Annotated in this window: 49 protein-coding genes and 2 tRNA genes (2 of these 51 running past the window's edge); 24 read left to right on the forward strand and 27 right to left on the reverse strand. The window is 33.3% G+C overall.

Translation table 11 applies throughout. From position 1 onward, the window contains the following. A protein-coding gene (locus tag J2W48_RS00930) for a glycosyltransferase family 2 protein (RefSeq protein WP_310276688.1) crosses the window boundary here: on the forward strand, positions 1–479 show its final stretch. It extends 625 nt beyond the left edge of the window; the window shows 479 of its 1104 coding nt (coding positions 626–1104); its start codon lies beyond the left edge, outside the window; the stop codon is at positions 477–479. A 105-nt stretch (positions 480–584) separates the two neighbouring features. Here J2W48_RS00930 and J2W48_RS00935 read toward each other — a convergent pair whose 3' ends face one another. Continuing rightward, positions 585–1070 carry a hypothetical protein gene (locus tag J2W48_RS00935; RefSeq protein ID WP_310276690.1) on the reverse strand — a complete coding sequence of 162 codons (486 nt, stop codon included), beginning with the start codon at positions 1068–1070 and terminating at the stop codon, positions 585–587. Between the two features lie 167 nt (positions 1071–1237). On the opposite strand from J2W48_RS00935, the gene J2W48_RS00940 reads away from it, so the two are divergent. Together J2W48_RS00940 and J2W48_RS00945 are read left to right on the forward strand one after the other, a co-directional pair. Further along, positions 1238–1738 carry a DUF456 domain-containing protein gene (locus tag J2W48_RS00940; protein ID WP_310276693.1) on the forward strand — a complete coding sequence of 167 codons (501 nt, stop codon included), beginning with the start codon at positions 1238–1240 and terminating at the stop codon, positions 1736–1738. Between the two features lie 267 nt (positions 1739–2005). Beyond that, a complete protein-coding gene (locus tag J2W48_RS00945; RefSeq protein WP_310276695.1) occupies positions 2006–2599 on the forward strand; it encodes a DUF937 domain-containing protein in 594 nt (197 codons plus the stop codon). A gap of 8 nt (positions 2600–2607) precedes the next feature. On the opposite strand, the gene J2W48_RS00950 is transcribed toward J2W48_RS00945, so the two are convergent. From J2W48_RS00950 to xrtF, 6 genes are all read right to left on the reverse strand, one after another. Next, entirely contained in the window at positions 2608–3288 is a 681-nt protein-coding gene (locus J2W48_RS00950) for a DedA family protein (protein ID WP_310276698.1), read from the reverse strand. Positions 3289–3420: 132 nt separating this feature from the next. Further along, a complete protein-coding gene (locus tag J2W48_RS00955; protein WP_310276701.1) occupies positions 3421–3759 on the reverse strand; it encodes a heavy-metal-associated domain-containing protein in 339 nt (112 codons plus the stop codon). 44 nt (positions 3760–3803) lie between these two features. After that, positions 3804–5810: a TonB-dependent receptor plug domain-containing protein gene (locus J2W48_RS00960; protein WP_310276704.1), complete on the reverse strand. Its 2007-nt coding sequence runs from the start codon at positions 5808–5810 to the stop codon at positions 3804–3806. Positions 5811–5899: 89 nt separating this feature from the next. Next, positions 5900–6295 (reverse strand): HYC_CC_PP family protein, encoded by a 396-nt coding sequence (locus tag J2W48_RS00965; protein ID WP_310276707.1) that lies wholly within the window; start codon positions 6293–6295, stop codon positions 5900–5902. Between the two features lie 45 nt (positions 6296–6340). Continuing rightward, positions 6341–6787, reverse strand: coding sequence for an exosortase F system-associated membrane protein (locus J2W48_RS00970; protein ID WP_310276709.1), 447 nt, complete (start codon positions 6785–6787; stop codon positions 6341–6343). Further along, entirely contained in the window at positions 6777–7313 is a 537-nt protein-coding gene (xrtF, locus tag J2W48_RS00975) for an exosortase family protein XrtF (protein ID WP_310276711.1), read from the reverse strand. Before xrtF ends, J2W48_RS00970 begins: the two co-directional genes overlap by 11 nt. 71 nt (positions 7314–7384) lie before the next feature. On the opposite strand from xrtF, the gene J2W48_RS00980 reads away from it, so the two are divergent. The 5 genes from J2W48_RS00980 (at position 7385) to rpe (ending at position 12767) form a co-directional block, all read left to right on the forward strand. After that, a complete protein-coding gene (locus J2W48_RS00980; protein WP_310276715.1) occupies positions 7385–7840 on the forward strand; it encodes a GAF domain-containing protein in 456 nt (151 codons plus the stop codon). A gap of 166 nt (positions 7841–8006) precedes the next feature. Further along, complete coding sequence (rpsO, locus tag J2W48_RS00985) at positions 8007–8273, forward strand: 30S ribosomal protein S15 (RefSeq protein ID WP_041516556.1); 267 nt, start codon at positions 8007–8009, stop codon at positions 8271–8273. Between the two features lie 178 nt (positions 8274–8451). Then, the gene (locus J2W48_RS00990; protein WP_310276719.1) at positions 8452–10587 is read left to right on the forward strand and encodes a polyribonucleotide nucleotidyltransferase; all 2136 of its coding nucleotides are present in this window, start codon (positions 8452–8454) and stop codon (positions 10585–10587) included. 460 nt (positions 10588–11047) lie between these two features. Next, positions 11048–11911 (forward strand): sigma-70 family RNA polymerase sigma factor, encoded by an 864-nt coding sequence (locus J2W48_RS00995; RefSeq protein ID WP_140508168.1) that lies wholly within the window; start codon positions 11048–11050, stop codon positions 11909–11911. Between the two features lie 193 nt (positions 11912–12104). Next, entirely contained in the window at positions 12105–12767 is a 663-nt protein-coding gene (gene rpe, locus J2W48_RS01000) for a ribulose-phosphate 3-epimerase (RefSeq protein ID WP_310276723.1), read from the forward strand. Here rpe and J2W48_RS01005 read toward each other — a convergent pair. After that, the gene (locus tag J2W48_RS01005; RefSeq protein ID WP_310276725.1) at positions 12744–13523 is read right to left on the reverse strand and encodes a DNA/RNA non-specific endonuclease; all 780 of its coding nucleotides are present in this window, start codon (positions 13521–13523) and stop codon (positions 12744–12746) included. The two genes, rpe and J2W48_RS01005, sit on opposite strands and share 24 nt — an antisense overlap. 69 nt (positions 13524–13592) lie before the next feature. Further along, the gene (locus J2W48_RS01010) at positions 13593–15776 is read right to left on the reverse strand and encodes a carboxy terminal-processing peptidase (RefSeq protein ID WP_310276728.1); all 2184 of its coding nucleotides are present in this window, start codon (positions 15774–15776) and stop codon (positions 13593–13595) included. Positions 15777–15988: 212 nt separating this feature from the next. Between J2W48_RS01010 and surE the strand changes: the two genes are divergently transcribed. The 5 genes from surE (at position 15989) to J2W48_RS01035 (ending at position 20795) form a co-directional block, all read left to right on the forward strand. Beyond that, the gene (gene surE / locus J2W48_RS01015) at positions 15989–16768 is read left to right on the forward strand and encodes a 5'/3'-nucleotidase SurE (RefSeq protein ID WP_310276730.1); all 780 of its coding nucleotides are present in this window, start codon (positions 15989–15991) and stop codon (positions 16766–16768) included. Then, positions 16761–17024, forward strand: a complete 264-nt coding sequence (locus J2W48_RS01020; protein WP_310276732.1) for a hypothetical protein — start codon at positions 16761–16763, stop codon at positions 17022–17024. Before surE ends, J2W48_RS01020 begins: the two co-directional genes overlap by 8 nt. A gap of 62 nt (positions 17025–17086) precedes the next feature. Further along, on the forward strand, positions 17087–18205 hold the full coding sequence (lpxB, locus tag J2W48_RS01025; RefSeq protein WP_310276734.1) for a lipid-A-disaccharide synthase: 1119 nt from the start codon (positions 17087–17089) through the stop codon (positions 18203–18205). Between the two features lie 10 nt (positions 18206–18215). After that, the gene (locus J2W48_RS01030) at positions 18216–18698 is read left to right on the forward strand and encodes a C40 family peptidase (protein ID WP_310276735.1); all 483 of its coding nucleotides are present in this window, start codon (positions 18216–18218) and stop codon (positions 18696–18698) included. Positions 18699–18755: 57 nt separating this feature from the next. Continuing rightward, the gene (locus tag J2W48_RS01035) at positions 18756–20795 is read left to right on the forward strand and encodes a ComEC/Rec2 family competence protein (RefSeq protein WP_310276738.1); all 2040 of its coding nucleotides are present in this window, start codon (positions 18756–18758) and stop codon (positions 20793–20795) included. Positions 20796–20805: 10 nt separating this feature from the next. On the opposite strand, the gene J2W48_RS01040 is transcribed toward J2W48_RS01035, so the two are convergent. The 6 genes from J2W48_RS01040 to J2W48_RS01065 form a co-directional block, all read right to left on the reverse strand. Beyond that, a complete protein-coding gene (locus tag J2W48_RS01040) occupies positions 20806–21252 on the reverse strand; it encodes a thioredoxin family protein (RefSeq protein WP_310276740.1) in 447 nt (148 codons plus the stop codon). 265 nt (positions 21253–21517) lie between these two features. Continuing rightward, a complete protein-coding gene (locus J2W48_RS01045) occupies positions 21518–21970 on the reverse strand; it encodes a thioredoxin family protein (RefSeq protein ID WP_310276743.1) in 453 nt (150 codons plus the stop codon). Between the two features lie 231 nt (positions 21971–22201). Next, entirely contained in the window at positions 22202–22696 is a 495-nt protein-coding gene (locus tag J2W48_RS01050; protein WP_310276748.1) for a thioredoxin family protein, read from the reverse strand. A gap of 42 nt (positions 22697–22738) precedes the next feature. Then, positions 22739–24544, reverse strand: a complete 1806-nt coding sequence (locus tag J2W48_RS01055; RefSeq protein WP_310276752.1) for a peptide MFS transporter — start codon at positions 24542–24544, stop codon at positions 22739–22741. 5 nt (positions 24545–24549) lie between these two features. Next, a complete protein-coding gene (locus J2W48_RS01060; RefSeq protein ID WP_310276755.1) occupies positions 24550–26094 on the reverse strand; it encodes a peptide MFS transporter in 1545 nt (514 codons plus the stop codon). A gap of 12 nt (positions 26095–26106) precedes the next feature. Beyond that, the gene (locus J2W48_RS01065; RefSeq protein ID WP_310276758.1) at positions 26107–28305 is read right to left on the reverse strand and encodes a S9 family peptidase; all 2199 of its coding nucleotides are present in this window, start codon (positions 28303–28305) and stop codon (positions 26107–26109) included. Between the two features lie 182 nt (positions 28306–28487). Here J2W48_RS01065 and J2W48_RS01070 point away from each other — a divergent pair, with 182 nt between their 5' ends. After that, complete coding sequence (locus J2W48_RS01070; protein ID WP_310276761.1) at positions 28488–29786, forward strand: hydroxymethylglutaryl-CoA reductase, degradative; 1299 nt, start codon at positions 28488–28490, stop codon at positions 29784–29786. A 101-nt stretch (positions 29787–29887) separates the two neighbouring features. Continuing rightward, positions 29888–30808: a GYDIA family GHMP kinase gene (locus tag J2W48_RS01075; RefSeq protein WP_310276763.1), complete on the forward strand. Its 921-nt coding sequence runs from the start codon at positions 29888–29890 to the stop codon at positions 30806–30808. A 36-nt stretch (positions 30809–30844) separates the two neighbouring features. Here the strand turns inward: J2W48_RS01075 and J2W48_RS01080 are convergent, their stop codons facing one another. The 7 genes from J2W48_RS01080 to J2W48_RS01110 all read right to left on the reverse strand — a co-directional run bounded on the left by J2W48_RS01080 (position 30845) and on the right by J2W48_RS01110 (position 37798). Next, positions 30845–31279 (reverse strand): hypothetical protein, encoded by a 435-nt coding sequence (locus J2W48_RS01080; RefSeq protein ID WP_310276766.1) that lies wholly within the window; start codon positions 31277–31279, stop codon positions 30845–30847. A 281-nt stretch (positions 31280–31560) separates the two neighbouring features. Next, positions 31561–33660 carry a peptidylprolyl isomerase gene (locus J2W48_RS01085; protein ID WP_310276769.1) on the reverse strand — a complete coding sequence of 700 codons (2100 nt, stop codon included), beginning with the start codon at positions 33658–33660 and terminating at the stop codon, positions 31561–31563. A gap of 109 nt (positions 33661–33769) precedes the next feature. Next, entirely contained in the window at positions 33770–35029 is a 1260-nt protein-coding gene (locus J2W48_RS01090) for a hemolysin family protein (RefSeq protein ID WP_310276772.1), read from the reverse strand. A gap of 3 nt (positions 35030–35032) precedes the next feature. Further along, on the reverse strand, positions 35033–35224 hold the full coding sequence (locus J2W48_RS01095; RefSeq protein ID WP_310276773.1) for a hypothetical protein: 192 nt from the start codon (positions 35222–35224) through the stop codon (positions 35033–35035). Between the two features lie 10 nt (positions 35225–35234). Then, complete coding sequence (gene lptC, locus J2W48_RS01100) at positions 35235–35789, reverse strand: LPS export ABC transporter periplasmic protein LptC (protein ID WP_310276776.1); 555 nt, start codon at positions 35787–35789, stop codon at positions 35235–35237. A 52-nt stretch (positions 35790–35841) separates the two neighbouring features. Then, on the reverse strand, positions 35842–37071 hold the full coding sequence (gene bamG, locus J2W48_RS01105) for a BamG family beta-barrel-assembly machinery protein (RefSeq protein ID WP_310276779.1): 1230 nt from the start codon (positions 37069–37071) through the stop codon (positions 35842–35844). Further along, positions 37064–37798, reverse strand: coding sequence for a type III pantothenate kinase (locus J2W48_RS01110; RefSeq protein WP_310276783.1), 735 nt, complete (start codon positions 37796–37798; stop codon positions 37064–37066). Before J2W48_RS01110 ends, bamG begins: the two co-directional genes overlap by 8 nt. A 142-nt stretch (positions 37799–37940) precedes the next feature. Between J2W48_RS01110 and J2W48_RS01115 the strand changes: the two genes are divergently transcribed. After that, positions 37941–38013, forward strand: a tRNA-Phe gene (locus J2W48_RS01115). 273 nt (positions 38014–38286) lie between these two features. Here J2W48_RS01115 and J2W48_RS01120 read toward each other — a convergent pair. Continuing rightward, a tRNA-Asp gene (locus J2W48_RS01120) sits at positions 38287–38360 on the reverse strand. Between the two features lie 451 nt (positions 38361–38811). Between J2W48_RS01120 and J2W48_RS01125 the strand changes: the two genes are divergently transcribed. Genes J2W48_RS01125 through J2W48_RS01135 form a run of 3 tightly spaced genes read left to right on the forward strand, consistent with a single transcriptional unit; the run spans position 38812 to position 41212 of the window. Next, positions 38812–40308: an MFS transporter gene (locus tag J2W48_RS01125; RefSeq protein WP_310276786.1), complete on the forward strand. Its 1497-nt coding sequence runs from the start codon at positions 38812–38814 to the stop codon at positions 40306–40308. 11 nt (positions 40309–40319) lie between these two features. After that, the gene (locus tag J2W48_RS01130) at positions 40320–40541 is read left to right on the forward strand and encodes a DUF6814 family protein (protein ID WP_310276789.1); all 222 of its coding nucleotides are present in this window, start codon (positions 40320–40322) and stop codon (positions 40539–40541) included. Next, positions 40538–41212 (forward strand): potassium channel family protein, encoded by a 675-nt coding sequence (locus tag J2W48_RS01135; RefSeq protein ID WP_310276792.1) that lies wholly within the window; start codon positions 40538–40540, stop codon positions 41210–41212. Before J2W48_RS01130 ends, J2W48_RS01135 begins: the two co-directional genes overlap by 4 nt. Positions 41213–41408: 196 nt before the next feature. Here the strand turns inward: J2W48_RS01135 and J2W48_RS01140 are convergent, their stop codons facing one another. The 4 genes from J2W48_RS01140 to J2W48_RS01155 all read right to left on the reverse strand — a co-directional run bounded on the left by J2W48_RS01140 (position 41409) and on the right by J2W48_RS01155 (position 49745). Then, positions 41409–44279: an alpha-amylase family glycosyl hydrolase gene (locus tag J2W48_RS01140; protein ID WP_310276795.1), complete on the reverse strand. Its 2871-nt coding sequence runs from the start codon at positions 44277–44279 to the stop codon at positions 41409–41411. A 61-nt stretch (positions 44280–44340) separates the two neighbouring features. After that, positions 44341–45105 carry a SusE domain-containing protein gene (locus J2W48_RS01145; RefSeq protein WP_310276798.1) on the reverse strand — a complete coding sequence of 255 codons (765 nt, stop codon included), beginning with the start codon at positions 45103–45105 and terminating at the stop codon, positions 44341–44343. Between the two features lie 21 nt (positions 45106–45126). Then, positions 45127–46734: a RagB/SusD family nutrient uptake outer membrane protein gene (locus tag J2W48_RS01150; RefSeq protein ID WP_310276801.1), complete on the reverse strand. Its 1608-nt coding sequence runs from the start codon at positions 46732–46734 to the stop codon at positions 45127–45129. A gap of 35 nt (positions 46735–46769) precedes the next feature. Beyond that, the gene (locus J2W48_RS01155) at positions 46770–49745 is read right to left on the reverse strand and encodes a SusC/RagA family TonB-linked outer membrane protein (RefSeq protein WP_310276804.1); all 2976 of its coding nucleotides are present in this window, start codon (positions 49743–49745) and stop codon (positions 46770–46772) included. Between the two features lie 237 nt (positions 49746–49982). On the opposite strand from J2W48_RS01155, the gene J2W48_RS01160 reads away from it, so the two are divergent. The 5 genes from J2W48_RS01160 to J2W48_RS01180 all read left to right on the forward strand — a co-directional run. Continuing rightward, complete coding sequence (locus J2W48_RS01160; protein ID WP_310276807.1) at positions 49983–51014, forward strand: LacI family DNA-binding transcriptional regulator; 1032 nt, start codon at positions 49983–49985, stop codon at positions 51012–51014. A gap of 178 nt (positions 51015–51192) precedes the next feature. After that, complete coding sequence (locus tag J2W48_RS01165; protein WP_310276810.1) at positions 51193–52548, forward strand: MFS transporter; 1356 nt, start codon at positions 51193–51195, stop codon at positions 52546–52548. A 16-nt stretch (positions 52549–52564) separates the two neighbouring features. Continuing rightward, positions 52565–53218 carry a beta-phosphoglucomutase gene (gene pgmB / locus J2W48_RS01170; protein ID WP_310277893.1) on the forward strand — a complete coding sequence of 218 codons (654 nt, stop codon included), beginning with the start codon at positions 52565–52567 and terminating at the stop codon, positions 53216–53218. 131 nt (positions 53219–53349) lie between these two features. Beyond that, positions 53350–55650 carry a glycoside hydrolase family 65 protein gene (locus J2W48_RS01175; RefSeq protein WP_310276813.1) on the forward strand — a complete coding sequence of 767 codons (2301 nt, stop codon included), beginning with the start codon at positions 53350–53352 and terminating at the stop codon, positions 55648–55650. Between the two features lie 289 nt (positions 55651–55939). After that, positions 55940–57671 carry the 5' portion of a glycoside hydrolase family 97 protein gene (locus tag J2W48_RS01180; protein WP_310276815.1) on the forward strand. 383 nt of this gene lie beyond the right edge of the window, so only the first 1732 of its 2115 coding nucleotides appear in the window; it begins with the start codon at positions 55940–55942; its stop codon lies beyond the right edge, outside the window.

A 57671-nucleotide genomic window follows, 5' to 3' on the forward strand; every position in this document is an offset into this window, starting at 1 on the left:
ATGGTAATAGTAAAATTGCCAGTGGTGATGATGTTTTCTTATTACAGAAAGCAGTGGGTTTATTTCCATGTGAAGTCCATTATTTAAAAGCCGAAGAAGCTATTGTAATAACCAGGTCAACAAAAAACTGGAAATCGCTTTTTTACCAAAGAGTGCGCTGGGCAGCAAAAACAAGTTCGTATCAAAGCCTTTTCGGAAAATTTTTAGGACTAATTGTTTTCGCTGGGAACCTGAGTTTTATGATTGGATTTTTATTTTCTCTTTTTAGCATTTGGCCCTGGCAATTTCTAATTTTATATGTTGTTTTAAAATTCAGTATTGACTTTATTTTACTTTATATAACGAATTGTTTTTTAACCAAAACAAAATTACGTTATTTGATTCTAAGCAGTTTATTTTATCCTTTTTTTAGTTCAGTGGTTGCTTTGTACAGTTTATTTGGTTCTTATGAATGGAAAGAACGTCGTTTTAAAGTGTAATTTCTTTTGAACTTAAAATCTTCCCTGATAGAAGTTTTTTCTTTAAAAATAAAAAGATACAGCGAACAGCAGGACACGAGGGATAGCGAGCTAACGAAGTAAATATTATTTATTGTTTTTTTCCTTAAGGATTACAGGTAAAATAAATTGTGTTTTTACCGGAATTCCCCTCTTGATGCCCGGACTAACTTTTGGGAAATCGATTAAACGTGCGTGTAGGATACTGTCTATTTTTATGGTGTCATACGCAACAGAATCTTTCGGGAACTGGGGTTCAAATTTCATGGTTGCATTTGGAAAAACAGTGACTTTTACTTCTATAGTGTCAAGTTCAGGATATAGTATGAAGAGCGTGTCTATGTCTAATTTGGACTGAATGAGTTGCGACATTACTTCAAAAAAACATTGCTGGCGCTGCTTTTTACCGCCAATTTTTTCACAGTCAACAACTGATGGGTATTCATCAACTTCTTTCCAATTGATCGATTTTAATTCTTTTTGCAGTAATTCTTTTTCAGAAGGAACCTGCTTCTCAAAATATTGACAAGAATTGAAAAACAAAATAATTAAAAAAGGGAAAAACTGCTTCAAGATTTTAATTTGAATTGAACTATGGTATAAAAATACGATTATTTTTTTTGAGATGCTTTGTAAATTTGAACTATTAAGATGTTTATTGGTTTAAAAAAAACAGATATTAAAGTTCTATAATTTTTTAGTTAAAAAAAAGAATACTTTTAAGTAATCAAAATAAATATATGGATTCACTATTGATATTACTCGGTTCTATTTGCATGATTATAGGGATTTTAGGCAGCTTTTTACCTGTATTGCCCGGATTGCCCAGTTGTTGGGTGGGTCTTTTGTTATTATATCTGACAAAAGGTGTTGAAAATAATTATTGGGTATTGGGAATAACACTTATACTTACTATCGTTATAACTGTTCTGGCTTATGTTATTCCCGCTAAAGGCACTAAAAGATATGGAGGAAGTTCTTATGGGGTTTGGGGAACCAATATTGGGTTAGTTGTTGGAATTTTAGCCCCAATACCATTTGGTTTTATTATTGGCCCTTTTATAGGAGCTTTACTGGGTGAATTGATTTATGATTCAAAAAATCACCAGCGTGCCATAAAAGCTGCAACCGGTTCCTTACTTGGTTTTTTGGCATCAAGTTTTATTAACTTTATGTTCTGCATTATGTTTTTCGGTCTTTTTCTTACGATAGTGTGGCGTCATAAGTCGGTTCTGTTTTAGATTAAAGAATTAATTTCAAATAAAAAATTTCAAATCATTATTATAAGCAAATCCTTAGAAATTTTCAAATTTTCTGATTATCCAAAAATCAGCATTTACTGATGTTATTAGGATATATAATATGATTTTTAAAATTAATGACCAAAAGATTTAACTATTTTTTTGGATATGTTAATATATTTTATATTTTTATCACAAATAAACGATGAAATACCACACTTTATCGTTTATTTTTAATTATTATAAATATAATCTTACGGTAAAATTATGACCCCAAATCTACAAATTGAACTAAGACGCTTTATTTCTTCTAATGTTATATCCAAATTAAACAAGTTCTACTATGAAAACGATGCTTTATTAATTAAGGCCATTGATGTAGCCATAGGAACTGTTTTAATGGGATGTTACAATAATACTGATGAAAAATCATTTAAAAAAATGATTAAATCTTTGGAAAACACCTCATTTTACAAAGAAATTGATTTTGTTTCCGGCAGAATATTATCTGTTGATGATTGTTATAAAACCGAAGGAAACACATTTCTTGAGCAGTTATTCTCTAATAAAAAGGCAAGAATTACTGAAATGATTTCAAATGAAGTGGGTATAAAAAGCGAAACTGCCCGCGAAGTATTAAACTTTTCAGTCTTGCTGACACTTTCCTACTTAAAATACAATTCAGAATTAACAGCAAGTTTAAAATTACTCTTAGACGAACAAAAGAGAGAAATTTTAAACAGTATTCCTCCCGGAATTAAAATAATTTTAGGATTCTCTTGTTATGAGTCGGTAGAGGAAAAAACCAATTCACGTATAGGAAAGTCAATCTTTAGTTTTTTTGGCAACAGACAAATCTAAGATTCAAATTATATTTTTTCAACTGGTCTTTTCTTCAAAAGCTTTACTAGTACTGGAAAAGTAGATATTATAACGATGATGATTATAATGTACTCGATATGGTGTTTGAGATCTATCCCCTGCTTTAAAAACACCCCGTACAAATAATGTCCGGCAAAAATCAGGATAAAAGACCATAAAAATGAGCTTAGGATATTATAGAACATAAATTTCTTTTTGTCCATAGAAACAATCCCAGCGATAATTGGGGCAAAAGTCCTGAAAATAGGCAGAAAACGAGCATAGATAATAGCTTTCCCTCCATATTTTTCAAAAAAGTCTTTTGATTGCAATAAATATTTTTTCTTAAACCAAAAAGTATCTTCTTTCTTAAACAAATAATATCCGCTTTTGGATCCAAACCAGTAACCGGTCATATTTCCCAGTACTCCCATGATGGCTACTAATAATGATAATAAAAAAACATTTATAAAATCACTAGAAATAAAAACCATATTCTCCATAAGTTCACGGCTGTAAATTCCTGCTAAAAACAACAAACTATCACCTGGAAGAAAAAAACCTGCAAAAAGTCCGGTTTCTGCAAAAACAATAAATAAAACAATAAATAAACCTATTTGAACTCCGCCTATGCTTAAATTAATATAAAACTCAGGATTTATTAATTGGGTCCAGTCAAAATTATTCATATAGTATTGGTTATTATTGAAATTACAGGGTGTGAAAGTAATAATAATTTAGTTTAACCACAATTAAATACGGCATTTTAAACATAAATTAACGATTAAAAAGCCCAAGTACAGACTTGGGCTTTGAGATATTTATCTTTCATATTTACAGCAAGAATGCAAATTATCATAATCAATTGTAGTGGCTTTTACCTCATCTGTATCATGTCCTACTTTTGCAATCGCTTTTTTCAAATCCTGAGGTGAAGATTTTTCTTCATTTAATATTACTGTAAGTTGGTGTGAACTAATATCCCAGCTAGCAGTTTTTACCCCTGAAACACTAAAAGCAGCTTTTTCGATACGTTTTTTACATTGTTCACAGTTTCCGTTTACTTCTGTCGTATATTTTAAATTCTTATTTTTTTTAGTTTGAGCCTGGGCTGAAAATCCTAAAAAAGTCATCAATGCGATTAAAATTATCTTATTCATCTTATCTATATTTATTGTTATTAAATTCTTGAAATTGTTGTTGCTTACTTTATTCTAAATCGTAATCCGGCATAATACATTTGCCCAAAAATAGGGGCATAAGCTATAGATGCATCAAAATTTGATCCAAAAGGATTTTCACTTCCTAAAATCGCTTTTTCCTGTTGGTAGTTTCCAATATTTTCTCCTCCAATATAAACTTCGAAAACCGGAGAAAAAACTCGTGTTACCTGAGCATTCATAACTGCATAGGAAGGAGAAAAATCAGGAAATTGATCTGCTGTTGGATTTGATGCTGTATATGGTAATTGTTGTTTTCCGGACCAATTAAAGGTATAATCAAACTTCCAGTTTTTGTCATCTTCTGAATGTATTTCGTATTCCAGATTAGCCAGAAAACGATGTTTTGCCTGTAAAGGACGCTGGAAAGTTCCTCTCAAATAATCTGTTTGGATATCATAATATTTATAGGCTGTTCGAAGATTTAAGTTATGAATAAATTCAAAATTAAACTCCAACTGCAGACTATTGGCAAAAGAATTCCCTCTTAAATTATAGAACGAAACTTCCTGAGGACTTTGCATTAAATCAACAACGGCCTGATTTTGAAAATCAGTTCTGTATAAATCAAACCCTGCTTCGGCATTTTTATTAAAAATACGGAATTTTTGTGAGAAGCTTAAACCGTAATTCCATGCAATCTCTGGGTTCAGACCGTAAATTTTACCATCATTGTCTAAAATAGAAAAAGTTCTCGAACTTGCAAAAAGCTGTTGATTTTCAGCAAAAATATTTGCTGAACGCTTCCCTCTTCCTGCTGAGAAACGAAGCACCCCAAATTCCCATGGATTGTATCGCAAATGCAGACGTGGGGTAACAAAAAAGCCTAATCGATTATGATTATCAACTCTTCCTCCCAGAATCAAACTAAAATCATCACTGTTATCATAAGTATATTCGAAAAAAGCACCAATCGAATTATCAATTCTGCTATAATCATCAACATTTATAAATTCCTTATATTCATCATAAGAAAAATTCAATCCTGTAGTGAATTTATGCATCGTGTTACTTATAATCGAATTGAATATTAAATTCGAATAATAACTATTTTGCTTAATATTATATTGATTTAAACCAAAGTAAGATTCTTGATTATGTGTATTAAAAGCGTTTTGAAAACCTATACTTTGATACGGCATATCCGGAAAAACGTACCCAATTTTGGTTGAAACATCAAAACGTTCCGTATTAATTTCCGATCCCCAATAATTGGTCGTTCCTCTGTCTCTGTCTTTATCAAAATCAATCTCGCCTGTTTGTTTTTTATCATTCATATATCTGAAATTGATAAAACTTACTAAACCGTTTTCAGGACTATAATATTGATAACGATTTAAAAAATTGATTTGTTTCCCTAGCGGATTGTCTAAAAATCCATCATCATTCATATCGTTCTTTGCAACGCGGGTATTACCGTGAACAAACAGACTTGTTGCCCATTTATCGGAAAGTTTTTTATTAAAATGAGTATTTAATTCAAAACGTGAATCTGTAGAACCATAGGCATTCAGGAAAAACGGGATATCATTTAAAGGTTTTAAAAGTTCCGTATTTATTTGTCCTGAAATACTCTCATATCCATTAGCCACACTGCCGGCACCTTTTGTAATCTGAACGCTCTCGATCCAGGTTCCCGGAGTAAATGACAATCCGTAGGCTTGAGAAGCCCCACGAACCGAAGGAATATTTTCTTCTGTAATCATTAAATACGGACTGGTAAGACCAAGCATTTTTATTTGCTTTGTTCCCGTTAAAGCATCTGAATAATTGACATCAATTGAAGGGTTTGTCTCAAAACTTTCTGCGAGGTTACAGCAGGCAGCCTTTAGCAACTCCTTGCTTGTAATTACAGTTGTATTGGCAGTTAGTGTATAGGATTTTTTTATTCCTTTTTGCTTTTTTGTGATTTTAACTTCTTCCAGATCCTCTTGTGAAAAGGCTGAAACAGAAAGTAAAATCATGCTAAAAAGCATAATGTTTTTTTTCATAAAAAAGATTTTAATGTTATCAGAAAGCTGCTAAATATTATTAAACAGCACAACAAGCCCCGTAAGGCTTATTAACTAAAACAGTAAAATCAGGCGTAAAAAATATATTGATGATATAATTGGAATAAGGGTGGCGAATTCGCGTCATAATAATATGAAATAATCTGATTGTTCCTGAAATTTGGAACTGATAAAAAAACAACAGGATTAAATTCCGTAATTATTACACGAAACGCTAATTGAAAAAAGAAAATCTTAAAGGTAGCATTATCTGATTTCTTTTCAATCTGGATTACTTTGTCTTTACAACAAGAGGCTTTTTTTTCTGCTTTAGCACAGCAGCTTTTTTCAGCAATAGGAGAAGTTGTGTCTAAAGAAACCGAAGCAATTTTCCCGCCACAGTAATGCACATTGAAAGCAAATCCGATGTTGGAAACCAGCAATAGGAAAGCTAAAAATAAACATGTGGGCTTTTTGAAATTCATTCTGCAAAATTATTCAAAATGCTTTAAAAAAGAACTAATAAAATGTTATTTTTTGAGATTCTGCTGCTGATAATAAAAAGCAGGGATAAAAAGCAAAACAAATAGAGGCTGAATAATAAATCTTCTCACGTAAAAAAGAAGCCAGCTTCCATCAGAATAATAGTTTAGAATTAAAAAAAACATTCCAAAAAACAGTATCAGAAAAAACAAATACAGATATACACTAAACCTTAATATGTCAACATCCTGAAATAAAGTATAAATTAACACCAATGATAATATTGTATTTAATCCAAACCGAAATAAAAGTGAGAGAAAAAAATTAAAAGCGCTCAGGCTGGGCAACGGTAAATTCTGAAAATCAGACTCAAAATATTCTAAAAAGGGATCATAGAATAACTCTTTCTCGAAAGCCCTGACAAGACCAAAACACAATACTATGAGGATAGTTATTATAATTTTAAATTTATGTTGTATTAATTTATTTAGCATATTGTGAAAATTTATTCACCCAGATAATCCATAAAAGAAAAACCATTCCGTAAATAATTAATGGAAAAAGAACACCGTGCAAAATATGCTCATTTTCAATAAAATGAAATAACAAAACTGTTAACAAAGCAATTCGAATAACATTTAATACGTATATAATAAGGACCCCAAATAAAATAAAACCCAAAGTTGTTTTAAATTTTCCAGAAAAAGCAATCACAAAAGAGACAAATAAAATAATAACACTTACAGCGTTACAACCTTCAATAATTCTAAGCGTATACTTATTATTATACCAAACCTCCAGATAAGGATTTGATATACTTTTTAAAATCTTTATATCACAATTAAATAAATGCATCAGCTGATCGACATTGCGGCCAACTATATTTGTTATTCCGTCAATATTATTTGTCTCCAAATTATTTAAATAAAGTTTATAAAGTACTGTAAGCAAGACATAAACACCGAAAAAAGTGCTTAAAAAAATCAGAAATGGTTTAAATTGTAATAAATATTTTTTCAAAGGATTTTTTTTTCAAATTTATGTATTTTTTGAGTTCAGCTTTAAATACTTTTGCATAAAAATTTTATATTATGACATTTCAGGAATTACAACCTAAAATAAGTGCTATTATAGCTGACGCAAATACAGTGAAAGACGAAAAATTATTAGCTGTTTGCCAATTGTTAAACGAAAATGTTGAATATTATAACTGGGTTGGATTTTATTTTGCCAATCATGAAAACAAAACCTTGCATTTAGGTCCTTATGCAGGTGCTGAAACTGATCATACCGTAATTCCGTTTGGAAAAGGAATTTGCGGACAGGTTGCAGAAAGCAATGCTAATTTTGTTGTTCCTGATGTTATGGCTCAGGATAATTATATTGCCTGCAGCCTTACAGTGAAATCAGAAATAGTGGTCCCTTTATTTGTCAACGGACAAAATATTGGTCAAATTGACATTGACAGTCATGTTATAGATCCTTTTACAGAAGCTGACGAAAGATTTTTAGAGTTTGTAAATCAAGAAGTTGCTACGCTTTATTAAAAAATAACATCCATAAAACAGTAAAAAAAGATTATTTTTCGCTTAAATTGTTTAATCTTTAAATTTTTCAATCTTTTAAATTTATTTTTTCAAAAAAAAGATGTATTTTTGCACCCGTCTTACAAAAGATGTACGACATACATAAAAATCATTAAATAATATTGGAATGTATTTAACTAAAGAAAAGAAAGAAGAGATTTTCGCACAACACGGTGAAGCAACAAACACTGGAAAAGCTGAAGCTCAAATCGCATTGTTTACTTACAGAATTAGTCACTTAACTGAGCACTTGAAAAAAAATCGTCATGATTATAACACAGAGCGTTCATTAGTACTGTTAGTAGGTAAAAGAAGATCGTTGTTAGATTACTTGAAAAAGAAAGAGATCAACAGATATCGTGAGATTATCAAAGTATTGAATATCAGAAAATAATCAATATAGAAAAGAGGTGCGAAAGTGCCTCTTTTTGTTTTTACAGATTATATATATTACAAGCATTTTTAAAAAGAAAAAAAGTTTGGTTTTTCATTGGGTTTTAGATTAACAACAACTACACACAACAACTACAACACAACTAAAACCCATTGTATAACCAATAAGGAAAAAATTTATGATTCCACAATTATTTGTAGAAAGTATCGATTTAGGTGATGGCAGAAGCATCACAATCGAGACAGGCCGTTTAGCCAAACAAGCTGACGGTTCTGTAGTAGTAAGAATTGGAAAAACTGTTATTTTAGGTACAGTTGTTTCCGCAAGAAAAGCAAGTCCGGGTATCGACTTTTTACCACTAACGGTAGATTATCGTGAGAAATTTGCAGCAGCAGGTCGTTTTCCTGGAGGTTTCTTCAAAAGAGAAGCTCGCCCAAGTGATAGCGAAGTATTAACAATGAGATTAGTTGACCGTGTTTTACGCCCACTTTTCCCAAGTGATTATCACGCAGAAGTTCAGGTTATGATTCAGTTAATGTCTCATGACGATGAAGTTATGCCAGACGCTCTAGCAGGATTAGCAGCTTCGGCAGCACTTGCTTTGTCTGACATTCCTTTTGAAACTTTAATTTCTGAAGCCAGAGTTGGAAGAATTGACGGTAAATTCATCATCAATCCATCTCGTGCACAACTAGAATTATCTGATATTGATATGATGATTGGAGCTTCGACTGATTCTATCGCAATGGTAGAAGGAGAAATGAAAGAAATCTCAGAAGCTGAAATGTTAGAAGCAATTAAATTTGCCCACGAACATATTAAAGTACAAATTGCTGCTCAGGAAAGACTGGCTGCTGCTTTTGGAAAAAAAGAAGTTCGTACTTATGAAACTGAAAAAACAGACGACGCTATTTATGCAAAAGTAAAAGCAGCGGCCTATGATAAAATTTACGCTATTGCAAGTAAAGGTTCAGCTAAACATGAACGTTCAGCTGCATTTGATGCTGTAAAAGAGGAAGTAAAAGCATTATTTACAGAAGAAGAATTGGCAGAAAACGGCGATTTAGTTGCTAAATATTTCTACAAAACTAATAAAGAAGCTGTTCGTAATGTAACTTTAGATTTAGGAACTCGTCTTGACGGAAGAAAAACTACAGAAATCAGACCAATCTGGTGTGAAGTAGATTATTTACCATCTGTTCACGGTTCAGCATTGTTTACACGTGGAGAAACCCAAGCTTTGGCAACAGCAACTTTAGGAACATCCAGAGAAGCCAACCAAATTGATTCTCCATCAGAACAAGGAGAAGAAAAATTCTATTTGCACTATAACTTCCCTCCATTTTCTACAGGAGAAGCTCGTCCATTAAGAGGAACTTCAAGAAGAGAAGTTGGACATGGAAACTTAGCACAAAGAGCATTGAAAAACATGATTCCTGCTGAAAACCCATACACTATCAGAGTCGTTTCTGAAGTATTAGAATCAAATGGATCGTCTTCTATGGCTACGGTTTGTGCCGGAACATTAGCTTTAATGGATGCCGGTATACAAATGATTCGTCCGGTTTCAGGAATTGCAATGGGATTGATTACTGATGGAGATCGTTTTGCCGTTTTATCTGATATTTTAGGTGATGAAGATCATTTAGGAGATATGGATTTCAAGGTAACCGGAACTTCAGTAGGTATTACAGCTTGTCAAATGGATATCAAAATTGACGGACTGAAATACGAAATCATGGAGCAAGCTCTGGCTCAGGCCCGTGATGGACGTTTGCATATTTTAGGAAAATTACTTGAAACTCTTGCACAACCAAATGCAGACGTTAAAGCACATTCTCCAAAAATCATTACCAGAACTATTCCTGGAAACTTTATTGGGGCATTAATTGGACCTGGTGGAAAAGTAATTCAGGAATTACAAAAAGCTACCGGAACAACTATCGTGATCAATGAAGTAAACGAAGAAGGTGTTATTGAAATTTTAGGTACAGATCCTGCCGGAATTGAAGCGGTATTAGCTAAAATCCAATCTATCACTTTCAAACCAGCAATGGGAGAAGCCTACGAAGTTAAAGTAATCAAAATGCTTGACTTTGGAGCAGTGGTAGAATATACAGCAGCACCAGGAAATGAAGTTTTACTTCACGTATCTGAATTAGCATGGGAACGTACTGAAAATGTTACAGATGTAGTAAACATGGGTGATATCTTTCAAGTAAAATACCTTGGTCTTGATCCTAAAACGAGAAAAGAAAAAGTGTCAAGAAAAGCGCTTATGCCAAGACCTCCACGTGAGGAGAAAAAAGAGTAATCAGATCTTAGTTTACTAAAGGTTTATTTATAGAAAACCCCAATTCATTTAGTTGAATTGGGGTTTTCGTTTTAAAAAATTATTAATTGTAAATAGTGATCCTGATTAAGACTTACCCATTTTATGCAAATGTGTAAAATGCAAAAACATCATTTCAAATAATATTTTATGATGATATGGCTGTATATACTCTTTTGTAGTTTCTTATTATAGTATTTATTTCACTGTAGTTGGTATGGCAGATATTGGAAAAAAGATGATGTGTTGCATAACAATTCGAACCTTCCTTAAAAGGGAACAAAATTTATTTTACAATCATGCAATTCGAAAATAGATTATTACATGGGAAAAATAAATTCTCAAGTCGATTTTTTTTTAAAATATTTCTAAAACTTTTGTAACTTTTTCACAACTCCTTACGTATAACAATCTGTACACTTTAAAATAAGGAGACAATACAATGAGACAACTTAAAATCACCAAGCAGGTAACCAATCGTGAAACTGCATCATTAGACAAATACCTACAAGAAATTGGAAAAGTTGACCTAATTACCGCTGATGAAGAGGTAGAATTAGCACAAAGAATAAAGGCCGGTGATCAAAAAGCTTTAGAAAAACTTACAAAAGCCAACCTACGTTTTGTTGTATCGGTTGCTAAACAATATCAAAACCAGGGATTAACACTTCCTGATTTAATTAACGAAGGGAACTTAGGTTTAATTAAAGCGGCTCAACGTTTTGATGAAACTCGTGGTTTCAAATTTATCTCTTACGCAGTTTGGTGGATTCGTCAATCGATTCTTCAGGCTTTGGCAGAACAATCACGTATCGTTCGTTTACCATTAAACAAAATTGGTTCTATCAATAAAATCAACAAAATGTATGCGTTATTAGAGCAATCTAACGAACGCCCGCCTTCTGCTGAAGAAATTGCAAAAGAATTGGATATGACGGTAAATGATGTAAAAGAGTCAATGAAAAACTCTGGACGTCACTTATCTATGGATGCGCCCCTTGTTGAAGGTGAAGATTCTAACCTTTATGACGTTTTACGTTCCGGAGAATCTCCAAACCCTGACAGAGAATTAATCCATGAATCATTACGTACTGAAATTGAGCGTTCATTAGAGACATTAACTCCCAGAGAGGCTGATGTTGTTCGTTTGTATTTTGGTCTTGGAGATCAACACCCAATGACTTTAGAAGAAATTGGAGAAACTTTCGACTTAACTCGTGAACGTGTTCGTCAGATTAAAGAAAAAGCAATCCGAAGATTAAAACATACTTCAAGAAGTAAAATCCTTAAAACATATTTAGGCTAATTAGTCTTAAGTTAGAAAGTTTATAACGTCCAAAAGTCTCTTTTGACTTTAGACATTTGACTTTCGACTAACAGTAAACAACAGTTTGATTGACTGTTCGTTTTTTGATTGATGATTGAAACTCCGGCTGATTACCGGAGTTTTTTATTTTTTATAATTACCTTTGCAAAAAATAATACAACACAACTACAAAATGAAGAATACACTTATTGCTCCTTCTGTTCTGGCAGCTGATTTTGCCAATTTACAACGTGATATCGAGATGATTAACAACAGTCAGGCTGATTGGTTTCATATTGATATTATGGATGGGGTTTTTGTTCCGAATATTTCTTTCGGAATGCCTGTTTTAGAGGCTATCTCAAAACATGCTAAAAAAACTATCGATGTACATTTGATGATTCTTGATCCCGATCGATATATTAAAACTTTTGCTGATTTAGGAGCAAATATTCTAAGTGTACACTATGAGGCTTGCACACATTTGCACAGGACCTTACAAGCTATCAAAGCCGAAGGAATGAAAGCAGGAGTTGCCATTAACCCTCATACCAGCATAGATTTATTAGAGGACATAATTAACGATATTGATTTAGTTTGTATCATGAGCGTGAATCCTGGTTTTGGTGGACAATCATTTATCGAAAATACTTATGATAAAGTAAAAAAACTGAAGGCACTGATTACTCGTAAAAACGCCTCAACCCTTATAGAAATTGATGGTGGAGTAACTAATAAAAATGCCAAACAATTAGTAGAAGCTGGTGCTGATGTATTAGTTGCCGGAAGTTTTGTTTTTAAAGCAGAAAACCCAACCACAACTATTGCTGACTTAAAAATCCTTACTGCTTTTTAAGTTTTTTAAATTTGGAAAGAAATCAATTCCTGTCATTTTTTCAAGCGTTTCAATAGAAACCACAAACTCATAAATTCCTTTCTGGCTTTTTTCATTGGGAACTAAAAAAGCAATTGCTTTGTGTTCTTTACCCGATTTGGTCAGGACAATTTTATAAAAATATTCAGGAACAGAAACCTCTTCTGTTCCTATTTTTTTATCTGATTCTTTTAAAACACCACCCGTTACTATATAAAGATTGTTGTATTTGCCTGTCCAATAACGTACTTTATTTTCTAATCGATTCCAAATTCCACTATTGAAATCATGGTTTTGAGGTGATATATTCGAAGTGTAGAATGTATCGTTAAAAGCATTTTTATCAAACTCCATATCTCCGGCAGGACAAAGATGTCCTTTATCGTACCCGGATTTTTTGTAATTTCTCCAATCTGCAGAACCAGTAACAACTTTTGGATCCTGGACAAAATAAGGCCTCTTAAAATCATTATTTTTCAGATATTCCTTCTTTAACTCATACGCAACCCATTCAGCCTGTTCAAATTTTTCATTGTATGACAATGTATAATAATTATGTTTTACAATTTGCTTGGTTGTTGAAGTTGGTAAATAAGCAACCGTATAGACAGAAGTTGTATTTTCCTGATCTGAAATAAAATGAGTTTGCTGATGATTTTGCAATAATTCATTTTTAACTTCTTTTTTACAAGAAAATAATATCGAAAAAATTAAAAATAAAACAATATTCTTTTTCATTTTTTTAGATACAAATAAAAAACGCTCCAAATCTTTCAGTTTTGGAACGTTTTAAAGTTTATTTTAAAATTATGATTTTGCCAATTTATCCTTTTTCATTTTATTTGAAATAGTGGGCTTAGGAACTTCTTTTGATTGTAAATCATCTAATACATTTAATGCTTCTTCTACATAAACATCTTTAGATAAAGCCTGATGCCAAATATCTCTTTTTTCTTTTAAAGCTGCATCTTTTAATATTTCCGCTTGCTCGTACGGTAAAGATCTAAAAACTAAATTGTTTTTATAGTCTGTAATTGGTTTATACTTTTTACCCTCATTTTCAACTTGTGTCTGAGTTTCTTTGAAGCTATTAATATTTAAACTATAAGTATTCTCTTTACTCTTAACATCTATCCATTTAGCATTGTCCTCGATTAATTTAAATTGAGGGTTTTGAGAAATCCTAAGTTTGCTGTTTACTATAGCCTGATTAAAGTTTTCATTAGAATTCCATACATTATACTGTGCCTGGTCAATTTTATCCCAAGGCATTGCATTATCAATATCACGCTCTCCCATTTTCAAATAACTGTAACGGTCCGGCATTACAATGTCACTCTTCACTCCTTCCAACTGTGTAGAACCGCCATTGATTCTGTAAAACTTTTGAGCTGTTGCTTTTAAAGCACCAAAATCTCCAAATTCACTATTACGAACAAACTGATTCAAATCGATAACTGTTTGTACTGTACCTTTTCCATAAGTTTGTTTGCTTCCAATAACTATACCTCTCTTATAATCCTGAATTGCAGCAGCTAAAATCTCTGAAGCTGAAGCTGAAAAACTGTTAACCATTATTACTAATGGGCCATCCCACTCTATTTTTTTGTCTTTATCATACAAAACTTCTTTCTTCCTTCCGGCAGATTTAACCTGAACTATTGGACCTTCTTCTATAAATAATCCTGCAATATCAACAACTGTTGATAGTGAACCTCCACCATCATCACGAACATCCAATACAATTCCGTTGATATTTTCTTTTTTCAGTCTTTCCACCTCTAAAGCAATATCTTTTCCGGCATCGCGACCGTCTTTATTTTCAAAATCAATATAAAATTTAGGCAAATAAATAACCCCGTATTTCAGTCCATTTTTTTCAACAATACTGGATTTTGCATAGGTTTCTTCAATTTCAACCACATCTCTTATGATTGATATAACTTTGATTGTCCCGTCTACTTTTTTGACAGTTAACCTAACCTCAGTTCCTTTATGTCCCTTGATTTTTTTAACCACATCATCCAGACGCATTCCGACAACATCAACAGGTTCATTATTTCCTTGTCCAACTTTTAAAATCAAATCACCGGATTCTAATTCTTTTCCTTTCCACGCAGGTCCTCCAGATATCAATTCATCAATTTGAGTAAAATCATTCTTCTTAGTCAAGCGAGCACCAATACCTTCTAATTTACCACTGATATTAACATCAAAACGATCTTTTTCTTCCGGGGCGAAATAGCTTGTGTGTGGATCAAAACGAGACATGATTGAATTTACATATACAGAAAACCAATCCCCTTTATTCAAATCTTTTATAAGACTAAAATTATCATCTAATGATTTTAGGGAACTTTCACGTGTTTCTTTCTCTAATGCCTCAAAAGATTTCATTTTGTAACCTGCATCTTTTTTCTGCTTATCCTCTTCCAGTTTTTGTTTTGTAACAAGAGAGGAAAGTGTCGATAATTTAATTTGTTTTCTCCATCTTTCATTAATTTCACCCAGATTACTTGCATACGGAATTTTCTCATAATCCGCATTAAAAGTTTCGTCAACATTATAATTAATAGGTTGGGCTAAAATAGTTTTATATCTTTTTTTGCTTTCTTCCATACGCTTCATTAATCTTGTATAAGTAAGATTAAAAAAGGTCAAATCCTTATTTAGAAACTGATCATCCAACATCAGTTCATATTGTTTGAACTCATCAATATCAGATTGCAGAAAAAAACGTTTTGAAGGATCCAAAGCTTCTATATAATCTTTGAAGATTCCTTTAGAAAACGCATCATCTATTACTGGAGGATTATAATGTCCTTTTTCTATGACAAACGCAAGTAATTCTAAAAGCATTTTATCCTTATTTGGATCTGGATCTGTTGTTTTACCTGCATTAACTTTGAATGCAAACAAGGTTACAGACAAGCATAATACGGCTATGAGTATTTTATAATTTCGTTTCATAAATTCAATAATAGCATTCATCAATTTTTTAAATCTAAGTTATGGTAAAAACTAAGCTGTTATAGCCAAGTCTACTATAATTTTTTGTTAAAGATATAAAAATGTTTGACTCTTGAAAAGCTTAGATAATTTAGTTGACATTTTTTTTTTATTTGTTAGGATTCTACAAAAATCTGTCACTACATTTGTTTTCAAAATCTTACATTCCCTAAAATCAAAGCAATAATCCTGCCATGAAAAACAGCAAGCCACTTATATTAGTAACCAATGATGATGGTATTTCGGCACCCGGAATAAAAGCTTTAATAGAGGTTATGACAACTATTGGAGAAGTAATTGTAGTAGCGCCTGATAAGCCACAAAGTGCCATGGGACATGCCATTACAATAAACAATACATTATATCTGGATAAAATTTCAAAAGAAAATGATCCTATTGACAAATATAGTTCCTCCGGAACCCCTGTTGATTGTGTAAAATTTGCAGTTAATGAAATTTTGAAAAGAAAACCTGATATATGTGTATCCGGAATTAATCATGGTTCTAATTCATCCATAAATGTAATTTATTCCGGAACGATGAGTGCAGCTGTTGAAGCAGGAATTGAAGGAATACCTGCAATTGGATTTTCGCTATTGGATTATGATTGGAATGCTGATTTTGAACCTGTCAAATCTTTTGTAAAAAAAATAGTTTTACAAACACTAAAAAACAAATTACCTGAAGGCGTAATTTTGAATGTAAATTTTCCGAAATTGAAAGAAAACGACATTAAGGGAATAAAAATTTGTCGTCAGGCGAAAGCATATTATTCTCAAAAATTCGATAAAAGACAAACGCCGTCCGGAAAAGATTATTACTGGCTTGCAGGTGAATTTGTGAATCAGGACAAAGGTGAAGATACGGATGAGTGGGCGTTAGAAAACGGCTATATTTCTGTAGTTCCCGTTCAATTTGACTTAACAGCGCATCACACGATACAGCAACTTAACAATTGGAATCTAAATGAATAAAAAAGACATATTTACAGGTTTTATTATTGGAATTTTAACTTCATTATTAGGCAGCTATTTGTTTATTACCTTCTTTACCAAATTCGATATATCATCTGGAATTCTAACCATTAAAGAAAGTGGGTACTTAGGAAAAGTAATCACTTTGGGTACCATTCTAAATCTAGGCGTTTTTTTTAAAAAAAATTATGAATTCATGGCTCGTGGTATTATTTTAGCCGTGATTATCCTGGCTATTTCTACCTTATTTATATAAATCTTATCTTTACCAATAAAATTACTTAGTGTGACAACAGGCATACTTTCAAAAATAATAATATGAAATATTACATTATTGCAGGTGAAGCTTCCGGAGATTTACATGGATCCAATTTAATGAAAGCGTTGTATGAAGAAGATTCTCAGGCTGAAATTAGATTTTGGGGAGGTGATTTAATGGAAAAAACAGGCGGAACTTTAGTAAAACACTATCGCGATTTAGCATTTATGGGCTTTGTAGAAGTAATTTTTAACCTGAAAACCATTTTAAGCAATATAAAAATCTGCAAAAAAGACATTGCCAAATTTAAACCAGATGTTTTAATTTTTATAGACTATCCTGGTTTCAATATGCGGATTGCTAAATGGGCTAAAACATTAGGTTACAAAACTCATTATTATATTTCTCCTCAAATTTGGGCATGGAAAGAGAACAGAATCAAAGCCATCAAGCAAGATGTCGATAAAATGTTTGTGATTTTGCCTTTTGAAAAAAACTTTTATGAAGACAAACATCAATTTCCAGTTGAGTTCGTTGGACATCCTTTAATCGATGCCATCCAAAATCAGCCAAAACTTGATGAAAATGTTTTTAGAACAGAAAACCAATTAACCGAAAAACCAATTATTGCCGTTCTACCCGGAAGCCGCAAGCAGGAAATTACCAAAATGTTAAGTGTAATGCTAAGTGTCGTGGACGACTTTAAAAACTATCAATTTGTAATTGCCGGAGCACCCAGTCAGGATTTTGAATTTTATCAACAATTCATCACCAATAAAAACATTAAATTTATTTCGAATAAAACCTATGATTTGCTTCGCTGCTCGACAGCTGCATTAGTAACTTCCGGAACTGCCACTTTAGAAACCGCTCTCTTTAAAGTTCCTGAAGTAGTTTGCTACAAAGGAAGCTGGGCTTCCTATCAAATTGCGAAACGTATTATAACATTAAAATATATTTCGCTTGTCAATTTAATTATGGATGAGGAAGTTGTAACAGAATTAATACAGGATAACTGTAACACCAAACGCATTAAAGAAGAACTCAAAAAATTACTAGAGCCAACATATCGTAAAGAATTATTGAAAAATTATGATATTTTAGAGCAAAAACTAGGTGGAAGCGGTGCAAGCAAAAAAACAGCAAAACTAATTATGGCAGATTTAAAACAAGTCTAAAAATTTTGTTTTGAAAAAAATACTCCTTTTATTATTTTTATCGACTCTGGTGATTTCTTGTAAATCAACATCGGCAACAGCGTCCAAAAAAGAGAAACGAGAAACTAAAAACCTCATTTTTAACTTAATTGAAACTGCTACAGATCATATAGGCGCGCCTTACAAAGCAGCAGGAACAACCAAAAAAGGTTTTGATTGCTCAGGTTTGGTATTTACAACCTTTGCGTCTGAAAATATAAAACTTCCCCGAAGTTCGTATGAGCAATCAAAAATTGGAAAAACAATAAAATTTGATGATGCCAAAAAAGGCGATTTGATTTTTTTTAAAACAAATAAAAGCAAACAGATTAACCATGTTGGGCTTATTATTGAAATTAATAAAACCGAAATCAAATTTGTACATTCTTCAACTTCAAAAGGCGTAATTATATCTTCGACAAAAGAACCCTATTATAAAAATTCTTTCGTACAAATTAATCGAATTGTTGAATAGCCTTCAATTAATTAAATAAATATAATTTTCTTACAAATTTTTTAATACTTTTAGAAAATGAAAGTATTACAATTTCCCTTGACAAAAATTACTATAAGTTTCATTATTGGAATTTTGGTTTCATATTGCTGGCAAATCTCTATAGCTGTAACAATTGTTGCCATAGCTGTTCAAATAATAGCATTGATTATTTTTTATCATTTATCCAGAAAAAACAAAAAAATAAATCTGTTTTTTGGCATACTGACTTATTTTATATTCTTTTTTCTTGGCATCATGACATTATTATTCCACACAGAATCATTATATAAATCTAATTATATACATTCTAAAAGTGCTTTTGAAGAAACTCAACTTGTGACTCTAATAATTCGTGAAAAATTAAAAAGCAACGATTTTAATAATCGATATATTGCTAATATAAATTCAATAGGAAAGAAATTATACTCCGGTAAAATTATATTGAATGTGGAGAGTGACAGCACCTCAAATTCACTGATAGTTGGCAATATCATTCAAACAAAAACCACTTTACAACACAATAGCTTTCCTAAGAATCCCAATCAATTTAATTACTCCAATTATCTGAAAGACAAACAAATTTATGCTCAGATATACACAACTAAAGCTGACATCCGGATTAATGAAAAAATCAAAAAAGACATTTGGTATTATGCTGCAAAATTACATTCCAGGATACTGCACAATCTCGAAAAAAGTCATTTTGCTAAAACTGAGATGAATGTTGCGCTAGCTTTAATTTTGGGTCAGCGTCAGGAAATTTCATCCAATATAATTCAGGATTATCAATTTTCAGGAGCAACACATGTCCTTTCGGTTTCAGGATTGCATGTCGGTTTTATTATGCTGTTTATTTCTTTTATTTTAAAGCCTATCCCAAATACACGGAAAGGGTCATTTATAAAATTAGTGGCTATTCTAAATTCATTATTTATTTTTGCCATAATATCAGGTTTATCACCATCTGTTTTACGTTCAGTCGTAATGTTTTCTTTTTTAGCCATTGGAAATCATCTACGAAGAAGTGGAAATACCTATCACACTTTATTAGTTTCAATATTATTGATTTTACTTTTCGAACCTTATTTTTTGTTTGATATTGGTTTTCAATTAAGTTATCTCGCTCTGTTCTTTATACTTTGGCTCCAGCCATTATTAAAAAACATATGGTCACCAAAAAATAAAATCACTTCTTATATTTGGGATGTTTTAACGGTTTCATTTGCTGCACAAATCGGTACACTTCCACTTTGTCTTTATTATTTTCATCAATTTCCGGGATTATTCTTCGTTACTAATATTATCATTATCCCAATTTTATCTTTCATTATGATTATTGGAATCATAGTAATGCTGGTAGCCATTTTTAAAACACCTCCCTTAATTTTAATTGAAATTTTTGAGAAGAGTATTTACTTGTTAAACAAGTCAATTCATTTTGTAGCTTCTTTTGAGTCTTTTATAATTCATGATATCAGCTTCAATTCTTACTATTTAGTTACATTCTACTTATTAATAATCTCAACTATTATTTGGTTGAAAAACCCAAATTATACTAAGTTCATTATTGTAATGATCTCAGTCATTTTTCTACAATTTTCTTTTGTCATTACAAGAAAAGAAACAGAAAGCATTCATGAATTGATTGTTTATAACCTGAAGAAAAAAACGCTAATATCTGAAAGAAATGGAAGATGCATTACGCTTTTTAGTAATGATAACCCAATTAGGAAAGAATCAAATAGTACCATTTTAAACTCTTATTTGGTTAGTAATTTTGGTGTTGTAGAAAAGAAAAGAAAAATTAGAAATACGCTTTTTTTTAATTTCAAAAAAATTTCAATAATTGATAGTACGGGGATTTATCAAAAAAGGATTCAGCCTGATATCTTATTATTAATTGAATCGCCGAAAATTAATTTAGAACGCATCCTGAAAGATTTACATCCGAAAATAATTGTTGCAGATGCTTCCAACTCTTATTCAGTTCAAAAACTTTGGAAAGAAACTTGTCTGAAACAAAAAATCCCTTTTCACTCGACCAGAGAAAAAGGATTCTATAAATTAAATCAATAAAAGTTCAACCTTAGGGATGCAAAATCTCATTGGATTCTACTATCCATACTTTGGGACCACCTGATATATATCCGATCTTACCTAGTGCATTAAAAGTAGTCTTACCTTTTTTGCTTGTAGCCATTGCAAAACAAATTTGTGGCAATTCAACCACTCCAAAGGCATTTTTGACTTTTAAATTTTGATCTCTTTCTGCTTGAGAAATTACATTATTAGACAAATCTAGTTTTACTAAAACGACATTATCTCTTGACCAAACAGCAAAATCCAGAGTTTCAAAAATTTCTGATTGAATTTTCTCTGACATCCCTGATGCCGTAAAAAAAATCAATAGTGGTTTTTTTTGTTCGTTACTAATTACAATAGCTTCATTTAAATTTGTTTTCCAAACTAAATTTTGCGAATGCATTAAAAATGGACCTAAAAAAAACAGTAGGGCAACTAAATTTCGGGTCATAATAAGTAGGGTTTAATTGTAATAATTCAACTAAATTAACATAATACATGAACCAAACAAGTGTTTTTTTGACAAAAATTTAAAATATATTCAAAAAAATAGATTTCATCAATATAAACTCGAAATTTTATGAAAATAAAAAAAATTAGTTCTTAAAATTTTACACTCTTCATCGTGACAATTCTTATTTCATAAAAAAATCCCCTTTCGCTAGACCCGAAAAAAGGGATTCTACAAATTAAGTTAAAAATTAGGTTCCATTATGTTATTCACTTGGATGTAAAATTTCATCAGATTCGGAAATCCATGATTTTGCCCCTCCTGGTTTATACCCTATTTTACCAAGTGCCTGAAATGTTGTTTTATTTTTTCTGATAGAAGCACTCGCAAAACAAACCTCTGGTAATTCCTGAACTCCAAAAGCATTTTTAAGTTTGACATTTTGCTCCTTATCATAATCTGAAACGGCATTATCTGATAAGTCCAGCTTTACCAAAATAACATTATCTCTTGACCATACTGCAAAATCGGGCGTTTTAAACACTTCGTTCTGAAGGTTATCGGGAGCAGTTGAAGCAGTAAAAAAAATCAACATTGGCTTTCTTTGTGCATTACTTGCATTGATAGCATCGTCCATACTTGTTTTCCAAACTATATTTTGGGCTTGGAATGAAATTGGTCCTAAAAAGAAAATTAATAGAAGTAATTTTTTTATCATAATATATAAGGTTAGGTTAGTTAGCATTACGAAATTAACATTATATTTTAATTGCACAAGGATTTTTAATATTAAAATTACACTATGTGTTTTTTTTATTCCTTTTAATTGCCAAAATCTAATTTTTTAACTAATCAATCAAATAATTAGTATCTAGTTTTCTTACTAAACAAAAAAATCCCTTCACAATTTTCATTATGAAGGGATTCGTAATTCGTTCTGAAAAATAATTTACATCTTCTGAGATTTAATAATTCCATCAGCAACTGTTAACCAAGCTGTTGGACCTCCTGCAACATAACCCGTTTGACCAAGACCTTTAAAATTTACTCTTCCATCTTTAGTCTCTGCATTGGTAAAATAAACAGTTGGAAATCCTTGTATCCCGAAAGCCTGCTGTAATTCGGCATTTTGGTTTTTAACTTCAGGAGCCTGGGCGGTTCTTCTAGGGTAATCCAACTCAACCAAAATTACATTTTCTTTAGCCCATTTTTGAAATTCAGGTGTTTTTAAAACTTCATTCTGCAGGCGGATACACCATCCACACCAATCGCTACCTGTGAAAAACATCAGCAAAGGTTTTTTCTCCTTATTGCTAATAGTTATTGCTTCCCTAATATCTGTATGCCAATTTAATTGCTTCGCCTGTTCGCTTACGCTCGAGTCCTGAGCTTTTGCGGCACAAGAAACTATTGTTAGAAATGCTAGTATAAATATCTTCTTCATATCTTATTTTTTTTCAAATGTAAACAAAAATAACATTTAAAATTATCGAACACCGTGCATTAATTTTCTAATAACCGGAGTCATTGCGATTGAAAACAAAGCAACCAAAATTGAAATAATAGTCAACATCCCAAAGAAATAGCTTAATCCGTGCTCATTTGCTATTTTATCAATATTTTCTCCAAACATGCCCGCACCTTTCATTCCGATAGCAACTGCCAAATACCAAACTCCAAACATAAAAGCAATCATACGGGCCGGCACCAATTTACTAACATATGAAAGCCCAACTGGCGAAATACACAATTCTCCCATAGTATGAAAAAGATAAACCAGTATCAACCAAATCATACTTACCGAAGCCGTTTTCGCACCTGGCTCTATACCATTTGCCCCAAAAGCCACACAAGCCATTCCTAATGCCAGCAACCCCATTCCGATACCGTATTTTACATTTGCAGAAGGGTTGTATTTACTTTCCCACCATTTTGAGAATAAGGGAGCCAAAGAAATAATGAATAATGAATTTAAGGTAGAAAACCACGTTGCCGGAACTTCTGTTAATGGCTCCGTTACTTTCCTAATTTTTAATACCTCAAGCGTTGCATCAGACAGAGACAAATACCCCGCAGTATAATAATCTTTTGTGAGCATCCAGATTGCTATTGCCCAAATAATGATAAAACTAATACTCAAGATGATATTGGCAATGGCATATAATTTAAAAGTCTGTTTAAATAATAAAAACAAAACCCAGGTAATGATAACCAAAGGCATGATGGTAATCAATGAATTTACAACTAAAAAGATCATACTCCAATTTCCAACTAAAACACGATCTGTATAATCGTTAGCAAAAATGGTTAAACTGTTTGGAGACTGTTCAAAAATTGCCCAAAAGAAAATAGTCAGAAAAGCGAAGAAGGTAACTGCAATTAATTTTTCTTTGGTAATTTTAGAATACTGGGTAAATCTATAAACTAACAAAATAATAAAAACACCCAAAGCCGAAACTATCGCAATAGAGTTTCCATTTGAACCCAGGAAAGAAAAAAGATTCACTTTTCCTCCTGATATTTTTGATGCAGGATCATTTAAAAGCCATAACAAAGCTAAAATTGCAGAAAAAGCTATTGCCGCCAACTGTAATGGGGAGAAAGGATTTCTTTTGTCCATATCCAAGGCTTCTGCTTTCGCTTTACTATCCTTATTTGGTTTTAAACCTATATCTCCAAAGATATTTTGTGACAGCCAAAACTGCAACATCCCAAAGAACATAAAAATTCCTGCCAATCCAAAACCATAACTCCACCCTACTTTTTCTCCTAAATATCCACAAAGTAAAATTCCGAAAAAAGCGCCTGCATTTACACCCATATAAAATAATGTATAAGCTCCGTCTTTCTTCTCAGGACGATCTTTATACATTTCTGAAACGATAGAAGTCATATTAGGCTTGAAAAAACCATTTCCAAAAACCAATAACACCAGCCCTAAATAGATAGAAAATTCTGTCTCAACCGCCATCGATGCATGCCCCAGTGTCATTAAAACTGCCCCTACAACAACTGCCCATCGAAAACCAATTATCTTATCAGCAAAATAACCTCCTAACATGGTAGACAAATAAACCAATCCTACATAAGAACCAAAAAGCGCAGAAGCATTTTCACGAGTCCATCCCCAACCACCATTTACAAAAGAAGTGGTTAAAAATAATATTAACAAGGAACGCATTCCGTAAAATGAAAAACGTTCCCACATTTCTGTAAAAAACAAAACGAATAAACCGGCAGGATGGCCTAAAACGGTACTTTTGAAGAATTGGTCTGTATTGTTCTGGCTCATTTATGTTAATTATTTAATTCTTTATCGACTCCGTGCATTAATTTTTTGATTACTGGTGAAAGTGCAAATAATACAACTCCAAAACCAATTCCTGTATAGAAAAGATATTCAAAAAGCACTAAGTAACTTTGCTTTGCTAAATTTAAATCAGGGGCAGTACCATTAGACGTATCAACTGAAGCAATATTAGCTAAAATAGAGGCAATAAATTCAGAACTTGCAGTGGCCAAAAACCAAACTCCCATCATAAAACCTACGATTTTCACAGGAGCTAATTTCGTAACTGCTGAAAGCCCAACAGGAGACAAACATAGTTCGCCACAAGTATGTAAAAAATAGGTAAGAATTAACCAAATCATAGCTACTTTTCCAAGTCCTGATAAGCTAATACCCAAAACCAAAGAACCAAAACCTAATCCTACAAGTAACAATGCCAAAGAAAATTTCACGGCAGTATTTGGATTATACTTCCCAAGTTTTACCCATAACCAGGCAAAAACAGGTGCTAATAAAATAATAAATAAGGCATTAAAACTTAGAAATTGTCCAGCTGAAATGGTGTGTCCAAAAATTGTCCTGTCTAAAATTCTGTCAGCAAACAAATTTAATGATGTGTAAGCCTGCTCGAACAAAGCCCAGAAAATAACTGTAAAAACAATTAAAATTGTTAAAGCCATTAATTGTTCCCTGGCTTTTTTATCTAATTGAGTAATACTGTAATAAACTATATAGACAAATGAAACTGCACCAGCAATCATTAATGAATAGGAAACTACTTCATGACGCTGAACCATTTGCCAAAAAATCAAAGCAGATAAAACACTTACTGCATAAATTAGCCATTCGTTCTTTATGCCAAAAGATTTTTTTTCTAACAATTCGGGCACTTTTGATTCTCCCTTACCTTTCAATAATTTTCTTCCTGAAATAAAAGTCAGCAATCCAAAAAACATCCCTACACCGGCAGCCCCAAATCCGTAACTCCAGCCATATTTTTCTCCAAGCCAAACACATATTAAAGTAGCCAAAAAAGAACCCAGGTTTATCCCCATATAAAACAAAGTAAATCCGGAATCCCTTCTTTTATCACCAACCTGATACAATTCGCCTACCAATGATGAAATATTGGCCTTAAGAAAACCAACACCAACAATTATTAAAGAGAGTGAAAAATAAAATATCTGCAAAGCGGCATCATCCCTTGTGATTTCTCCAGTAACCGATTGTGTAGCGGCATTTCCTTCATAAGCCATTCCTAAATGACCCAACACAAGCATTATACCTCCAAAAACAATCGCTTTCCGGAAACCTAAATACCGGTCTGCTACAAAACCTCCAATTACCGGAACTGCATATACTAATGCAGCGTAACTACCAATCAATAAATTTCCGTTTATGTCCGTAAAAAGATGGTAACGTGTCAAGTAAAAAATCAATAATGCTTTCATTCCATAAAATGAAAAGCGTTCCCACATTTCTGTAAAAAATAATATAAAAAGTGCCCTTGGATGTCCAAAAAAATCTTCCTTATTTACTGAATCGTTTGTCATAAAGCGCTTTTGTTATAAATTTTCTTTGATAAAGTTAGTCATTTTATTATAAAGTTGAATTCTGGTTTTCCCACCATAAATACCATGATTTTTATCCGGATATATCTGAGAATCAAATTGTTTATTAGCCTGAATTAGCGCTTCAATCATTTGCATGGAATTTTGTACGTGTACATTGTCATCACCTGATCCGTGAATCAGTAAAAACTTTCCTTTTAATTTATCAACGTGATTTATTGGAGAGTTTTGGTCATATCCACTTGCATTTTCCTGTGGAGTCTGCATGTATCTTTCTGTGTAAACACTGTCATAAAAACGCCAGTTGGTTACCGGAGCAACCGCAATTGCCATTTTAAAAACATCGTTCCCCTGAAAAATACAGTTTGACGCCATGAAACCACCATAACTCCATCCGAAGATTCCAATTCTTGAAGCATCAACATACGGATAAGTCCCAATTACTTTTGCAGCATCAATCTGATCTTCTACTTCGTATTTTCCTAATTCTTTTTGGGTCATTTTTTTGAAATCAGCACCTTTAAAACCAGTTCCTCTTCCATCTACGCAAGCTACAATATAACCTTGCTGTGTTAGAGACAGAAACCAATAATCATCTGTATTGTTCCAATCGTTATTTACCTGTTGTGATCCCGGTCCTGAATATTGGTACATAAAAACCGGGTATTTTTTAGAAGGATCAAAATCTTTTGGTTTCAAAATCCATGCATTAAGTTCGTTTCCTTTAGCTGTTTTTAAAACGAAAAATTCTTTTGTTGGAAGATTGTATCCTTTCAATTTATCAGCAAGAGCTTTATTATCTTCAATCACCTGAATTTCTTTTCCGGTTTTTGCTTCGTTTAAAGTATAAGTCGTTGGCTGAGAAGCGCTTGAAAATGTATTAATGAAGAACTGGAAATTAGGACTAAAAGTCGCTGCGTTTGTTCCAGTATTTTTAGACAAACGTACTTTGTTTTTTCCGTCTAAGGCAATACTGTAAATATCTCTGTTGATAGAACCGTTTTCTGTAGATTGGTAGAAAACAGTTTTTGTTTTTTCATTGAAACCGTAGTAGGAGGTTACTTCCCAGTTTCCTTTTGTAACCTGATTTTTTAGTTTTCCGGTTTTATCATATACATAAATATGATTAAAACCGTCTTTTTCGCTTGTCCAGATAAAACTGTTATCTTTTAAGAATGTCAAATTGTCTGTAACGTCAACGTAAGCTTTGTCTTTTTCATTTAGTACCACTTTTGCCACTGCAGTTGTCCCGTCAACAAATAATAAATCAAGATTGTCCTGATGGCGATTTAAAACCTGAGCTGATAATACGTTATGATCATTTGTCCATTGTAACCTTGCAATATAAAAATCATTGTATTTTTCTAAATCAACTTTTTTAGCAGTATTATTGACCACATCGTAAAGGTGCAAGGAAACTTCAGAATTTTTTTCTCCTGCTTTAGGATATTTAAAAGTTTCAATTGTTGGATATAAATCTTTATGAAACATCGACATCGAAAATTCCGGGACCTTACTTTCATCAAATCGTATATAAGCCAACTTTTTACTGTCCTTACTCCAGTCAAATGCCCGGACAAAAGCAAATTCTTCTTCATAAACCCAATCTGTAATACCGTTGATAATTTCATTTTTCTTTCCGTCAGTAGTAATAGCAGTTGACTTTTTAGAAGCTACATCGTAAACGTATAAGTTATTCTCTTTCGCATAAGCTATTTTCGTTCCATCAGGCGAGAAAGTAGGTTCCTGAACCTGAAAATCAAAAAGCTTTGTTAGCGATTTGGTGGCAATATCATACAAAAAATAATCTGCTGTAAAAGAGTGGCGAAATATCAGATTCGAATTACTGGCAATTAAAATCTTCTTTTCTGTTGCATCAAAAGTATAACTATCAATTCCGTCAGCCAATTGCTTATGATTTTTAGTATCAATTAAATTTGCTGTTTTCTTTAGAGTTGCAAAATCATATAAATCAATCTGCATACTTCTGCTTCCCTGATCCACATTTAAAACAGTGTATTGATTCGTATTTTTTAAGGATTGCAGTTCGTCCATCCCTTTTGTACGAAATGTTCCATTGATTCCTTTTGTACGAAATGTTCCATCATAAATATTTTCGACAATAATTTTTTGCTGGCCAAAAACCGTTGCAACCAGAAATAAAAGTACTACAGTAACTTTACTTGTATTCATTCAGAATTATTTTAAATATAAAAAAGAGACCAATTTTAGTAAAAAAAATAAACATAATACACATTTTAAGTGTTAAATGTTAAAAAAAATAATAATTACCTGCTTCTGAAATTTTAAATTCATTGCAACAAAACTCTTAAAACGGTATCTTTGCCACAACATTATTATTTAATATACTGAGAATGAACAACGCTGTTGCCGGATTTTCTAAATTATCCAAAAAAGAAAAAATAAACTGGATCGCCAAAGAATTTTTTTCAAACCCAGATGAAGCTCTGAATATAATAAGAAATTACTGGAATTCAGACGAAAAGCTACAGCAGCTGCACGACGAATTCATAGAAAATACCATAACCAATTTTTATATTCCACTGGGAGTTGCTCCTAATTTTTTAATCAATGGAAAATACAAAACGATTCCAATGGCAATTGAAGAGAGTTCAGTTGTAGCTGCAGCATCAAAATCAGCAAAATACTGGGCAACACGTGGTGGGTTTAAGGCAACAATAATTGATACCGAAAAAATAGGCCAGGTTCATTTTACCTTCAAAGGAGATGCCGAAAACCTGACAGCCTTCTTTAATAAAATAAAACCTAAATTTTTCTCAGACACACAAAGCATCACCAAAAATATGCAACAGCGCGGTGGTGGAATTTTAGATATTCATTTAAAAGATAAAAGAGACTTACTCGACAATTACTTCCAACTTCACGCTACTTTTGAAACAAAAGACAGCATGGGAGCCAATTTCATCAACTCTTGTCTGGAGCAATTTGCCACAACCTTAAAAGAAGAAGCTCGAAATTCAGATTTAGATGTTCAGGTTATTATGAGTATTTTATCGAATTATGTTCCAAATTGTATTGTAAGGGCTGAAGTTTCCTGTCCTATTGAAGATTTAAAAGAAAAACACATCCCAAATCCACAGAAATTTGCAGAGCGTTTTGTTCAGGCGGTACAAATTGCAGAAGTAGAACCTTTTAGAGCGGTAACCCATAACAAAGGTATCATGAATGGTGTTGATGCCGTAGTTTTGGCAACAGGAAATGACTTTAGGGCAGTTGAAGCCGGTATTCATGCCTATGCATCAAAAAATGGTCAATATGCAAGTTTATCGCATGCCAAAATTGAAAACGAAATTTTTACCTTCTGGCTTGAAATTCCATTGGCATTAGGAACAGTGGGTGGTCTGACATCATTACACCCTTTAGTTAAGTTATGTTTAGAAATGCTTGAAAAACCTTCTGCAAAAGAGCTAATGCAAATAGTTGCCGTAGCTGGCCTGGCACAAAATTTTGCTGCTTTGCGTTCACTTACTACAAGCGGAATTCAGGAAGGTCACATGAAAATGCACTTAAACAACATCCTGAATCAATTTGAAGCCTCCGAAGAAGAACGCATTTCTATCAAAAGTCATTTCAGGAAAAATACCATTTCCCACAGTGCTGTAGTTGAATTTATTGAAAATTTAAGAAAATAATCAGAAGCTGATCCCGCTGTACATTGTATCTTTTATGTTCCCGATAGCTATCGGAACCACTATAAAAGGATGCCATTCCCATCGGGGCTAAAAATATACGTATGCAAACAACCTTTTACAGTAACGGAAAACTCTTAATTACAGGTGAGTATCTAGTTTTAGATGGCGCCAGAGCTTTTGCCCTGCCCACAAAATTTGGTCAGAACCTGATTGTAGAAAATAGTTTGAATAAGGAAATCATCTGGAAAAGCTACAATATTGATGAAAAAATTTGGTTTGAAGACACTATTTCCTTCGTGGAAATAATTGATAATAATAAACCAAATATTGAAACTGTAAAGTCAACATTAATCAATATTTTACATGAAGCCTATCTCTTAAATCCTGATTTTATAAATAATTCAGATGGATACAAAATCAGCACTCATCTTACATTTCCTAAGAATTGGGGACTGGGGACCTCCTCAACTTTATTGAACAATATCGCTCAATGGACCGGAATTGATGCTTTTACATTACTTAAAAACAGTTTTGGAGGCAGTGGCTACGATATTGCCTGTGCACAAAATGATACTCCAATTATTTATCGGTTAGAAAACAATCTACCTGTTGTTGAACAAATAAGCTTTAATCCTGATTTTACGCACCAACTCTATTTTGTTTATCTTAATAAAAAGCAAAGCAGCAAAATAGCCATAAATGCTTACTACAATAATAAAAATAATCGTTTAGCTAAAAACGTAACCGAAAATAATAAAATTACTGACGCAGTTATTAAAGCAAAAACGCTAAAAGAGTTTGCCCATACATTACAAAATCACGAGATACATTTGAGCGATATACTGGAACTACAAACCATAAAAGAAATGGTTTTTCCGGATTTTAATGGAGTTATTAAGAGTCTTGGTGCCTGGGGAGGTGATTTTGTAATGGTAATATCAAAAGAAAATCCTACAGCGTACTTTATTTCAAAAGGATACGAAACTATTCTTCCTTATGATGAAATGATATTACAGAAATAACTATCTCTATCTATATTCAATTACTATAAAATTGAATTAGTAATTTACTTTTTTATCCTTAGTCTGTTTTGTTTCAAGCTGACGAACCTTTTGAATCACCAGCTCATTAGATTCGATAAGAGTATTATGCAAACGTTCAGCCATTTTTTCTATACTATTGGTAATAGAATCATATACCAGTTCCATTCTGCGATGTTTTTCTTCTTTTACCGCTTTTAAAACATCTTCAACAAAAACCTTATCATATTTTTCAGCAACAGAATCCCGTGTATTGGTTAGCCTGATCACATAATCGTTACTTAAAACTGTAACTTTAAAATGCTGCTCTTCATTACTTAAATAATATTTACCTCCCAATTCATCAACATTAATATCAGTACTGCTAACTTTTAAAAGTTCAGTTATTATTCCATAAATGTGATTTTCAATTTTGGAATACACTTTAGGCTTTTTTCTCAACAACCTAAACATAAAAAAAAATATTAAATATCTGATTATTAAAGTATTTTTTCATCATTCTTCTGTTATTTTTAATTAGTATTTCTAAAACAATTTTACTTTATTTAAAGAAAAAATCCCAACAAATAAAATGTAATATTTTGAATATCACAAATTTTTGAAATTATATTTCTATTATTCCTATATATTAAAGAAAAAATAATCCTTAAGTTTATCATCAAAAAAGAGAAACCCCGAAAGATTCATCTGAATCTTTCGGGGTTTCTCTTTTTAATTTACTTTCTAAAAATTAATTAGTAGTTAAATTGTAATCTGTTATCTTCAATTTTAGCATTATTTTTCAAGGCTGGCAAAATTCTGTTGGCATCAGAAGCACTTTGAGCCTTAACCTTAGACACGTATTCTGCATGATTAGCAAGGGCAGGAGCTTTTACAGTACTGATGTTTTTCACAACATAAACTCCCGTATTTCCTTCAATTGGGGCTGAAACTTTATTTGCAGTTAAAGCGAATGCATTACCAACAACTTTTGGCTCTTGTCCTACTCCACCTGGTAAAACCGGATTGTCCAAAGTAACATTTGTTGCTTGTTGTACTTTCACTCCAACGCTTTTTGCAATAGCATCAAGGTTTGAACCAGTCATTTTAGCTTTTAATATTTCCGCTTTTTTCAGGTTTTTCAAGATTGGCTCAACGTAAGGTCTCGCCAGGGCAACAGAAATCAAACCAGATTTATTTTCGCTTTTATATTGAGCAATAACGTGACCAACATTTGCAATTTCAAAACGTTTTACATCACCTTTATTAGTTTCCCTATCAAATGCCCATCTTACAATGCTACGTTGGTTTCCTAATGGTCCAAATGTCTCATCCATAGCTTTAGCACTTACCGGAGCAGCAACTTTTAAGCCTAGTTGTTTTGCTGTAGCATTGAAATCTTTATCAGCAGCATCCATTTCAAATTTAGTTGCCAATGTAAATACTTTATCAGAAGTAGCTTCAGAAGGCTCGATTTTTTGAGCAATTGTAGCTAAACGGATTCCGTCTTGTTTATCAGTAACTTTAATAATGTGGAAACCGAATTGAGTCTCTACTAATCCAACTTTTCCAATTGGATTACTGAATACAAAATCATTAAATGGTTTTACCATTTGGTTTGGTCCAAAATATCCTAAATCACCACCTTGTTGCGCAGATGAATCATCTGATGCTGTAAAAGCCAACATCATAAAGCTATCCGGATTTGCATTTACCTGAGCTAAAATTTCTTCAGCTTTTGCTTTTGCATCTTCTTTTGTCCTTTTTTCTTTGGTATTTGGAGTTTGAGAACCTTCATATCCAATCAAAATATGACTTGCTTTTGCATTTACTCCCGATTTAAAACCTTGCGATTTTGAAATACAGTAGTATTTTCCAAATACATAAGGGCCATAAATTTCACCCGGAGCTAAACTGAATAATTTATCCGCATCAACTGCCGGCAGGTTATTTTTAGCAACATAACTTGAATCGTAAGGAACATCTGAATTCGAGTTTACAAATTCAGCTATATTTTTTGTGTTTCTGAAACCAGCTACTGTATCGTTTTTACCGGTTTTAGCATTATAAACAACACTTCCTTTTAATAAAGCTGTAATTTTAGATTTTATTTCAGCATCATCTTCTTTTGAAGGTTTGTCTTCTACTAAAACATACTGGATTTCACGAGTTGCATCTGCTTTAAATTTTTTCTCGTTTTTCTTCATGTAATCCACAATCTCAGAATCAGAAATTTTTACCTCACTGTCTTTAATAGAAGAATATAAAGCTCCTGCATAAGCAAAATTCACTTTGTTGGCTTCCATTTCATATTTCAGTTTCCCTTCGCTTATTGTAGTGTAAAGGCCTGATTTTACTAATGTGTTGTAAATTTGAAATTTTGCATTTAATGCTGCATCTTTCTCTTTTTCAGTAATGAACTGGGCTGCTTCAGGATTTGCTTTAAAATATTCTTTGAATTTTATAAGATCAAAAATACCGGCTGCATTCATAAACATTGGATTTTGCCCAATATTTGGATCTGTTTTTAAAACTTCCAGAAGGTGTTTTTCACCAACTCTTAATCCTAATTTGTCAAACTGAGCTGACAATAAAGCAATTGAAACCTCCTGGTCCCAAACTCTGTTTGCAGCTTGCGTGGAAGTAATCCCTTGTCCGCTTTTTTCAACATTACTAACTTTAACCCTAAAGTCTTCAAATGAAATATCTTTTCCATCGATGCTTCCCACATCTTTTGAACTTTGACTAAAAGTACCGCTACTAAAAAGATCCTGTATTATAAATGCAAATAATGCAAGTGCAATAACTCCTATTAATAAAGCGGAACGCTGTCTAATTTTTGCTAAAACTGCCATTTCTATTGTTGTTAATTTTATATTCAGTTTGCGAAAATACAATTATCTAGTTAATAACAATACAACTAGCCTTTTATTTTGCGCAATTTTTTTAATTAGTGAAAAAAAATCATTCTTTTATCGTCATTTTCACTAAATCGATTTTTTTGTTTGAGCATTCCTCTATCAAAAAATGATAGTTTCCAATGAGTATTTTTTCGCCTTTTTGAGGAATATCTTTTGTGAAATCAACTATAAAACCTCCTAAAGTTCCATAAGAATCCTCTTCAGGGATTTCTAATTTATACGTTTCATTTAAATAAGCAACGTCTAATCTGGCTGAAAAAAGATACGCTTTATCCCCCAATTCCTGTTCAATTAATTCTTCATCTAAATCGTGTTCATCTTCAATTTCACCAAAAAGCTCTTCTACGATATCTTCAATTGTAATTATACCGGAAGTTCCACCGTATTCATCCAAAACCACAGCTACATTTTTTCGGTTTTTAATAAGTACACTTAACGCATCTTTTATTAAAATTGTTTCCGGCACAAATTCTACTGCCATCAAAACTGATTTTATGGTTTTTGGTTTTTTAAAGAGATCAAAAGAATGTACATAGCCTACAATATCATCCAGGGAATTTTGGCTCACGACAATTTTAGAATATCCCGTGTCAATAAATAATGCTTTTAGATCTGTAACAGTGTCAAACAAATCTATTGCTACAATTTCTGTTCGCGGAGTCATAATATCACGCGCTTTTACACCTGAAAACTCTAAAGCATTCTGAAAAATCTGAATTTCAGAATCGACTTCTTCATTATCCTCAACTGAACTCATTTGTTCTATAATATAATTTCCGAGCTCAATTTTGCTAAAGTACAATTGAACTTCATCTCCATCTATTTTAAAAAATTTCTTTAAAATAAAATCTGAAATCCAGATAAAAAAGGTAGAAATATAATAGAACAGCCGATAGAACAAATAGGCCGGAATGGCAAATATTCTGATTAACGAATTGGCATAAATTTGAAAAAAAATTTTGGGAAAAAATTCTGCCGTTAATAAAATTACAAATGCAGAAATTATGATTTGAACCAATAGTGTGGTGAAATCAGAAAATTCAAATCCAAGATCAACACTATATTTTAAAATCAAATCGCCCATAAAAAAAGCGTAAATCACCAGTGTAACATTGTTTCCAATGAGCATTGCGGCTATAAACTTTGAGGGCTTTTCGGTAAGTCTGGTCAATATTCCGGAAATAAAATTATCCTGTTTCTTTTCAATTTCAAGATAAATCTTGTTTGAAGAAACAAAGGCGATTTCCATTCCTGAAAAAAAGGCTGATAGTATTAAACATAGTATTATAATACTAATTTCCATTTTTTACTTTTTTTTGTTGTCATCAAATTTCCTGGCAAATTTTCTTCTAAAGAAAAACATAAAAATTGCCATTACAGCAATTGCAAAACTCAGCCAGAATGCATCATTATCTGCATTTAGTTTTATTATTCCGTCATAGATAAAGTAAACTGCAAATACTAAATAAACGTATTGTGTGTATTTTAAATAGCCCATAATTATATTTTTATTCGTCGGCTTCAATTTCGCCGGTTATTCGTTGTGAATTTATTATTTTGAAATCTTTGCTAAAATCAATACCCTGTCCGTTAGAAACGCCTTTTGCATCTGTCAGCTTAAATTTCCTCTCTGTGTAAAACCATTCGTTTTTCTGATCAAAGTATAATTGTTCTGTTTCAAGCATCTGTCCTGTTTCTGAAGTGATTTTTACTTTTCCCTGCAAATCAATTATTCCTGTTTGTTTATAGGACACAGCATACTTTGATTTTATAAAAGTACGCTTTAGTTTTTTATCATATAATGTCACATCTATTCCTTTAGGAAATTCAGTAAAAGGAAATTCAACATTAGAATAATCCAACATTTTACGGCTTTTAAGCACACCAGTAATACGCCCTGAATCTGTGTATTTTATATTAACCGTATCTGCATCACTGGCTGGAATAAATTCTGAAAAATTAATTTTCTGAACTTCTTTAAAATTACTTTCGCATCCAAAAAACAGTGTCACAGCAAGAACTGTGACAGCGGTTATAATAGTATGTTTTTTTGGTAAATTCATTTGCCAAATGTAGTAAATTGTATTGAGCTTAAAAAAACATAAAGCTGATGTCTTAGTTGAATTTACTTTTCACGAACCATTTATCATTAAAAGAAAAACCAAGACTAAAGTTAAAGTAATTCTCCTGAATTAAATTGGAAGATACTGTTCCCTTTTTTCCAAATTCAATTCCAAAGTTAACATTCGAAAAAGATCCCGTAATTGGAAATCCGGCGCCCAAAGACATTCCAATATCATTTATTGACTCATTATTAACTACTAAACCAATTTTTTCATATTTCAATCCCGCTCTATAGGTAACCCTGCTAAAATAACTGGCAAAAGAGGTGTAGTTTGGAATATAATATCCTCCAACAGCATATTTTGCATAGTTCTCATAACGCACATCTTCATTTGTATTGTAATAATTATTAAAATTACCACTTCCCTGAAAAGCTATTGTAGTTCCTAATAACCATTTTCTTGCTTCACCGACACCTGCACCAATTGTTAATCTGTTAGGTAATTTTAAATTTAATTTATCCGAGTCCGCAAATGGAGGTTCCGGATTTGTATCCACTTGTATGACTCTTTCGCTGTCTGATTTTAAGGTACTGCCAAAAGTGTAATTTAAACTTGTATACAAATTTAAATTTTCCTTAACTTTTGTCTGATACATTGTTCCTATATTAAAATTAACACCAGAAAGCCTGGAAGTATTAATTTCCCTCGTACTGGAAGCAACTCCTGTAATAGCCTCTATACTTGTTGTTTCGATTTTTCCGAAATTATACTGAATATCGGCACCTACATTCCAGTTTGGCTTTAATTTATATCCCAAACCAAGAAAAACTTTATTTACCCCGCCTTTACCTTCAAATTGACTGCTAGTAGCTCCGGGAGTACCTGTATTATCATTTCGGATTTTATATCCCACTGAAGAAACCGGAATTAATCCGAATCCGGCACCAAATTTCCCCATTGGTATCCCTAAAAGCAAATAATCAAAAGTTGATCTTGAAGTGCTGGCAGTCTGAGTATCTGTTTTTAGTTTGGATGTTCCATAAGTACCTCCAATAGTAAAAGTTGTTTGTCTTAGATTAGCATAACTTGATGGGTTTTCGACATTCATATGAATACTATCCTGTTCAACAGAAACGCCTCCCATAGATCTGTTTTCAAGAGTACCTTTAAACTTCATATCGCCAATCCCATAAAATGAATAAGGAGAAGCGGTACCTTGCTGAGCAAATGAAACGAACGAGATAAGCAAACATGTGCTTATTATAATTTTTTTAATCATTGTCGATTTTATATTGAAATGTTTGGTTCAAACTCTCAAGCAAGAAATTTGAATTGGCAAATATGGTATTTTTTAATCGTTTAGCCAAAAAATCTGCATCTCCGCCCGTTAAAATTATTATAAAATTTGAAAAATTTGCCTGATATTCATCGATAAAACCGTCAATCTCATAGACGAATCCATTAACTACTCCTGAATGTATTGCCTGTGCGGTAGAGCTTCCTATATAAGACTCCGGCATTTCCAAATTAAGCAAAGGCAGTCTGGCTGTATAATTATGCAGTGCTTCATAACGCAATCGCAAACCCGGAGAAATTGCACCTCCCAAATAATTGTCAAATTCGTCGATAAAATCGTAGGTTATACAAGTTCCCGCATCAATAACCAGTCTGTTTTTGTTTGGGAACTGCAAAGTTGCTCCTGCAGCCAGAACCATCCTGTCAATCCCTAATGTTTTTGGTGTTGCATATTTATTGATGAAGGGAAAATGATCTTCATGTGTCAAAAAATGAACATTCAGCAGCTTTTCGAAAGCCAAAAAAGATTGTTTTTCGACGTTTCCAACCGATGCCACGACTAAATCGGTGCAGTTTTGAAATTTTTTTAAAATATTTTCAATCTTTTTTTCGAGTTCGTTTTTCTCAAAAACAAAATTTTCCAAAACAGTACTTCCCTCAAAGACAGCTGCTTTAATTCGAGTATTACCAACATCAACTGTTACCACCATATTTTTTTATTTACCAATGCGAAGGTACGAATTGATTTTTTTTAAAAAATGTTTTGGATAAACTAAAAATCGTTCTATATTTGCACCCGCAAACACGTTCACCCACACTATGAAAATAGAAACAAAGTGAATTAATAAGCACGGTACCTTAGCTCAGATGGTAGAGCAATGGACTGAAAATCCATGTGTCCCTGGTTCGATCCCTGGAGGTACCACAAAACCCACTAATTTATTAGCGGGTTTTTTGTTTTATAACCCTTTTTTATCAGATCCTAAAATGGGATCAGATGCAAAAGTTAAGAATTAGGGATCAATACGAATTAGGCAAAAAGATTAGATAATCTGAATAAGAAGAAATCCTATACTTTTTGCTCCTCTAAACTGAGGTCCGACATCAAGTATATCTTCATATCACGGATCATCAATCTCCATAAATCTGAAAACAATAAAAAAAGCCTTTCCGTTAAGAAAGGCTTCTCCCAATATTGCGGTCTGGACGGGACTCGAACCCGCGACCCCATGCGTGACAGGCATGTATTCTAACCAACTGAACTACCAAACCCACTGCGTTATTGTGACCGCAAAAATACAACAGAACTTTGATTCTACAAGGTTTTTTGTGCTTTTTAAGCAAATAAAATCGTTATTTTTTTAATCGATTGGTTTCTATTGAAGTAGGAAAAAACAAAAAGTTATTTTTCCACTATATAAGTAATAGTAAGAACAGATAAGTGTCCTTATATTCACTCTTATTAAATGAACTTATGCTAAAAAAATGTTTCCCCAATAATTGGAATTTAAAATTTGCTTTTCTATAAGTTAAATGAACTTATATCATATATAGTTCAAATCAAAAAAGCCTTACATAACTCATCATAACAATATAAAAACAAATTGTGAACAAATAATTGTTATTTGTTAAAAAAGTATCAATTGAATAAGCAAATATCTTTTATATTCGTGAAAAAATATTTTTGACAATTGTTTATTATCAATGACACATTCGTAAGTTTATGAGTAATACATCTACAAAAGGCATTTGGAAAGTAATTTCTGCCTCATCAATGGGAACTATGATTGAATGGTATGATTTCTATATCTTTGGAAGTTTAGCCGTTGTAATTTCAACCAAATTCTTTCCAAGCGATAATCCTACTGCAGCTTTTTTATCAACTTTGGCCACTTTTGCTGCCGGATTTGTTGTTCGTCCTTTTGGCGCTTTATTTTTTGGAAGACTTGGCGATATCATTGGTCGTAAATACACTTTTATGGCTACCTTATTATTAATGGGTGGCTCTACTTTTTTGATAGGATGTATTCCAAGTTATGAAACGATAGGCTTTATGGCTCCTTTATTGGTTTTGATTTTAAGACTATTACAGGGACTTGCTCTTGGCGGAGAATACGGTGGTGCCGCAACCTATGTTGCCGAACATTCTCCCGTTGGGCAACGCGGATACTGGACTTCCTGGATTCAAACTACTGCAACTGTTGGTTTATTTATTTCCTTAATGGTGATTTTAGCTACTAAAAATGTTCTTTCGGCTGAGGATTTTGACACCTGGGGATGGCGTGTCCCGTTTTGGGTTTCTATTGTTATGGTAGGCGTTTCTTATCTCATTCGAAAAAACATGGATGAATCTCCTGAATTTGCAAAAGCAAAAAAAGAGGGAACTACCAGTACTAACCCATTAAAAGAAAGTTTTGGCAATCGTTACAACTTAAAATTTGTATTACTTGCTTTATTTGGCGCTACTATGGGTCAGGGAGTTGTATGGTATACAGGGCAATTTTACGCTATGAGTTTCATGAAAACCGTAATGAGTATTGACTCCTCACAAGTTGACAGCTTATTGGGAATTGCCCTTTTAATAGGGACTCCATTTTTTATTCTGTTTGGATGGTTGAGTGATAAAATTGGGCGTAAATACATTATGATGGGTGGAATGCTGCTTGCCATTTTACTTTATCGGCCAATTTATAAGGCAATGTACACAACAACTGATGTGACATTGAAAACTGAAATAACAGAAAAAGCAAAAACTTCAATAGAATTAACGGCAGCGAAAGATTCTGTTTATACTACACATAAAGAGTTTACCGACGGAACTGTTTTAATAGAAAAAAAGACCCATTTTGCAACTAAGAAAGAGGCTCAGGTCAGCACTTCTATTACGATCAATTCACATGATAAATGGACTTTAGTTTTCCTTGTGTTTGTTCAGGTTCTGTTTGTTACAATGGTTTATGGACCAATTGCAGCCTTTTTGGTTGAAATGTTTCCGGTAAAAATCAGATACACTTCTATGTCATTACCTTACCATGTAGGAAACGGAATTTTTGGAGGTTTGCTTCCTGCGATTTCGACTTACTTTGTAACTCATGCCAAAAATTCAGGCAAAACCGATTTTTATCTGGATGGCCTTTGGTATCCAATCATAATTGCTTCGGTTTGTTTTGTAATTGGAATGATTTATATCGATAATAAAAATAAAAACTCTCACCTTTAATCTGCTGAAAAATGAATCTAATAAAAAAACTTTTAGGAATTCTGTGGATTGTATTGGCAATTGCCGCAGCTTATTTTTGTATTTTCGAATTTGGTTTGCCTAAATTTTTATCAGACCAACAGGAGGATTTGGTGTTTGGAATCATCATTCTATTTATCCTTACTCCATTAATTGTTTTGGGATTGGGGACGTTTGGATATTTTGCTTTAATGGGAGAATATGATAAAGAATGACAGAAATAAGAATTGGAAATTCAGAAAACAAACTTGGAATTTTGAATCTCTTAGTAATAATTTTATCAATTTATGTTTTAGGTTCACTTATTGTTGATTCTGTAATCATATTAGATTCGGAAACTTCAACTCTTTTAAATTATATTGACAATTCGATATGTGCTTTTTTCTTTGTAGAATTTTGTATTCGTTTTTATAAAGCAGAAAGCAAATTGAAATTTTTACATTGGGGATGGATTGATTTAATTTCATGCATTCCAATGATTGATTATTTACGTGCCGGAAGATTATTACGCTTAATAAGATTGCTCCGTATTGTTAGAGCTTTTCGTTCAACAAAACATTTGGTAAATCATATTTTTGCAAATAAGGCTAAAGGCGCATTAACTTCAGTTTCTGTTATAGCAATCTTATTAGTAATTTTTTCTGCTATCGCAATCTTACAAGTTGAAAAAGATGCAAATAGTAATATTAAAACAGCTGAAGATGCAATCTGGTGGGCTTACGTTACAATTACAACTGTTGGTTACGGAGACAAATATCCTGTAACGACTGAAGGACGCATAATTGCATCAATTTTAATGACAGCTGGCGTTGGACTTTTTGGAACATTTACCGCATACGTCGCTTCGTGGTTTGTTGTCGACAATAAAAATCAGAATAGCTCATAATAGGTTAGATAATTGGTGTTCTGTTATTTTTTAGGAGCACATCTTTTTCTCAACTTAGTTTGATGCTGCGATTAAGACTCTGTTGTAATTTATACAACTGTTCCAAGACACATGATAATTATAAAACAAAAGGGCTGTCTGTTTTAGACCGCCCTTTTGCATTACTAGCCAACCAAAATATTCAAATCTGTGAAATCTATTCCTTAATGAATTTCAGGACTTGAATTTTGTCATTATCATCAAAAGCTTTTATTATGTATAAGCCTGTTTTTAAATCGCTCACGCCAAACTGAAAATCCATATTCCCGTTAGCAATAAAGCTTTTCACTATTTGCCCGGAAATGGAATAAACCTCAACTTTATCTACCGCTATATTTAATGTAAAATAATCGGATACAGGATTTGGATATAAACTGACTTTATTCCCTTTTTCGAAATCTGCAATAGCCAAACTTGCTTGTTTATTTCCGTAGATTCTATATTCTCCAGCTGGTATACTCATCACAGCATTAACATCTGTAACATTTATTGTGGTATTGTCCATCAAATTATACCAGGTTCCAGGATATGAAAAACCAGTTGCTACGTTTTGTGTGGTTACATTAAAATTCGCTACAATCAATACATCTTTAAGTTGATTGGCTGCCTGACCTGCATTTGTAATTTTAATGTTTGGATACAACGAACTTGTATTAGCCATTGAAACAGTTCCTGAAAAAACCGGTTCCGCAATTTTCATAGTTATCATTTTTGACCAATCGTTATAAATTTTGCTACGGGCAGAATTTCCCATCCAATTTCCTGTCCATTGTGGCTGTGGTTTTGTATCTAATTTACAATCTCCGGCAATAGTTCCCGAAGCATCGTTTACGGTACCATTGTTACAAGTAAAAATAGAAGAATCCCAACCTAATTCTCCAAAATGCCAAATCATTTTTGGTCCCGGAATCAATAATGAAACTGCTCCAATAGCAGACATCCTTGATAAAGCCGTATTTAATGTTTTTACATTATGTGTTGCATTATTAGAATTTCCATATTGGATATTTTTATACATTAGTCTTTCTTCATCATGACTTTCAGCATAACCCATTAAACGATTGGCTGCAAAACCATGACTTGAACTTGTCATTCTCGAAATATTACTGGTGTATCCCATAGATAATTCGTTATATTGATCTGTCATTTTACCCCACATCATGATTCCTTTAGCCGGTGATTCTGCAATTTTGTAATTTGCCCATTGTTGTTCTTCCAAATCGACACCTAAATGTTCAAAAATAGTATAATGTGTAGGATCTAAATTCCAGGAATAATCTGCATATGATTTCAAAACATCCACTCTGTCCTGCTTATAAGCGTTAGTACAGGTTTCATCTGAAGCGGTACAATTTTGTGTAAAACCTTTGGTCAAATCCCAACGAAATCCGTCAATTTTATATTCTTCAACCCAATGTTTGATTACACGTTTAACATAATTCTGTGTTCTAACCGATTGATGATTAAAATCTTCGCCAACATTATAACTATGCCTTGCAACAGTATTAAAATAAGGATTTTCTGTAGTTGGTGACCCAAATCCGTCTCCATCAGGATCGTTCATCCACATTCTTACCATAGGATTTCTTCCAAAGGCATGATTCAAAGCTACATCCAGAATAACTGCAATTCCGTTTTGATGACACAAATCGATTAATTCTTTCAATTTATCAGAAGTCCCATAAAATTTATCCAAAGCCATATGAAACGACGTATTATAACCCCAGCTTTCGTTGCCTTCAAATTCCATTACAGGCATTAACTGAATGGCATTTACTTTTAGATTTTTAAAATAATCAATTCTGTCAATTAAACTTTGATAATTTCTATTGGCATTAAAATCACGAACCAACACTTCATACACTACCAGTTTTTCTTTTTCCGGTTTTATGAAATTGGTCACCTGCCAGTTATATGGTGTTTGTCCGGTTTTTAAAACGGTTACTTCAAATTGTTGTCCTGCCGGATAAACGGGCATATTAGGGTAATTTACTGCAGGTATTCCTGAATCGTCAAAAGGAGACAACACTAATGTTGAATAGGGATCTGCTGTTTTTACCATTGATGGAGAATTTACCAAAGGCGAAGCATCAACTACCCAATACTGATAGGTATTACTCACTCCTGAAACCAAGCCCGATAATTCTAACCAGAACTTTCCTGAGACAGGATCCTTTTTCATGGCATAGGCAGATGTTGGCTGCCAATTATTGAAACTGCCGGCAACGTAAACAAAATCTTTTGATGGCGCATCTAATACCAAGGTAGCTTTTGTTGCATCGGTTATATTATAATTAATTCCATCAATTAAGCCAGTGGGCATAGCCTGAGAAACCGTATTTGGATTTACTACAACAGAAAACTTTTTAGAGATTGTTGTCGCTCCTTGTGTCACCAATAATTCGTATGTTTGATTTGCTGTAATATTGGTATGATTAAATGAATAACCTGAGATACCTGCATTGGAACTTATAGTTATTTCATTTGATTTTAAAACATAATTTGCCACACCATTTGTATTTGTTGCTGTAATATTAAAACTAGATCCAGAGGCTAAAATGGTCGCACTATTTTCAACAGGAGCAGTAAGATTTACCTGAAAAGACCCTACTTCAACCAGAATATCCTGAGATTTTTTATCACCAGTTCCGTTTTTCGCTTTAACTAAAAATCCTATTTTACCTATTCCGGTTGTATTATAATAAGCTGTAGGTGTAATAGTTTTGGTATACGTATCCGTTGCAGAGTTGTAAGTAAACTTACTTGCTTCATCAGATGCTTCCCAGGATCCATTTACAGGTGTTCCTTTTTGAGTAGTATCATTTGTATCAAAAGCCCAGGCCCAAAGATACAGTGCGTTTCCTGTAACTCCCCAGGTACTTTCATTGATACTGCTTCCATTAATGGTGATGGTGACTGCAGTAGTTTCTTCAAAAGTTGATGGATTTACAGAATAAGTTGCTGTTTGCTGTTGTGCAAATGAAATTACGGTCAGTAAAAGGAAAATTGATAGTATAGTTTTTTTCATAATTATAAATTTTATAAAAAAAGGCTATCCGCAGATAGCCTTTTTTATTAATTAAAAATTACTAATTTTTATTAATTGTGTATGTTTTAGCTGTAAAATCAACCACAATAGTATAATTTCCTGCTGATGTAATTGCAATATTTGCACCTCCGGCATCTAAAGTTAAATCATTACCATCATCACCAAAGTTAGTTGTCCAGGCATCATCTAATCTAAATTTGATTTCTCCAACAGCTAAATCAATTGTGATTGAATATTTTTTTGTAGCTAAATCATAATCTAAATTCACATCTGCTGCCCAACCATCTCCGCCTGTTGTTGCAGCAGTTGCACTACCAATCATACCCCAATTTGGCCAGGCCGGATAAGGAGTTACTTTGATTGTATATGAATTAGATACCTGAGGAAGTGATCCTACTCCTCCAACTGTTGATTTGATGCGTACGTCAATTTCACTTTCAACAAAAGGAGCAAAACCAGCATCTAATGCTGCAGAATTTAATTCACCCACAGTAAAACTTTTAAATTTATCAGTTGTTGTACCTGCTACTGAAGGAGTCTCGAAGTTAGTACCTGCTTCTGCCATTTCAATTGAATAATTAACAACAGTTGCACTGCCTTCATATTGTGCATCATCCCAAACAAAAGTTGTTGCAAGATTATCTGCATTTGTACTTTGAAGAACGATATTAAAATCAGATTTTGGAGTTAACAACACCGGAGCAGTTCCCACTTCAATTACTGGTCTGTTTTCTACATCGTCAGCATTACATGAAACCGCTAAAACACTAATGAATGCGATTAAAATTTTATGTATATTTTTCATTTTTATTATTTTTAAGGTTAGTTAGTATCCTGGATTTTGTTCTAATGTTGGGTTGGCCTGAATATTTCTTGCAGGAATTGGCATCAAATCTCTATAGGATTCTGTTGAAGTTCCATTAATAGATCCGCCTTTCCACTGCCAGATTTTAGAATTTCCTGTAAACTTCCCAAATCGAATTAAGTCGGTTCTTCGGTGGCATTCCCAAAATAATTCTCTTCCTCTTTCATCCAAAATAAAATTAAGGGTTAAATCAGCTGCTGTGATATTAGCCGCATTTGCTCTGTCTCTGATTTGATTGATATAACCTACAGCTGTATTAATATTTCCTGAAGAGGCGCCTCTTACAGTTGCTTCAGCATACATTAAGTAAGCATCTGTTAATCTGAACATAGGGAAATCTATGTCCGGGATATCATTTCTTTGAGCAGCAGAACCATCTGCATTTTTATTAATGTATTTTGTTACAGCATAACCGTTTGTAAAAGTTCCTACATTATTGATGTCTTTTGACTGACCCGCTGTATAAAATGTACCTCTGTTATCAGCAGTTGCAGTTTCGTCAGGAAAAAGATTTACAAACTCTCTTCGGGTTCTGATTCCCTGCCATCCACCATCCATACCTCTGGACGCAGCATCCATACTGCCTCCAATAGACGCGTGCATTATAAAACTCATTCCTCCACCTATAGCCCTGATAGCATTCCCATCTCCTATTATTGGAAAAATAATTTCACTCTGAGCACCATTTTTATCATTATCTGCAGAAAATAAGTAACCATAAGGAACGTTTGCGAAAGTATATCCTGAACTGGTTATGATTTCACTTGTTAATATTGCTGCTTCATTATTTCTTTCCACTCCTGTGTAAACTTTAGAATTCAAATAAATTTGTGCTAATAAAAACTTAGCCGCTGTTTTATCTACCCTGCCATATTCATTTGTTTTTGAAGCCGCAAGACTATTGTCAAGATCTTTTAATTCAGATTCAACAAAAGCAAAAACTTCTGCTCTTGTTTTTTGTTCAGGATAATAGAAACCCACTGGATCATTTTCTGTAGTAATTGGCACATTCCCAAACAAATCCATTAGGTTATAATATGAAAAAGCTCTCAAAAAACGGGCCTCAGCTCTAAACGTAGCAATTTCAGCTTTCAAATTAGCATCAACACCTCTCGCTGTTAATTTCTCATCAGTAGTTTGTCTCAAAAATTCATTAGCTACACTAATATGATAAAACGCCCTGGAAAAAGTTCCTTCCAAAAATTCATTGGCCGGCGACCACATTTGCGTATTCAATGTGGGTAAAGCACCATCAGCCCAAGCAATAATTGCTTCGTCAGTAGAAAACTCCTGTGTTACAAAAAGCAATCTTAAGTAACTGCTAAAGTCACCACCTAGTCCTGCAATATCCGCAGCACCATCTCCATCGTTACCTCCTACATACAAACCTGCATATAGTTTGGCCAATACTTGTTTATATGATGCAGGATCCTGAAAAAAAGTTTCAGATAAAAATTCATCATCATCCTTTGGAGTTACGTTTAAATCGTCCGTACACGAAGTAAACGTCATACTTAGTCCTAAAACGAATAGGAAAAAATAAGATATATATTTAAATGATATTTTCATTTTGTTTATTTTTAAATTTTTGTTTCACTTCCTACTTAGAAATTCGCATTCACTCCAAATAAGAATGTTCTTGCTCGTGGATAAACATTATTATCAATTCCGTTGAATTTCTCAGGATCTAAGCCATTGTATTTCGTTAGAATTAAAACATTTTGAACTCCGGCAGTAAATCTTAAAGAAGCTGCTTTTAATAACGTTTTATCAAAAGTGTATCCAAGTGTTACGTTATCCAGTTTTATAAAAGAAGCATCTTTTACAAAATAGTCAGACAAATAACGTTGTGTTCCGTTATCTTCAAAAGTAAATCCTGTATTAAAATAATCTGAACTCACGTTAGACAAATCAGTCTGTCTTCTTAAACCAGCATCAGAATATCCTAAATTAGAACTTACGTTGTCAAAAATTTTATTTCCTACACTTGCTCTCCAGTTCATTGTAAAATCAAACTTTTTGTAGTTTAAAGTAGAGAACAAACCGAAAGTATAATCAGGAGCAGTTTTTCCAGCTCTGTAACGGTCACCTGCATCAATTTTTCCATCTGCATTTCTATCCACATAAGCCCCCGCAATTGGTCGTTTGTTAGCATCGTATAATTGCTCGTATACAAAAAATGAATTTGGTGCATATCCTACCGAGTTGATTTGGATTTGATTCCCGTTTCCACCAGCAATATTATCTCCTGTTAAGTATCCCTGAAAGCCTGGAACTGTGATTCCTAATTCAGAAATTTCCTGATCGATATAGGTAGTATTAAAAGCTACATTCCATGTCAAATTATCATTTTTAACAATGTCAGACTCAATACTAAATTCAATACCTTTTGTTCTTACGCTTCCAATATTAAAGAAGCCCTGATTTCTGATGTTGGCTCCATCAGGTACTGCAATTTCTGCTAATAGATCAGTTGATTTTTTATCAAAATAGTTAACAGACCCTGTAATTCTATTGTTAAAAAATCCATAATCAACTCCAACATTCATCTCAGCTAATTCTTCCCATTTGATATTCTCATTATATCCTTCTGGTCTTGCTGTAGTATAGATTGTATTACCAAAAATATATTGAGAGTTAATTGTTCCTAAAGTTACCCTGCGTAAATAATCATATTGAGGCATAATATCCTGCTGTCCGGTTGTTCCGTATCCAACTCTAAGTTTCAAACTTGATAAAGTCGCATTGTCTTTTAAAAATTCTTCTTCAGACACATTCCATGCTAAAGCTCCTCCTGCGAAATTACCCCATCTGTTTTCTTCAGAAAAACGAGAAGTTCCGTCTCTTCTGTAATTTAGAGTTAGTAAATATCTGCTGTCATATCCTAAATTCAAACGTCCGAAATACGATTGTAAGTTAACATCCGGCTCCGTAGTAACATCTTCATTAGGAGTAGGCTGTCTAGTCTCTCCGGATTGATATTTCTCTCTTTGAAACAATTGGTAGTTATAACCTGCTGTAGCATCAACCTTAATTTTTCCTATATCTTTGGTATAATTAAAATAGGTATTTAAGTTTTTATTTTGAAGCGCATCGGTATAACTGGAATAATTCCCTAAATTAACATAGTCCGGGCCGCTAAAAGGTTTTGGCTGAAATCCCAAAGCACTCTGAGTACTTACTTCTGTATATCCGCTACTGTCAAATCGATCAATACCTGCTTCAACCACTGCTCTTAAATCTTCAAGGAAATGAAGTTTATAATCTAATCTCACATTACCCCATTTTCTGGTAGAAGTTGCTCTTCTTTCATCTTGGTTTAATCTTGCAACTGGGTTTCTTGCGGGTAATAATGGTAAATTTCCTGTTGGCTCTAACCATTCAAAATAACCGCCATAACGAGACCCTGCCTGATAAACTGATTGTGTAGGATCAAATCCGATAGCACTTCCGATTACTGCCCCCTCGTCCTGAAATTGATTTTTTCCGAAAGATAAATTTCCGCTAATATCGATTTTTAAGTGATTGTCAAATAAAACCGGATTTAATGATATTGATGTCGTAGTTCTTTCAAAAGAAGTATTTCTTAAGATTCCTGGATTGTCAATATTACCAACAGATAATCTTACAGGAAGTTTGTTAAATAATGAACCGCTAACAGAAATATTATTATTAGTTGTTAAAGCAGTATGAAAAATTTCATCTTGCCAGTTTGTATTTGCAGTACCTAATAAAGCTTGTTGAGCCGGTGTACCCTTTGTATTTACCAATTCACGAAATTGATCTGCACTCATTACATCAACTGTATTAGCTACTGTATTGATACCAACCTGAGAACTAAAGTTAACTTTTACCCTGCCTTTTGATCCTTTTTTTGTTGTAATAACGATTACACCATTTGCTGCTCTGGATCCGTAGATTGCAGCGGCAGATGCGTCTTTAAGAACTGTAAAAGACTCAATATCATTAGGATCAATTGTAGAGAGTATACTTGTTGAACCTTCTGGCTTAGTGTTATTTAAAGGTAATCCGTCTAATACAATTAACGGCTCGTTTGAAGCATTTAAAGAAGATCCTCCACGAATTCTAATGTCCGCTTTAGCTCCGGGAGCTCCTCCTCCGGTTACATTAACACCCGAAATACGACCGCTAATTAAACTTTCAGGAGTCACGTTAATTCCCTTATTAAAATCTTTTGCTGAAATTTGTGAAACCGAACCAGTTGCGTCTTTTTTCTTAACAGTTCCGTAACCTACCTGCACTACAACTTCCTTCAGTTGATTCGTATCTTCCTCTAATGAAATATCTAATGTTTTTTGACCATTGTAGTCAACCGTAGCTGTTTTGTATCCAATAAAAGAAACGACAATTTTGTTTCCGCTTCTTACATTAGATAACTGATAATTCCCGTCGAAACCGGTCGATGTTCCTCCCGGAGCACCTTGTACATTTACATTTACTCCCGGGATTGGCTGTCCCGTCGCTTTATCGATAACTGTACCGCTTAAAGTGCTTTGAGCAAGCATAGCAAACGGCAACAGCAGGAATAAAAATAACAACTTTTTCGAAATTGTTTTCATACTTTTTGTTTAAATTAGTTTGAGTTTTTGATTGTTAGTTAAGTTTTTAATTTTACTTCGAATTTCAAAATTAGGAATTAATTAACATGCTCAACACCAGACCTTTTTTATTAGGTTACGAAAACGTGGTAGTGTTGAAAACTTTATATATTATGTCGGTTTTTTAAGGGTAAAATTGTCATTTTACAAAATTAAACATACCTTTATTGTCAATAACATTTTTTCCAAATTAGCATTATGAAGCGAAAAGTAACCCTGAAACAGATTGCAAAAGAGTTAGATGTGTCTATTTCAACCGTCTCTAAATCACTGCGAAACAGCTCTGAAATTGGCGAGGAAACCAGATTGAAAGTGCAGGCTTTTGCTAAGTTTTATAACTACAAGCCCAACAACATCGCTCTTAGCCTAAAAAATAGAAAAACCAAAAGTATTGGCATTATCATTCCAGAAATTGTACATTATTTTTTCTCTACTGTAATTGACGGAATCGAACAGGTAGCTAATGAAAACGGTTATAGTGTTGTTATCTGCTTATCCGGAGATTCATTTGATAAAGAAGTATTAAATATGGAAATGTTAGCCAATGGAAGTATAGATGGCTTTATCATGTCCCTTTCTAAGGAAACGCAGTACAAAGGCGATTTTCATCATATTACAGAGGTTATCAACCAGGGAATGCCAGTTGTAATGTTTGATCGGGTAACCAATGATATTTTATGTGATAAAGTAATTATTGATGATAAAGCGGCGGCTTACGAAGCAGTTCAAAGCCTGATTGATAATGGAAGAAAAAAAATAGCTTTAGTCACAACTGTTGATTATGTTAGTGTTGGAAAATTGAGAACCGATGGTTACGAAAAAGCACTATTAGACAATGGATTACCTTTTAATGAAGATCTGATCATCAAAATTGAAGATGTTGATACCTGCGAAATAACCATTAGCCAGCTTTTGCATGACAGGGCTTTTGATGCTGTTTTTGCGGTAAACGAACTTTTTGCGGTAACCATTATAAAGACTGCTAATAAAATGGGACTTAAAGTTCCCGAAGATTTAGCAGTAATTGCTTTTACTGACGGAATTATATCAAAATACTCAACACCAACCATAACAACAGTCAGTCAAAGCGGAAAAAAAATGGGAAACAAAGCTGCTAAAATGCTTATTGAAAGACTCGAAGCAGAGCATGATGATGACGATGAAGAAAATGAAAACTATACTACAGAAGTTATTGAAACCCATCTTATCAAAAGAGAATCTACTGACTAATTTTCTTAAAATCAACCTATTCTAAAGTCATAATTAATATTTATGGCTTTTTTGTTAGCGTATATCTAAAAATAATTTATACTTTTACGCCCGTCAAGGCTTTTACTTTTACTTCGAAAAAACAGTAAGTTTTGATAAGCATAGCGCTTATCGTTTAATTAATTTTTTAATTACGATAATGGAAAAGCGTAAATTAAGTTTCTGGGAAATTTGGAACATGAGTTTCGGATTCCTGGGAATACAAATGGGCTTTGCACTTCAAAATGCAAATGCCAGCAGAATTCTTCAGATTTTTGGTGCCGACATACATGAACTATCATGGTTTTGGATTATTGCTCCCCTGATGGGATTAATAGTGCAGCCTATTATTGGTCATTACAGCGATAAAACCTGGGGGAAATTTGGACGAAGAAAACCTTTTTTTCTGGTAGGTGCCATTTTAGCTTCCGTTGGATTAATTTTAATGCCACAAGCCAATATTTTCATATCGGTATTGCCCGCTCTTTGGGTCGGAGCCGGAATGCTGATGATTATGGATGCGTCATTTAATATTGCCATGGAACCCTTTCGTGCCTTGGTTGGCGACAATTTAAGAACAGATCAGCGTACTGCAGGTTTTAGTATTCAAACTTCATTAATTGGCTTTGGAGCCGTTATTGGTTCCGCACTACCTTATGTACTGACAAAATATTTCGATGTTTCAAACAGTGCTGTTCCCGGGAGTGTCCCATTAAACCTGACCCTGTCTTTTATTATTGGAGCAGCAGTTTTAATTGGTTCAATTTTAGTAACGCTTTTTACAACGAAAGAATACTCACCGGAAGAATTAGCCAATTTTGAAGACCCACAGAATGACGTGGTTTCTGATTCTGAGGAAAAATCAAGAATCACGGATATTTTTACAGATTTTGCCAAAATGCCAACCACAATGCGCCAGCTAAGCTGGGTACAATTTTTCTCCTGGTTTGGATTATTTGGCATGTGGGTTTTTACAACACCCGCTATTGCACATCATATTTATGGGTTACCATTAGGGGACACTTCAAGTCAACAATATCAGGATGCTGGGGACTGGGTCGGAATTTTGTTTGGTGTTTACAACTTAGTTTCTGCTATTATCGCACTGTTTTTCCTGCCCTATATCGCAAAAAAGATTGGCCGAAAATCAACTCACGCAATTTCATTAATCATTGGAGGAATCGGATTAATCTCGATTTATTTCATGCCAAATGAAGATTGGGTTGTACTGCCAATGATTTTAGTTGGAGTAGCCTGGGCAAGTATTCTGGCAATGCCGTATGCTATTCTTGCCGGATCAATTACGCCTAAAAAAATGGGCGTTTATATGGGGATTTTCAACTTCTTTGTTGTTATTCCGCAAATTATAAATGCACTTATCGGAGGTCCAATTGTAAAATATCTCTACAATGGCGATGCCATTTATGCCTTAATAACAAGCGGGGTAAGCTTCTTAATTGCCGCTCTTTTAGTCTACAAAGTAAAAGATGTAGACGACACTATTCAAAAATCATAAATAAGAATCTCCCCTTATAATGAAAAAAGCATTCATATTCGACCTTGACGGAGTCATCGTCGATACCGCCAAATATCATTTTTTAGCCTGGCAGAAAATCGCTCAGGCATTAAAAATCAATTTCACGCATGAACACAACGAATTACTAAAAGGAGTAAGTCGCGTACGTTCATTAGATATAATTCTTGAATTAGGAAATGTTCAGGCTTCTCAGGAAGATAAAGACAAATGGCTGATTCAAAAAAACGAAGATTACTTAACTTATTTAGTTGACATGGATGAAAGTGAGATTCTTCCGGGAGTTTTTAAAATTCTGCAATTATTAAAAGATAAAAATCAGGGAATTGCATTAGGCTCTGCCAGTAAAAACGCAAGACCAATCCTTGAAAAAACAGGAATCCTTTCATTTTTCGATGCTATTGTTGACGGAAACGACGTTACCAATGCAAAACCGGATCCGGAAGTTTTCCTGAAAGCGGCGCAATTATTAAACATTGATCCAAAAAAGGCAATTGTATTTGAAGATTCTGTTGCCGGAATTCAGGCAGCAAATATAGCAGGAATGATAAGTGTAGGAATTGGTGAAGAAATAATTTTACAGGAAGCCAACTATATTTTTAAAGATTTCACTGAAATCAAAACAAGCTTTATAGAAACTTTAATTGAATAATTGAAAGATTAAAAAAAATTAGAAACTGAAAATTCTTAAACCGAAAATTCAAAAGATTAAAATAATTAAGATTAAGAATAACACTCAGAATCTTTAAATTTTTAAATCATTGAATCTTTAAATTTTAAAAAATGAATCAAGATTATATAAAACCAGACAACTGGTCCATCATAGAAGAAGGTTTTGATGCCGAGAGCGTAAAATCATCCGAAAGTCTTTTCAGTCTTGGTAACGGTGCTATGGGGCAGCGTGCCAATTTTGAAGAGACATACTCCGGCGAAACTTTCCAGGGAAGTTATATTGCCGGAATTTATTATCCGGACAAAACGAAAGTAGGCTGGTGGAAAAACGGTTATCCCGAATATTTTGCAAAAGTTCTTAACGCACCTAACTGGATTGGAATTAACATTGAAATCAACGAAGAAAATTTAGACCTGAACAAATGTATTGAGGTAAGAAACTTCCGCAGGGAATTGAATATGAAAGAAGGCTGGTACAATCGTTCTTTTGAAGCAATGCTGAGAAACGGAACTAAAATCGCGGTGAATGTAAGACGTTTTCTTTCTTTAGATTTAGATGAAGCAGGAATTATTAAATACGAAATCACGCCTTTAAACAAAGATGCCAAAATTGTTTACAAATCATATATCGATGCTGGTGTAACCAATGAAGATGCCAACTGGGAAGAAAAATTCTGGGAGCCTTTAGAAGTAAAAAAATCAAATAGTGAAGCTTTTGTAACAGCACAGACTTTCAAAACGCATTTTAAGGTTACAACTTTCATGCACAATACGATTTTGGCAAATGGCGAAAATATAAATATTTCTCCTTCAACAATCGATTCGGCTGCAGATAAAGTTCAGTTTACTTACGGAACTATTATCGCAAAAGGGCAAACCTCAGCCATTCAGAAAATTGGCGGTTATACGGTTTCTTTAAACCACGAAAATACTTTGGCCGCAGCCGAAAAAGTGATTAAATCTGCTGTAAATTCAGGTTATGATATTTTGCTTCAAAATCAAATTGATGCCTGGAGTAAAATCTGGGAAATGTCAGATATTACAATCGAAGGTGATGTAAAAGCACAACAAGGAATTCGTTTCAATATCTTTCAATTAAACCAAACGTATTCAGGAAAAGACAGCCGATTGAACATTGGTCCAAAAGGTTTCACCGGAGAAAAATACGGCGGATCTACGTATTGGGACACTGAGGCATATTGTATTCCGTTTTACATGGCGACCAAAGATCAGCAGGTTGCCAGAAATTTATTGACCTACCGTTACAATCAATTGGATAAAGCAATTGAAAATGCAAAAGATAATTTAGGCTTCAAAAACGGAGCTGCTTTGTACCCAATGGTAACTATGAATGGCGAAGAATGCCATAACGAATGGGAAATCACACATGAAGAAATTCATAGAAACGGAGCGATTGCTTTTGCAATTTACAACTACCATCGTTACACCGGAGATTACTCGTATATTCCTGAAAAAGGTTTAGAAGTTTTAATCGGAATTGCACGTTTCTGGCATCAAAGAGCTTCTTTTTCTAAAGAAAAAAATCAGTATGTAATTTTAGGAGTTACAGGTCCAAATGAATACGAAAACAACATCAATAATAATTTCTATACCAATTATATTGCAAAATGGTGTATTGATTATGCATCAGAACAAATTACAAAAGTAGCGAAAGAATATCCTGCTGATCACAAACGTATTTTAGAAAAAGTAAGTCTTTCAGCTGCTGAAATTCAGGAATGGAAAAAAGTTGCTCATGATATGTATTTCCCAAAATCGGAGGAATTAGGGGTATATCTACAACAAGATGGCTTTTTAGACAAAGATTTAGTTCCTGTAAAAGATTTGGATCGTTCACAACGCCCAATCAATCAAAAATGGTCCTGGGATCGTGTTTTGCGCTCGCCTTATATTAAACAAGCCGATGTTTTGCAGTGCTTCTATTTCTTTGAAGATCATTTCTCTAAAGAAGAATTAAAGCGTAATTTCGAATTTTATGAATCCTTTACGGTTCATGAAAGTTCGCTTTCGCCTTGCGTGCACTCGATTCAGGCTGCAGTTTTAGATAAAATGGATATGGCATATACATTCTATTTAAGAACTTCCCGTCTGGATTTGGATGATTATAATAAAGAAGTTGAAGAAGGTTGTCACATTACCTCAATGGCCGGAACATGGATGAGTATTGTGGAAGGTTTTGGCGGAATGCGTGTTAAAAATGACCAGCTTCATTTTTCTCCAAAAATTCCGAAAGAATGGAAAGGTTATTCTTTTAAAATTAATTTCAGGAATCAAATTCTAAAGGTTTTAGTCAATCATAATGAAACGACTTTTATTGTAGACGGTGATCAGGATTTAACAATCGTAGTAAATGGAAAACCAATAATAGCCGCAAAATTGGCAACAGCTTAAAATTATTAAACACGAATTTCACTGATTTTCACGAATATTGAGATTTACGTTGAGTTATAAAATTAACTCATAGAAATATAGATTTGATTATCTTGAAAGATAAAATAAATGACAAATCATTTTCACATAGCTATGTGTTTTACAGAAAGTGAAACGCCTTTGTAAGCTATCCCGATCTATGAATCTATGTGTTAGAAATACAACATTTATTTTAGTGCGAATTAGTGAAATTTGTGTTTAAACTTTTAAAGCAGAAATAATTGAATTAATCACTTTTAAATAAAAAAATATGAAAAACTTATTTTTCGCAAGTTTAATCTTGTTTGCATTCAGCTCGATAGCAGAAGCACAACAATTAAAATCGCCTGAAGGAAAATTTGTAATGGAATTTTCGCTTCAAAATGACGGAACTCCAACTTACAATTTAAAATACAAAAATAAAGAAGTTGTAAAAACCAGTAAATTAGGTCTTGACCTTAAGGATGACAAAAAATCTTTATTGGATGATTTTACTGTTGTAGATACAAAAACTTCCACTTTTGATGAAATCTGGAAACCGGTTTGGGGAGAAGTTGAAAGTATTAGAAATCATTATAATGAATTGGCTGTTACTTTAAATCAAAAAGAGACGGACAGACAAATTGTAATTCGTTTCCGTTTATTTGATGACGGTCTTGGATTTAGATATGAATTCCCAACTCAAAAAAACCTGACTTATTTTGTTATAAAAGAAGAAAGATCTCAGTTCGCCATGACTGGAAATCACACGGCTTTTTGGATTCCGGGAGATTATGATACTCAGGAATATGATTACACCAAATCGAAATTATCTGAAATCAGAGGTTTAGCTGAAAAAGCATATACGGCAAATGTTTCGCAAAAATCTTTTTCACCAACAGGAGTTCAGACTTCTTTGATGTTAAAAACAAATGATGGTTTATACATCAACCTGCACGAAGCAGCTTTGATTAACTATTCTTGTATGCACCTGAATTTAGATGATAAAAATATGACTTTTACCTCTTGGCTAACGCCAGATGCAAAAGGTGATAAAGGATATATGCAGGCGCCGAGCCATTCGCCCTGGAGAACGATTATGGTAAGCGATGATGCGAGAGAAATTCTGGCTTCAAAAATGACTTTAAACTTAAACGATCCTTCTAAAATTGATGATACTTCCTGGATCAAACCAGTAAAATATATTGGTGTTTGGTGGGAAATGATTACAGGAAAAAGTTCCTGGTCCTACACTAACGATTATCCAACAGTACAATTGGGCGTAACTGATTTCTCGAAAGCAAAACCAAACGGAACGCACGGGGCAAACAATGCTAATGTAAAAAAATACATTGATTTTGCTTCACTGCATGGTTTCGATGCTGTTTTAGTTGAAGGCTGGAACGAAGGCTGGGAAGACTGGTTTGGACATTCAAAAGATTATGTTTTTGATTTCGTAACCCCTTACCCGGATTTTGATGTAAAAGGTTTACAAGCCTACGCAAAATCTAAAGGAGTAGAAATCATAATGCATCACGAAACTTCAGGTTCTGTTCGTAACTACGAGCGTCATATGGATAAAGCGTATCAGTTCATGAACGACAACGGTTACACTGCTGTAAAAAGCGGTTATGTTGGAGATATTTTACCTCGCGGTGAAAATCATTACGATCAATGGATTGTAAACCACTACCAATATGCAATTGAAAAAGCAGCTGAGTACAAAATTATGGTGAACGCTCACGAAGCAGTTCGTCCAACAGGAATTGCAAGAACTTACCCGAACTTAATTGGAAACGAAGCAGCCAGAGGAACAGAATACCAGGCTTTTGGCGGTTCTAAACCCAATCACGTAACGGTATTGCCATTTACAAGATTAATTGGTGGCCCAATGGATTATACGCCGGGAATTTTCGAGATGGATATCAGTAAACTGAATCCTGAAAACACATCGCATGTAAACAGTACCATTGCAAATCAATTGGCATTATACGTTACCATGTACAGTCCGTTGCAAATGGCGG

It is taken from the genome of Flavobacterium piscis, from assembly GCF_031457575.1.
In the GTDB taxonomy this organism is placed as follows: domain Bacteria; phylum Bacteroidota; class Bacteroidia; order Flavobacteriales; family Flavobacteriaceae; genus Flavobacterium; species Flavobacterium piscis_A.

What these genes read in the sequence shown, in the direction of transcription:
- J2W48_RS00940 (WP_310276693.1), top strand. Translation starts at nt 1,238, where the DNA reads ATGGATTCACTATTGATATTACTCGGTTCTATTTGCATGATTATAGGG.
- J2W48_RS00945 (WP_310276695.1), top strand. Translation starts at nt 2,006, where the DNA reads ATGACCCCAAATCTACAAATTGAACTAAGACGCTTTATTTCTTCTAAT.
- J2W48_RS00950 (WP_310276698.1), bottom strand. Translation starts at nt 3,288, where the DNA reads ATGAATAATTTTGACTGGACCCAATTAATAAATCCTGAGTTTTATATT.
- J2W48_RS00955 (WP_310276701.1), bottom strand. Translation starts at nt 3,759, where the DNA reads ATGAATAAGATAATTTTAATCGCATTGATGACTTTTTTAGGATTTTCA.
- J2W48_RS00960 (WP_310276704.1), bottom strand. Translation starts at nt 5,810, where the DNA reads ATGAAAAAAAACATTATGCTTTTTAGCATGATTTTACTTTCTGTTTCA.
- J2W48_RS00965 (WP_310276707.1), bottom strand. Translation starts at nt 6,295, where the DNA reads ATGAATTTCAAAAAGCCCACATGTTTATTTTTAGCTTTCCTATTGCTG.
- J2W48_RS00970 (WP_310276709.1), bottom strand. Translation starts at nt 6,787, where the DNA reads ATGCTAAATAAATTAATACAACATAAATTTAAAATTATAATAACTATC.
- J2W48_RS00980 (WP_310276715.1), top strand. Translation starts at nt 7,385, where the DNA reads ATGACATTTCAGGAATTACAACCTAAAATAAGTGCTATTATAGCTGAC.
- rpsO (WP_041516556.1), top strand. Translation starts at nt 8,007, where the DNA reads ATGTATTTAACTAAAGAAAAGAAAGAAGAGATTTTCGCACAACACGGT.
- J2W48_RS00990 (WP_310276719.1), top strand. Translation starts at nt 8,452, where the DNA reads ATGATTCCACAATTATTTGTAGAAAGTATCGATTTAGGTGATGGCAGA.
- J2W48_RS00995 (WP_140508168.1), top strand. Translation starts at nt 11,048, where the DNA reads ATGAGACAACTTAAAATCACCAAGCAGGTAACCAATCGTGAAACTGCA.
- rpe (WP_310276723.1), top strand. Translation starts at nt 12,105, where the DNA reads ATGAAGAATACACTTATTGCTCCTTCTGTTCTGGCAGCTGATTTTGCC.
- J2W48_RS01005 (WP_310276725.1), bottom strand. Translation starts at nt 13,523, where the DNA reads ATGAAAAAGAATATTGTTTTATTTTTAATTTTTTCGATATTATTTTCT.
- J2W48_RS01010 (WP_310276728.1), bottom strand. Translation starts at nt 15,776, where the DNA reads ATGAATGCTATTATTGAATTTATGAAACGAAATTATAAAATACTCATA.
- surE (WP_310276730.1), top strand. Translation starts at nt 15,989, where the DNA reads ATGAAAAACAGCAAGCCACTTATATTAGTAACCAATGATGATGGTATT.
- J2W48_RS01020 (WP_310276732.1), top strand. Translation starts at nt 16,761, where the DNA reads ATGAATAAAAAAGACATATTTACAGGTTTTATTATTGGAATTTTAACT.
- lpxB (WP_310276734.1), top strand. Translation starts at nt 17,087, where the DNA reads ATGAAATATTACATTATTGCAGGTGAAGCTTCCGGAGATTTACATGGA.
- J2W48_RS01035 (WP_310276738.1), top strand. Translation starts at nt 18,756, where the DNA reads ATGAAAGTATTACAATTTCCCTTGACAAAAATTACTATAAGTTTCATT.
- J2W48_RS01040 (WP_310276740.1), bottom strand. Translation starts at nt 21,252, where the DNA reads ATGACCCGAAATTTAGTTGCCCTACTGTTTTTTTTAGGTCCATTTTTA.
- J2W48_RS01045 (WP_310276743.1), bottom strand. Translation starts at nt 21,970, where the DNA reads ATGATAAAAAAATTACTTCTATTAATTTTCTTTTTAGGACCAATTTCA.
- J2W48_RS01050 (WP_310276748.1), bottom strand. Translation starts at nt 22,696, where the DNA reads ATGAAGAAGATATTTATACTAGCATTTCTAACAATAGTTTCTTGTGCC.
- J2W48_RS01055 (WP_310276752.1), bottom strand. Translation starts at nt 24,544, where the DNA reads ATGAGCCAGAACAATACAGACCAATTCTTCAAAAGTACCGTTTTAGGC.
- J2W48_RS01060 (WP_310276755.1), bottom strand. Translation starts at nt 26,094, where the DNA reads ATGACAAACGATTCAGTAAATAAGGAAGATTTTTTTGGACATCCAAGG.
- J2W48_RS01065 (WP_310276758.1), bottom strand. Translation starts at nt 28,305, where the DNA reads ATGAATACAAGTAAAGTTACTGTAGTACTTTTATTTCTGGTTGCAACG.
- J2W48_RS01070 (WP_310276761.1), top strand. Translation starts at nt 28,488, where the DNA reads ATGAACAACGCTGTTGCCGGATTTTCTAAATTATCCAAAAAAGAAAAA.
- J2W48_RS01075 (WP_310276763.1), top strand. Translation starts at nt 29,888, where the DNA reads ATGCAAACAACCTTTTACAGTAACGGAAAACTCTTAATTACAGGTGAG.
- J2W48_RS01080 (WP_310276766.1), bottom strand. Translation starts at nt 31,279, where the DNA reads ATGTTTAGGTTGTTGAGAAAAAAGCCTAAAGTGTATTCCAAAATTGAA.
- J2W48_RS01085 (WP_310276769.1), bottom strand. Translation starts at nt 33,660, where the DNA reads ATGGCAGTTTTAGCAAAAATTAGACAGCGTTCCGCTTTATTAATAGGA.
- J2W48_RS01090 (WP_310276772.1), bottom strand. Translation starts at nt 35,029, where the DNA reads ATGGAAATTAGTATTATAATACTATGTTTAATACTATCAGCCTTTTTT.
- J2W48_RS01095 (WP_310276773.1), bottom strand. Translation starts at nt 35,224, where the DNA reads ATGGGCTATTTAAAATACACACAATACGTTTATTTAGTATTTGCAGTT.
- lptC (WP_310276776.1), bottom strand. Translation starts at nt 35,789, where the DNA reads ATGAATTTACCAAAAAAACATACTATTATAACCGCTGTCACAGTTCTT.
- bamG (WP_310276779.1), bottom strand. Translation starts at nt 37,071, where the DNA reads ATGATTAAAAAAATTATAATAAGCACATGTTTGCTTATCTCGTTCGTT.
- J2W48_RS01110 (WP_310276783.1), bottom strand. Translation starts at nt 37,798, where the DNA reads ATGGTGGTAACAGTTGATGTTGGTAATACTCGAATTAAAGCAGCTGTC.
- J2W48_RS01125 (WP_310276786.1), top strand. Translation starts at nt 38,812, where the DNA reads ATGAGTAATACATCTACAAAAGGCATTTGGAAAGTAATTTCTGCCTCA.
- J2W48_RS01130 (WP_310276789.1), top strand. Translation starts at nt 40,320, where the DNA reads ATGAATCTAATAAAAAAACTTTTAGGAATTCTGTGGATTGTATTGGCA.
- J2W48_RS01135 (WP_310276792.1), top strand. Translation starts at nt 40,538, where the DNA reads ATGACAGAAATAAGAATTGGAAATTCAGAAAACAAACTTGGAATTTTG.
- J2W48_RS01140 (WP_310276795.1), bottom strand. Translation starts at nt 44,279, where the DNA reads ATGAAAAAAACTATACTATCAATTTTCCTTTTACTGACCGTAATTTCA.
- J2W48_RS01145 (WP_310276798.1), bottom strand. Translation starts at nt 45,105, where the DNA reads ATGAAAAATATACATAAAATTTTAATCGCATTCATTAGTGTTTTAGCG.
- J2W48_RS01150 (WP_310276801.1), bottom strand. Translation starts at nt 46,734, where the DNA reads ATGAAAATATCATTTAAATATATATCTTATTTTTTCCTATTCGTTTTA.
- J2W48_RS01155 (WP_310276804.1), bottom strand. Translation starts at nt 49,745, where the DNA reads ATGAAAACAATTTCGAAAAAGTTGTTATTTTTATTCCTGCTGTTGCCG.
- J2W48_RS01160 (WP_310276807.1), top strand. Translation starts at nt 49,983, where the DNA reads ATGAAGCGAAAAGTAACCCTGAAACAGATTGCAAAAGAGTTAGATGTG.
- J2W48_RS01165 (WP_310276810.1), top strand. Translation starts at nt 51,193, where the DNA reads ATGGAAAAGCGTAAATTAAGTTTCTGGGAAATTTGGAACATGAGTTTC.
- J2W48_RS01175 (WP_310276813.1), top strand. Translation starts at nt 53,350, where the DNA reads ATGAATCAAGATTATATAAAACCAGACAACTGGTCCATCATAGAAGAA.